A 53,486-nucleotide genomic window follows, 5' to 3' on the forward strand; every position below is an offset into this window, starting at 1 on the left:
AAAACAAATCAAAATATATAAAAATTATTTACTTTTTAACAAGAAAAACCGCCTCAGTTGTGAGACGGCTTCTTTTTTATATCCGGATTACATTATTGGTGAAGTTAATCTTTACATTATTAAAAGAACATTTTTCTCAACATATGTAAAGACTTTTCCGATTTTTTTCTCTCATTTTTACTTTATTAAATGAAAGATTATGGAAAACAATAAACAACCCAAACTGATTAATCCCGCTGAATTATTCAATCCCAGCCCTTATGGCTTCTCCCACAGTATTTCTGTGGAATCTCCCTCCACAATATGTTTTATATCCGGCCAAAGCGGTGGTGTTGGAGAAAACCATGCATTAGCAGATGACTTTAAAACGCAGGTTCAGGATGCTTTGAATAATCTTGAAATAGTATTACAAAACCATTCTATGACGTTTGATAATATTGTCAAAATTACTCTTCTCATTGTTGACCACAATCAGGATAAACTTGAAATCTGGGCAGAAGAGGCAAAAAAAGCATGGAAAAATGCATACCTGCCTACCAGCACGCTTATCCCTGTAAGTCAACTTGCCTTACCAGGAATGTTGTTTGAGATTGATGCGATTGCAGTAAAAAATTAGTTACTGTTAAGTCTTTCCATAAGTAATGATGAAAAGCTTTTTACTCCGGTTCTGATACTTTCTTCATCCACCTGAAAATTGGGAGAATGATTCATGGCAATTACACCCTTTCCAAAATTGGATCCTCCCAGAAAGAAGTAAACTCCCGGAATTTTTTGTTGAAAGTAGGCAAAATCATCATTAAAAAACGGAACCTGTCCGTAATCTGAGGCTACTGACTGTTTTCCATATAGATTCTGAAGAATTTCTATTGCCGAATGAGTCAGTTTTTCATCGTTGATAACAGTTGGGTTTCCTTGAATAAATGACACCGAAAGAAGCTTTTCTTTATAACCGCTGCCTTCAATAATTTTATGAATGGCAGGAATTATCTTATCCAAATTAGAGGCATTTGTCTCATACAGATAGTTTTCAAGAACAGATTCATTATTTTTAGAATATATATTGAATTTCCCGTCAGCAAAAAGATAATCTTTGAAAATAGTATCAGGATTCGTCAGTCCTAATTTAGGATCTACGATAGATTGTAATTCCCAGGGTTTGCCTCCGTCAGAAGTTCGGAGTAAAGAATTGCTAATCTTCTTTGCTAACCCGTTGAGCTCTTCTTCTGACAATCCATTTTTTAACTGAATCCTGATTCTCTTCTGATACGCAAACATTTCATTGGGTTTCACCATGATCTGCCCGACAGGTGTAGCGGTCACATGCAATCCGTAAATTTCATCTGGTTTTATTTTGGAAAGCAATCCGTTGTGAAGCATTTCTTTTGCTCCTTTAAAAGTTTCTTCTTCGGGCTGGAATATAAAATAAACTGTACCTTTTAATTCTTTTTTATTTTTTGCAAGAACCTCAGCAATTCCCAATCCAATCGCCATATGGATATCATGACCACAGCCATGCTGAATTCCTTTTATTTTTGATTTGAAAATTTCAGGATCGGGATAATCATTCGGAAGGGCATCCATATCTGATCTCCACGCAATTTTTTTTCCTGCCTTACCTCCTTTCAGAATCCCTACAACACTATGTCCGTAAATCTCTGTTTGAACTTCTATTCCCAGATCCAACAGATACTTCTTAATTTTTTCCTGAGTTTGCTTCTCCTTCCCTGCCAGCTCCGGGTTTTCATGAAAGTCCCGTCTGATATTCACCAATTTATTGAATATTTTATCTGTTTCCTGTTCAATAGATTGATGTACGGACAGCAAACTTCTATTTTTCGAAGAATGGGCAGTTATTTCCTTTTTGTTACCCAATCCCTGAGCAGACAAAAGAGAAGAAACAAAGCATAATAAAGTTAAGGTAAAGCGTTTCATGGTTATCAGTAATGGGTTTTATCTTTTATAATCGTTAAGTCAAAGGTTCAATTATACAGATTAGACATATGCTGTTTCGCTTTCGTTACATGCTGATCATCAATTTATTATTATTTTTTAAGTTATGGACTCCTCGGACATTAAAATCCCGTTTTATATTCAATACCACATTATTTAAAATAATTCTAAACTAGGTGAAAACAAAACCTCCTGAAACAGCCTATTATAAAGGGTTTGTTACAAAAAATTAAAATTTAATAAACACAAATTACGTAGAAATACTGAATCTTATCTGCAGCGATCTGATTAATTTCGGATAAACAAAATTGATAACTATGGATCGCTTGAAAAACATTCAATCATTTCTGAAAAAGAGGTGCTATCTGAAAAATCCGGCAACTATAGATCGATTGGCATGATAACCTCCTGTGAAAAGGAGTTGAAGATATCTAACCCAAATTTTTAACGAAATGAATATTATTAACAAAATCCTCAACGTCGACGATTATTATTTCGACGTGTTTATGTCTATCTCGGAAGCGCTTGCCGGATTTACAGTAAATGAACTACAGTCAACAGGGCTTGCAGAAACGTATTATACTTATGTTTTAAAAAGCCTGGATACAGAAACTTTCGTAGAATTCCTTACCGTTTCTAAAAATATTCTTGAAAATCATTCAGGTAAAGAAGAAGTAAACAAGGCTATTCAATCGGAAATTATCGGAAATCCGGGAATGAATGACATTGCCGGAAAAGTAATCACCATGTGGTATTTGGGAACCTGGGAAGGAGCCTATATCAATGATCTTTCTTACAAGGAAGGTCTTGTATGGAATCTGATGCACTCCCATCCTCCGGGAGCCAAGCAGCCGGGATATAAATCATGGAATATTAAACCTGTAAACAGTAACTCATGAGCCAGACCAATAACAAAAAAGATGTGATCATCGTAGGAACGGGGATCGCAGGATCATTGATCGCGAAGCTATTGTCCGATCATGTATTTGATGTAACCAAAGGAAAAATGATCCATCGTGCAGATGCCGGAAAATCGGATAATATCAAGGAAATATCAATCCTGATGTACGAAGCAGGCCTGGAAGCTGGTATCGAACTGGATTCCGTATCCTCAATGACCACTTACAATGAATATATCCGTACTTTTTACAGAGAGGAAGCCAAAGTTCCCAATTCTCCTTATCCGAACTTAAAGCAGGCTCCTTCTCCCAACGTTCTGGATATGGACCACATTGTTCAGCCGTATCCTAGTAAAAAGGGTTATCTGGTACAGTTTGGGCCAATGCCTTTTGCAAGTGATGCGATAAGAGTAGGTGGTGGAACTACCCTTCACTGGCTGGGAACTACACCAAGAATGCTTCCCAACGATTTTAAACTTACAGAAAAATATGGCATCACCATTCCAAAGCCGGATTCTGATGAAAAAACTTCTATCAACTGGCCGATAAATTATGAAGAACTAAGGCCTTATTATGAAATGGCAGAATTTGAAATCGGGGTTTCCGGAGATGTTTCAAGGCAGGAATATCCAATTACGGAGAAAACGGAAGAATATTATGGGAATTATGTATTTCCGATGGAAGAAATTCCTCAGAGCTATATGGATCATAAAATCATTGAAGGTCTTAAAGGGACAAGCGTGAAGCTCAGTTCCGGAGAGATTTCCTTAATGATGGTACCTTCTCCACAGGGAAGAAATTCTATTCCGAATCCAAAATACGGGAAAACAAAGATCATCAAAGCTGAACCAAAAGACTCCGGATATAAACTGGTTTTAGACAGCTCTGAAAAAGAAGAATACAAGGCTCTTGGTTCTGTTTGGAATCCTTATATGGGAGAACGCTGTGAAGGAAATGCGTCATGTGTTCCGATCTGCCCTGTTCAGGCTAAGTATAATGCTTTAAAAACCTTGAAAAAAGCTTTATATAAACTTAATGACAACGAAAATCTTAAGCGTAACCCATACATGCAGATCCAGGCACAGAGTGTGGTTTACAGATTAAGTATTGACCAAAATGATAAAGATAAAATATCGAAGGTTCATTTAAGAAGATATACTTCAAAAGAGAAAACAGATTTTGTTGAAGAATCTATTGATACTTCAGAAGCTATTGTGATTTTAGCTGCTAATGCTTTTGAAAACCCAAAAATTCTACTGAACTCCAAATATACGGTTAACAACGTTGTCAAAACAGCTGCCAACAGCAGTGATCAGGTGGGAAGAAACTTAATGGATCATATGGTAATGCTGACGTGGGGACTTTTCCCTGAACCGGTTTATCCTTACAGAGGCCCTGGTTCTACCACAAACATTTCTTCTTTCCGTGACGGAAGCTTCAGAGATCAATTTTCAGCATGGATTTCTCCTCTTGACAACTGGGGATGGGGATGGCCGGCATTTTCTCCGGGCTCTGATGTCGCAAAATTTATTGAAAAAGGGTTTTTTGGCGCAAAATTAAGAAAAGAACTTACCGACAGACTTTCAAAACAGGTATTATTTCATTTTGAAATTGAACAGCTTCCCAATCCTAATAACAGAGTTACGATTAACGATCAGTATCTGGATGTATTGGGAATTCCGCGTCCTGTTATTCACTATGAACTGACAGAATATGAAATAAAAGCGATGGAACAGGCAAAAAAAGCTTCTGATCAGATGTTTAAAAGATTAAATATTGAGAGCTTCACAGAATATACTGCAAAAGACAAGAATTCTGTGATGTACAACGGAGAAAGATATTCTTATAACGGAGCTGGCCACATCGTAGGAACTCACAGAATGGGTTCTACAGCAGAAGATTCTGTAACCAACAGCTATTGCAAAGCCTGGGATCACCCGAATTTATACATTGTAGGAGCAGGAAATATGACCACTCTGGGAACTTCAAACCCTACTTTAACCTTATCAGCATTCACAATCCGTTCGGTAGAATCTATTCTTGCTGATCTTGAAATTCAACTTAAAAAATAACAACATGAGACAAAGACTTATCAATAAAACAGCACAACCCCAGGAAACTTTATTAACCGCAGGAAGGATGGCAGCAAGAAGCGCCGTTGTTACTGAAGCCGTTTCATTACCTTCTTTATTATTTGATTCAACACTTAGTAAAGAAGACTGGATAGAAGGGTTAAAGCACCACAGCAAAACCTTAACGAATCTTTTGCTTAATGATCAGATCAAAGATTTTAATGCTTATCTGGAATCTGAGTTGGGTTCTGGAGTTTCAGAATTAAAAAAAGGGATAACAGAAATTGATTATAAACCGGTTTTACAAGACCTATTACAAACGGCCATTCTTATCGAACATTCTACAATTCCTCCTTACCTTACGGCTTTGTACTCAATCAAGGATGGAACTAACGCTCTGGCTTCACAAATTATCAGAAGTGTTGCTGTAGAAGAGATGCTTCACCTGATTATGGTTTGTAATGTTCTGAATGCCATTGATATTCAGCCTTCTGTCAACAAACAGGAAAACTACCCTACTTATCCGATGAAATTACCGATGAACGTTGATTTCTATGTAGGTCTGGAAACATTCTCAAGCAACAGCATTGCTACATTTATTGCAATTGAAAGTCCAAGCCAGCCTCTGGTAAAAGCTCCAAAATATGATCACGAAACCGATTCTTCTGCATTATATTCTCAAAGAGCTGCGGTACAGGAAAACAACTTCTGGACTCTTGAAAACATGAAGGGCTTCATCATGGAAAACGTACATACTATCGGTGAATATTATGATGTCTTATTCTTCTATATCGTTATTTTCCAAATCATTGCTTATTACAAAGAACATGGAAAACTTCCGACAAATTTTGAGGAATTAAATAGCGGAGGAATTTTTACAGGAGATTCAAAAAAACAGATCCGTCCGGAACAATATTACGGAAGTGGAGGAAAATTACATTCTGTAGAGGCTTTGGCCGGAGTAATTGCTGTTTTCCAGGAAATCAAAGGGCAAGGTGAAGGTGCTGATGACTCTATTTTTGATGTTGACCCATCCCAGTTTGAAGAAGGGGTTGAACTGGCACATTATTTCAGATTTAAAGAAGTTTTCCATGAGCATTTCTATCTCGGAGGAAACTATGAACCTTTCATGGATGAAAACGGAATGATGCCTGTAACAACTCCGCCTACAGGAAAAGACCTTCCGGTAGACTGGAATGAGGCTTATCCTATGAAGCCCAATCCGAAGATGAAAGACTATGCAGAAAATGAAGCATTACATACACAGGCTGTTGAGTTTAATAAAACTTACAGACGTTTATTGGATGCTATACAAAGTGCTGTGGAAGGAAATCAGAGAGAACTGGAAAAATCCATTATGTATATGTATGCTTTGAAAGAGCAGGCTGTTAATTTGATGAAACAACCTTTGGATGCACAAACTAACGCAGGTCCCACTTTCGAATACATCAATCTATAATCATAAAAACGATATATCATGTTAAAAAGAAAAAAAGTAAGTCCAGAAACGGGAGGAGAACAGTTATTCCGAAAAATGCCGGGTCAAAATGAAGTTAATCTGGCTGAAGTAATGGATGGCTATTCAAAACTTCTTATTGATGATCCGGTAAGACCATTCAGAGAAGACAACCTGCAGGCCATTGAAAATAATGTAGACTATGGAATCCTTGCTGCATTAAACGGTACATGGGTAAGCTATAATGTTAATTACAATAAAGACGTTCCCAAACCTTCATTAGCAAGCGGAGTACATACTACCATCATGCCTTCCCCAGGAACCAATTCAGGAACGATTCCCGGAAAATTCGCTTTTGACAGTGAAGAATATATTGAGAAACTGACATTCTCCATCGTTCCCGGAGGAGTACGTAACCGTGGTGGTGCAAGTGAACTTTTCTGCGGAGCAGTTAAATATGAACAAACCATTAAAAGTGTTAATGCTATACCAGGACAGGAAGCCCTGAAATATACACCCATCCACGAAGAAAACGGAATGTACCTATGGCTGAGTGATGTCTATAATCATGCAGCAACGAAAGAATCTATTGAAAGAGACCGTGGTATTCATGCCATTTCAACAGAAGATGCAAAATATGGATATACCGGAGAATACAGAGATGAGCCTTTGCTAAGGATAACACCAGACGGAGAAGCCCACCCAAAATATATTCTTCAAAGCCAGCTGGAGCCGGGACAACCTTATTATGAGATCATTCCGGCACAGGAAATAAAGCCGGGAGCAGGGCTTGATGGCCCTTATTTTATCCCGGACTACTCTATCTCAAGAAGCGGTGTTATTCCTCATGGAAGTACCATTACTTTGCTTGGAGATATCATCCCTCAAAATAAAGATAAAAAGACGTACTATTTAATTGAAGGCTCTCCTCAGTTCCCTTATGGTAAAGAAGCCTGGGAAACCAATCACCTTTCAATTTCACGTACAATGGGAAATGCCGGAGTAACTCCTGAGGAAATCATTGATCTTGATCAACCAGCACCGAAGTGGGTTCATGAAACACTTGATGATGTTAATGATCCGGGTTCAAATAAGATTTATACCCAGAGAATACTGGCAGATGATTTATATCCTTACTCTGTGCGCCCTGATTTAAGATTAAGAGATACGCTAAGAGGTCAACACGTCAGCAATTATGTTCATGTGAGAATGTCTTCCAAAATGAAAACCGGAGCGCAGGGAGGAGTTTTGAACGTTCCTTTTGTCAACCGTTTCGTTCCGACTGTTGAGTGGATATGGACATGTGGATTGAAACCATCATTGAAGACGGAAAAGAAATTCTTCAGCTTCAGTACGAACAAATCGTATTCTTTGAATTTGATTTCGGTAACGACGGAGGTACTACAAGCTGGCCTCACATTCAGGTTAATACCCTTCGTAAGATACAGGATATTCCTGAAGATCAGAGAAAGGTTATTGAAGAACAGTTTTATAATACTGCAGGAAGTTCTGATGCAGCTTCAGGGTGTCCTTATCATAAAGGATAAACTACCATAAGTATCATATAAAAAAGGGGCAATAATTTGCCTCTTTTTTATTTTCTTTATAATAAATTAAAGATTATCGTGGGTCTGTTCTACCATGAAAGATATTGCCTTTTTGATTTTTTCACGCCCTTCAGGAGTATTGGTATCTATACCACAGAAAATACTGCCATTCAGAGATGCAAACATATTGAGGTAGTATAGTCCTGAAACCATGATAGCCATAATAGAACGGTAGGTATCCATTTTATCTTTGAAACGGGATTCCATCAATAATTTGAAGATATATTCTCCATTTTCTTCCTGAGTATCAATCAGTTTTTTTAATGATTTCCGGGGCTCAGAAATAGTCCACAACAATAGTTTTTGAGCTTCTTTATTGGCGTATACGTAATCAAACTGTGAAAGAAGCATATGTTCTATAAATTCTCTGCCTCCATCTTCAAGATTCGGTTTCATCTTTTCCACTTCCTCACTGGTTACTTTTACCCAGAAATCCTGTGTACGGACATATTCGTCCATCAGGCCATCCATTCCGCCAAAATAGGTATAGATCATTTTCTTATCTACCCCGGCAGTAGCAGCGATATCATTAATCTTCAACCCTGCATGTCCCTTCGTTTTGAGTATTTTTCCAACGGCATCCAAAAACTTTTTTTTGCTGCGTTCTTTATTCCTAATACTACCTGATGCTGACTTTCTTTCCATGACTAAACATTCAATATACAAGTTTAAGAAATTTTTTTATCATTTTAGACACCAGCCAGTGTCTAATTTAATCTATTTGTATATATTTGCACAAACTAAAACCATTTTATATATAAAACACTATCGAAGTTGAAAAATTAAAAACTATTCAGATTGTATCGTTAGTTCCCTCAGTTTAAAATATTTCGAACATCAACGACTGAGGTAAAAACACAACCAGCAGCATCATTTTTCCATAGTGATGCTGTTTTTTCATCTCAAAAAAATGGAATGATATTAAATAAAATACTTTTTTATAGATATTTTTTATCACTTATTCTTTTTAGGAAGCATACACTTACTATAAGATAGAAATTCTGTTGTATTTTACAGGTTAAACCTATTGAAAAACATTAATTAATAGAAGTTCTTACTCTTATAACAAAAAATAATATACTGAATTTCAAAACATTAAATGAAATTAAGAAAAATTTCACTATTTTACACACTTAACAGTGTCTTATTTTATATATTTGTACAAACTAAAACCAACTATATATTTAAAACACTATTAGGTTGAAAAATAAGACAATCAAATTGGATTATTGAGTTCCCATACTTTAAGACAATTTCAAATACGAAACAACTAAGGTAGAAACACAACTTATAGACAGACCATTAGATTTCTAATGGTTTTGTTTTTTTACAGGAAGTTCAATTTTCAAAATTAAGAACACTACAGGTTTTCATAAGTATGGTGCAACATGAAAGAAATGGCTTTCTTGATCTTATCTCTTCCTATAGTCGTGTTAACATCTATTCCACAGAAAATACTTCCATTAATTGCAGCGTACATATTCAGGTAATAAAGTCCTGAAACCATAATCGCCATAATGGAGCGTACATCTTCAGCATTATCTTTAAAATGGGAATCCATCAAAAGTTTAAAAATATACTCTCCGTTTTCTTCCTGTGTTTCTGTAAGTTTTTTTAAAGATTTACGAGGTTCTGATAAGCGCCAAAGCAGGAGTTTTTGCGCTTCTTTGTTGGAATAAACATAGTCAAATTGAGATAAAAGCATTTCTTCCATGAAAGATTTCCCTCCATCATCCAATTTGGGTTTTATTTTTTCAATCTCTTCAATGGTTACTTTACTCCAGTAATCCTGCGACCGGATATACTCATCAATCAAACCGTCTATTCCTCCAAAATAAGAGTAAATCATTTTCTTATCCACCCCGGCTGTAGCAGCAATACTATTCACTTTCAAGGCAGTATACCCTTTTGTTCTCAGTATCTTTCCCACTGCATCCAAAAACTTTTTTTTACTGCGTTCCTTGTTCCGGATACTTCCTGCTACAGACTTTCTTTCCATGGTAAACTTTCAATCGTACAAGTTTATGAATTTTTTTTCATTTTAGACACTTTTTAGTGTCTAAATTTATATATTTGCATAAACTAATAACCATTTTAAATAAACAGACAATCAAAGTTGTGAGGTTGAGAGAGATCAGGTTGCACCGTTAGTACCCTCAGTATAAATATTTTACTATTCAATTACTGAGGTGAAACATTTCTTAAGCAGCATCATTAATTAATTTAATGGTGCTGTTTTTATTAGTAAAGGGATTTTTTAGCAGTCAACCATAATAAATACCTGATATTGCTGTTTTTGATTTAATTAAATCATTTTTTTAATTTATATCATTCTCTCAAAAACGTCCTATACAAAAGGATTTCTTTAGTTTTCTAAAATTTTTTAATAATATTTTTCAATTTTTTTTCATTTTAGACACTTCGTAGTGTCTTAATTTGTATATTTGCTGCAAACTAATAACCATTTTATATAGAAACACGATTTGAGTTGGAAAAATTTAAGTTTCGAAAAAAAAGCAACTAAGGTAAAAACACTAAATGCAGCAGCGTCATGAGATCTCTAATGATGCTGTTTTCATTTAGCGTATGCTACTTTCGTTTAATCTATAGAAAATTGTATTTACCGGGAATCCGGTAATAGAATAGTTGATATGAAGAGAGACTGTCCAGGGACAGTCTCTTATTTTTTTAAGATTGAAGTATATTAACCTCTGGCTTTTTCGTCTGTAAAAAACTGAAATCCATCCTTCTTCTCAATAAGCTGCATTGGATATAATGAAGGATTATATTCACCGTTCAAAACTTCGTTTAATGCATGTTTTTTGGATTCACCAAATGCAATAGCCAGAATATGATCTGCATTATTGATAATAGGAGCAGTCAATGTGATTCTGAACATTTCCTGAGGCTTAAGATAATAGGCAGATACCCATTTTTCTTTTTCATTTAAAACTTCTTCCCCTGGAAATAATGAGGCCGTATGACCGTCATCTCCCATTCCCAGCAGGATAAAATCAAAAACACCATCATCTCCAAGAACAGTTCTGATCTGCTGTTCATAAGCTTTAGCATAGTCTTCAGGAGTTATTCCTTCAGCATACATAGGAAAGATATGGTTTTGATCTACCGGAACCTGATTGAGAAGTGCCTCATCTGTCATCCGGAAGTTGCTTTTATCATCGTTCAAAGGAACCCATCTTTCATCTACCCAAAAGAAGTAGACTTTACTCCACTCAATCTGTTCTTTATATTCTGGTGTTGCCAGCAGTTTGAAAATGGCTTTAGGCGAAGATCCTCCACTGAGAGCCACTACAAAACGGTCATTTTTCTGAATAGATTTTTTTGAAAGGTCAACAAATGTATCTGCAGCCTTTGTGTACAGTTTTTCCAGATCGTCAAATACTGTAATATTCATTTTCTGTTTGTTTAAATTTATATTGTTTTATACCCAGCTGTGTCCTTGTCTTTCTACCAAAGCATTAACGTCTTCCGGTCCCCAACTTCCTGCTTTATAATTCGGAAAAGAAAGGTCTTTATTATTTTCCCAGGCTTCCTGTATGGTGGTGACAACATCCCAGGCTTCTTCCACCTGATCGGAACGCATAAACAAGGTAAGATCTCCTAAAAGAGAATCCTGTAATAAGGTTTCATAAGCTTCCGGAGTATCATCCTGACAGGCAAAATTGTCAAAAATCATTTCTGCAGGTTTCAAATCCAGCGTCAGTCCTGGTTTTTTAGTCATGAACTGTAATCTGATATCCATCATTGGCTGGATATTAATAATCAACCTGTTTGCTGACAAAAGATGCGGACTATCTGAGAATGTTGAGTGAGGAAGCGGCTTAAACTGGATCGTAATATAAGAGTGCTTTTCTTTCATTTTCTTTCCGGTACGTACATAGAAAGGAACATCCTGCCATCTTTCATTATCCAGATAAAATTTTATCGCTGCAAAAGTTTCCGTATTGGAATCTGCTGCAATTCCATCTTCCTGGCGGTAACCTTTCACTTCTACTCCGTTTATAGTACCTTTTCCGTACTGACCTCTTACTGCATAATGGTCAACCTGATCGGAAGATATTCTTCGAATTGATTTCAGAACGTCTACTTTCCGGTCTCTGATTTCACCAGACTGCAATGAAGCAGGTGGTTCCATTGCTACCATACACAGGATCTGTAACAGGTGGTTCTGGATCATATCCCTTAATGCTCCTGTCTGTTCATAAAAAGCACCTCTTGTCTCTACCCCAACTTCTTCTGCTACTGTAATCTGTACAGATTCTATATATTTATGATCCCATAAAGGTTCAAAAATTGAATTCCCAAACCTGAACGCCAATATATTCTGCACTGTTTCTTTCCCCAGATAGTGGTCGATACGATAGATTTGTTCTTCTTCAAAAGTTTTTGCCAAAAGACTGTTTAATTCAATGGCTGACTGCTTATTATGACCAAAAGGTTTTTCAATAATAATACGGTCCTTTTTCGGATCAGAAGCCAATGAAGTTGTTTTGATATGATTGGATATCGTGGTAATAAAATTAGGTCCAATGGATAAGTAAAATAACCTGTTTGCTCTTATCCCATACACGGAATCAAAATCCTGCAATTTCTGCTGTAGATTCTCATAAGAACTTTCTTCATCCAGCTGATGCTGAAAATAAGTAATATGAGCCTGAAACCCTGCCCAGTCTTCAGAAGTCACTTTTTTTCTGGAGAAACTCTCAAGGTTTTCTTTGATATAATTTCTGAAATTTTCGTTGGTATTTTCTGCCCTTCCCAATGCTACAATATTAAAGCCTTTGGGCATTCTGCCATCGATATATAAGTTATAAAATGCCGGAAAAAGTTTTCTTTTTGCCAGATCTCCTGTAGCACCAAAAATAACGATAGTTGTTGGCTGCAAGATTCTATTTTGATTCATTTCTTCCGAATTTTTAATTATTTGCACTTTGCCAAGAAGTATGGAAAACTCCCTCTCTGTCAATACGCTGATACGTATGAGCTCCGAAATAATCACGCTGAGCCTGGATCAGATTCACAGGAAGAGATTCTGTAGTATAGGCATCAAAATATCCCAAAGCCGTCTGGATTCCCAAACTTGAGATTCCGTTGGTAACGGCATATCCTGCAGTTTTTCTTAAAGCTTTGATTTTTGATTTTACCAGTTCGGAAATATCCTGATCAAGAAGAATATTAGAAAGACTAGGGTTTTGGGTATATGCTGAATAGAATTTTTCCAGCAATACAGAACGGATAATACATCCTCCTCTCCAGATTTTCACCACATCTTTCAGCGGAATTTCAAAACCATATTCTTCAGATGCTTTTACCAGTAAAGATAAACCTTGCGCATAGCTGATTAAGGTAGAAAGGAAAAGAGCATCGCCCACTTCCTTGATGAATAATTCTATATTTTCCGGCTTTGTAATTTCGCTTTCAGTATAGATTTTTGAAGCCTGAACTCTTTCGGTTTTATAGGCAGATAAAATTCTTGAAGTTACAGCAATGTCAATGGTAGGAATAGAAACTCCGATTTCCATAGCTTGCTCGGAAGTCCATTTCCCTGTTCCTTTCGCTCCTGCCTTATCTAAAATCTGATCCACAAGATAGCTATCTGTTAATGAATCTTTTTGAGTGAAGATATCTCTGGTGATTTCAATAAGGAATGAGTTCATTTCGCCATTATTCCATTCTTTGAAAACCTGATAGAGCTGTTCATTATTTAAGCCTGCTCCTCTTTTAAGAAGATCATAAGCCTCACTGATAAGCTGCATAATTGCATATTCAATACCATTATGTACCATTTTCACATAGTTTCCGGCAGACCCTTTTCCCATATAAGCTGTACATGCTTCATTGTCTACTTTTGCTGCAATAGCTTCCAGCATTGGTTTCAGAAGTTTGAAGGCTTCCAGATCTCCTCCAGGCATTATACTTGGACCTGTTCTGGCTCCTTTTTCTCCTCCTGACACTCCCATTCCCATAAAATGCAGTTTTTTAGATGCCAGATCAGCAACACGTCTGTTGGTATCTTCAAAATAAGAATTTCCGGCATCAATTACGATATCACCTTCATTTAAAAGTGGGGTAATATTTTCCAGCACAGCATCTACAGGTTTTCCTGCAGGAACCATAAGAATAATTTTTCTTGGAACTTCCAGTGCGGATACGAAATCTTCTAAAGAGCCTGTACCTTTTACCTTCATTTCTGAAGCAGCTCCGCCTTCTAATTCTTTCACTTTTTCCTGATCCAGATCAAATCCTGCGATTGAAAATCCGTTGTCAGCGATATTATAAAGCAGATTCCGCCCCATTACTCCAAGGCCAACCATCCCATAACTATATCTTTCCATTATATTGGTATTAATATGAATTTTGTTATACAGACAATAAAATTACGGAAATGCCTATTATGAAAAAAATAAAAGGAAATAAAAAGTTGAGAGCACTTTTGTTTTTCCCTCATTTATAAGACCCTAATATTCACATTTTCACATGATTTTGTGCTTACAGAATAAAATTCAATCATTAATATGGGAATGATCTATTAAAACAGTCTGTTTTTTGGCATAATTAAACTTATATTTGCCAAAATTTATAAAGTAATGAACTATAAACTTGAACTCAACACTCAGGAGCCTAATTCTAAAATCGTTTTTAATAATATCATATTTGATTCGTTCAAGATTAATATAGTTGAAAGATATATCGGGTCAATGAAGGCTCGTCCTACATTATGTGAGGTTTTATTTAAAGTAAGAACTTTAGATAATGTCATTATCAACAGAAAAGATGGTAATATAAGAGTAAAGATAAAGGGTGATGATTTTGAAACGTATCAGAAATTATCCAGAGACCTGAACTCTTATGAATACAAAAACAAACTGATTAACAGAAAAGAGGTAGAACAGAATTATGTTCATTTCATCCTGAGTTTAGTAATTACAAATTATCAGCTTAATTAAGCTGTTCCGGACATTCTCCTTCTATCATTTTTCAGAGGGAGAATGTTCAGAAAACAATACACAGAAAGCAACCAGTTTTTAATTAAAAACTGTAAGTTATACTGAGCGTTCTATTTTGATTCTCAGCCATTTCGGCCTGGAAGCATTTAAAAAAGTATAGTTTAAATCAAATTATTCGTTATTACGTAGGATATTGCTTCGATGATATTCTTCACTCCAATTCTCTCAAACAATTTGCTCCTGTGAAACTTTATGGTACTTGGCGACACAAACAATTGTTCTGCAATTTCTTCTATTTTTAACCCCTGAAGGTAAAGCCGTATTATTTCTATTTCCCTTAATTTTAAGGCAACTTTACATTCTTCTGTCCATTTTCCTGTAAAAAGATTATATTTCCAATAGGTATCTGAGGTATTGGATATAATCCGGATATTTCCTGCATTCCGATTGAGAGAATAAGACACTACACAGACTATTTTGGAGATCTCGCCATCATCACAAATTTCTATGGGTGTAACCCTGTGATTTACGAGTACATCTACACTATTGGTATACTTCAGATGAAAATCATAAGTAATCGTGTGTATTTTTTTTTCTTCTGCTGAAAGGCATTCAAAAAACTGAAACCCATAAGTACTTACTTTCCTTAATATTTCAAGATCTGCTTTCTTGGTGTATTTCCGGAAAAAATTATAGCCCATTTTTTCAACTTCAGCAGCACTTAAACCAGAAAAAAGAAGAGGATTTTCTGAAACAAATTCTAATTTCTTTGTTTTAAGATCTGCAATGTAAACACAGCCCAGACTGGTTTCCGATACCGCTTTTAGTACATTAAGATATTTGTCTGATCCACTCTTATTTTCAAAATTTGATAAACCTGATGCCTTTTTGGCAACCAATGAATTATTTTTATCACTCATATTTTTGACATGATAATAAGATATATTTTTTTATTAGATGATTTTTGCAAACATATTCATAATTACGCTAAATAAAAAATCTATCAAAACTTAATTATAATTAAACTAAAAACTACAAATTATTTATTTTGATAATAAAAAAATCTACACAGCTTCATTTTATTACATTTTTAATACCTTGAAAATTATATTTTTCCACTTTGTACGGAAATTAAAAAAGCAAAAGAATGAAAGAAAGATATATATAAATCATTATTTTTAAAAGGAAACTTATATTTTTTCTGTTTTGAAAGCATTTTTAGAGGATCAGCCTCTTATTAATTCATCAAACTTTGATTTAAAAACTATACGAAAGTATAGTAACATTCAATTTTTAATAAATTAATTTTACCCAAGCCCTAACAATAAAAACTAATCAAAGAGAACCATATAAAAATGAAAGACACCAAAAAAAATTAAAAACTATAACAACTTATACGCAGTAAAGTGAATTTTTCATAAAAAATATTAAACCCCACTCATCTGCAACCGAAATTATTCCCACTCGCTTAGTATTCTACTATTTTTCCTGTTTATCCATTAATCACTTTTGTTAAAGAGGTGATGTGGAAGTACAGTGATATGCTTTAACCCACTTATCGTCTCTGTGAATTGAAAACAGAGTTTTTCTATGAGTTTCTGAAACGAATCCCATAGAAAAGCACGTGTACTTTTCAAAAGAGCGCTTAAGTAAATTGAATAACAGACTCTAATTTAAAATGAAACTATATGAGAAAAATTCTACCCGTTATCTTATTTTTAATGATTTTTGCGCATGCCCGGGGGCAAACCTGTTCTCCCGTTCCTGTGCCTTTTTCACAGTCATTCAGCAGTGGTGCACTACCAGCATGCTGGACCAGCCAGAACCCTTCTTCAACCTCAACGAACGCTAACGTTAAATGGAAATTTTCCGGATCAGCCGGATATGGAGCCACCGGAAACGGAGGTAAACCTGCCGGAACTTTTGCATGGGTTGATGCATCTTCCCCTTATGCAGGGGAACACACCGTTGAACTGATAAGCCCTCAAATCAACTTAGCCGGATTAACGAATCCTTATATCAAATTTGAATGGTTTAAAGATCATTTGACTGCACTCAATGGCACAGTACCTGCTGCCGACAACAATCAGCTGAAACTTGCTGTAAATAGCGGTTCCGGATGGGTACAAGTCTGGTCCGGTGACACCAATTCTCCTGAATGGAGAACTGTTGGCGTTCCTTTGGCAGCAAGTTATGTTGGATCAACCATTCAGTTAAAATTTACCGTTGATAAAGATGTAGCCGGAAATGGTGATTTTTATGATGATGTATTGTTAGATGAAGTTCAGGTAATACAAGCTCCTACATGTTTTGAACCTGTTACTTTGTCTGCGTCTAATATTGCACCTACTTCTGCAACACTGAACTGGACTGCTCCTCTTGCACCGGCACCAGCTCCAGCCAATGGATATGAATATTACTACAGTACAAACAGTACTCCTCCTGCAGCCGCAACACCAGGCACACCCAATCCCGGAACGAGTGCTAATATCAGCTCTCTTACTTCGGGTGCTACTTATTACTGGTGGATAAGATCTGTCTGTTCTGCAACGGATAAATCACAATGGGTAGCAGGTAATCCTTTTACACCAGGACAAATTGGTGGAGGTACTGCCACTCATGCCTTTCTACCTGTTTATTCCTGCTCAGGCTTTAATTATTCCCAGCAGATTTATATGGCTACAGAGATTGGAGCCGCTGTCGGAACGAATAATTATATAACAGCCATCAGATTTTTTGTTTCCACAACTGCAGCTACCCAAGCTAATTATAATCAATGGGTAGTATATATGGGAAACACCTCACAAGCAGATTTTGCAACCACTTCAAGCTGGATCCCTACCCCATCTTTAACACAGGTATATTCTGGAACTTTACCAACAATGGTAGCAGGTACGTGGGTTGAAATTCCTTTAAGTACACCATTCTTATGGGATGGTGTCAGCAATGTCGTGATCGGTGTTGATGAAAATTCAACAGGAACATCATGTACCGCCAACTGGGGAAGTTATTCTGCAGGAAATAACCGTGGGATGATTTATTACAATTCTACTACCAATCCGGATCCGGCAAATCTTCCTACTGCAACAAGCAGATATGCTGTATTACCGAGGTTACAACTGACAGGTACAACGTTACCAAGTTGTACAAATACGCCTCCATCCAATATTGCCGTAAATAATATTACAGCTACCTCAGCCAATGTTACCTGGACTGCAACAGCCAATGCCACCTATGTTGTAAGATACAGAATACCTCCTTCCCTTACATGGCAAACGATTAATGTAACAACTCCTTTTACTAATAGTGTAACGCTTACCTCTTTAACTGAGCAGACTCAATACGAGGTAGAGATCGCAACCATTTGTGGAACGCAAGGGACATTTTCTACCCCTGTCAGTTTTACAACACCTGCACTCACCTACTGTAATGCTGCTCCAGCAACAGTTACGAACGGTTACATTAATAACATTACGATGATGGGTACCAATGTACCTTTAACAAGTAATAATTCAGGGCCAACAACATATACAGATTATTCTACAGATCCTACAAAGACCATTACACTCCTGAGAAATTCAGTTAACAATACATTATCTGTAGGAAGATCAATTATATCAGGAACCTATTCTACCAATGCATGGATAGATTTTAACGGTGATGGTATTTTTGATAACAACCCAACAACCACTGCTGGTGGAGAAAGAATTATGAATCTTGGCTATTCCAGCACAACTCCTGTTACTGCTACTTTTGATGTTCCTGCAAATGCTTATCTGGGAACAAGTAAAGTAAAAATGCGTGTCATTGTATATTCTCTCACTCCGGCCAACGCCTGCGGACCTTTAACAAGTAATGGAGAGGTGGAAGATTATTACGTAAAGTTCATTGATCTTCAGCCTTGTACTACAGCTGCTCCTACTACTATTGCAGTGAATAACCTTACTCATAATTCTGCGTATGTGTCATGGATTCCTACGGCTAATGCTACTTATGTTATCAGATGGAGACAAGGAAGTACAGGAGCATGGCTTCCATCTGCAACAGGACAAACTCTTCCTGCAGGACAAAGCTTTTATACCATAACGGGACTTACCGAGCAGACCGGATATCAGGTACAAATTGCCACAATCTGTAATGGAAACCAGGGAGCATTTTCTCCAAGTATAAGTTTTACAACTCCACCATTAACATATTGTAGCATGACCGGAACAGGAACAAACGATTATATTTCTAATGTGAAAGTTACCCCTGTTAACTTCCCGGCAATAGACAACACCTCAGTTCAAACGAACTACATCAGCTATACGACACCAGCTACTCTTATTAATCTGGAGATCGGTTCTCAGGGAAATCAATTAGCTGTTTCTAAAGGCTGGGTAGGAACACAATATGCCGATGCTATAAATGCATGGATCGATTGGGACAGAGACGGAGTTTTCACAGATGCTGAAAAAGTAATGACTTCTGCTGCCAGCACCACAACTCCAATAACGGCAACTTTTAATGTTCCTGCAACAGGAGTTTATACAGGCCCACTAACCACTACGATGAGAGTAGTACTGAAACGAACCAGCGCTCCTGCAATGTGTGCAGATGCAGCCAATGGAGAGGTAGAAGATTATGCTGTAAGATTAAGACCTTGTAATAATACAACACCGGGAAATCCTGTATTTACCAATATCACACATAATTCTGTCAATATAAACTGGACTGCTGCAGCCAACAATAATGCGTTTGTTCTGGAATACAGACCCATTACAACACCTGTTTCTGCATGGACCACTTTAAACCTGTCTGTTTTAGGAGGAAACCCGCCTGTAACAATCAATGCTTTAACTCCTGCTACTACTTATGAGGTAAGAATTGCAGCAGTTTGTGGCAGCACAGGAATCGGAGTTTATACACCAATAAAAACATTTACAACAAGATGTGATCCTACTCCACCATTTGTAACGATAAGTAATGTAACATCAAACTCAGCCTTAATCACCTGGAATCCGGTTGTTCCAAGTGCCTCTTATATTTTAAGATGGCGGGAAGTAGGCGCTGGCCCGTGGAATACACCAACGATCCCTCAACCACCGGCAAATTCATATACGATTCCAAATCTTGATTCATTTAAAACATATGAAGTACAGGTAGCCAATATCTGTAATGGAGAAACAACTGCCAATCCGTGGTCTAATCCAAAAGTGTTTACCACAGAAAGAATATGTGAAATTCCTCCTCCAGGGCTTATGATTACTCAGATTATGCCAACAACGGCAGAAGTTGTATGGGATCCTTTTCCGGGAGCTACTTATATACTGAAGTACAGAAAGGTAGGTATTCCGAGCTGGACAGAGGTTGTGGTTCCTACAAATACCTACACCATCACTGGTTTGCTGGAACTCACTAAATACGAAATGCAGGTAGCCAATATCTGTAACGGAGTACCGGGAAATTTTACAAAACTGTATTATTTCACAACTCCAACCGTCATCTACTGCCCGATGTCAGCAGCCAATTCTACAACAGAATTTATTTCAAAGGTGACTGTGAAACCTAATGGTAATAAGGAAATGATTAATGAATCTCTTGCCTCTACTTATTCAAATTTCACAGGAAATCCTTTAAAGTTTATTGATTTAATTCAGGGATCAAAAGGTAATCAGATTACTATTGATAAGACTTTAAGTTCAGGAACTAACGCTGGTGTTGCAGTCTGGATCGATTTCAACAGAAACGGAGAATTTGACATCAATGAAAGAATTCTGGCAGACGGACCTAATGGAAACCCAACAGCAAGTACTACTTTCTCTGTTCCTGACAATGCCTTCATAAGTATGACAGATTATAAATATGTAGTCATGAGAGTTGCTTTACAGAAGGATGGTATTCCTGTGAACTGTACGAATTTCAAAGACGGTGAGGTGGAAGATTATACGGTCAGAATTTCAAAACAACCTGTACCAAATTCTCTTAATCAAGCAGATATCCACATTTATCCCAACCCGGTAAGCTCCGTGTTGTATGTAAAAAATATAAGTTTCAAAGCTCAATATAAAATTTACAGTGCTGCCGGAAGATTGATATCAAGTGGAATCATCCTGAACAATGCTATTGATGTAAGCAATCTTATCCATGGAATGTATATGATCGAGATAGAAGATGGAGGAATAACCATTCAGAAGAAGTTTATTAAAGAATCTTAATCTCTTTTGTCAATGAAATTTCAATTTTTAGAATCAAAATTCTGTAATTCATGAAAAACATTATATTCAGTTTATTATTTATCCTAATGGGCATTCCTATTTCGGCTCAAAGGGATACAGACCATTGGTTTGCACCTTATTATGCTTCTACAAGTTATACACAGGCATTATACCTTTCTACTGACTCTGCCACCCCTTTTGTTGTTACAATTAACAATAACAATACTCCGATTGGCACTGTCACAATCAGCAAAAATGCCCCGCAAACCTTTGTTGTACCCATTGCCGTTATCGCAGCCAATGTTACATCAGACGCTTATAGTGTTATCACTAAAGGGTTACATGTACAAGGGACAAAGCCGTTCTACTGTTCATTAAGAATAGTAAGCAACACAACGCACGCAGAAATTATAACAAGTAAAGGAAAAGCTGGAATAGGAAAGGAATTTTATGTGGCCGGAACCCCTACAACATCGTCACTGAGTGGTTATAACTTCACAGCAGGAATACTGGCAACCGAAAACAATACGGTAGTGACAGCAACCTGGAATGGAAATATAACCTTTTTTGGAGCAGCACCAGCTACTAATACACAGACGATCACTCTTAATAAAGGACAGTCTTTTATTTTTGCAGGTGGACCGGGAACAGGTGGCCAGAACCAATCTGCTTTTATTGGAGCTAAAATTGTTTCTGACAAACCCATTACGCTTACCAACGGAAATGTCAATGGAAATTTTGGAAATAATACAGGATCGGGCTCTGATGCCATCCTTGACCAATCTGTCCCTACAGAAAGGCTTGGAAGCACTTTTGCCATGGTAAGAACCAGATCTTCCACTGATGATCTGGAAGGAGGTATCATTATTGGAACGGAAGACCATACCCAGGTATTCATTAATGGTTCTACTACGCCTATTGCAACGATCAACAGTGGTGATTTTTACAGGATCACAGGAAACAATTATGTTCAGCAGGGAAATTCCGGACATTTTAATATGTTTATAACGACTTCAAAAAATGTTTATCTGTATCAATTGGTTTCAGTAAATAACAGCAGTGCTACGTGTGGATACAACTACATTCCGCCATTGAACTGTTTTTTACCACGAAAAATTGACGAGATTGGAAAAATCAACGAAATGCCAACCGGAACAGGAACAACAAGCACTGTCCCGAACGGAACTGTAGTAAAACTCAATATTTTAACTGAAGCCGGAGCCAATGTAACCGTAAACGGAGCTCAGCCTCTCGCTTCAGAAGGGCCTTTTCCTTTAACAGGTAATAACAGCTGGGTGACGTATGCCATCCCTTCTATCACCGGAAATGTAACGGTTATTTCGGATAAAGCTGTAACCGCAGGGATTAACGGAGGATACAGCACTTCCGGATATGGAGGATATTTTGCCGGATTCTCTTCTATTCCTTTGATTACCAAACAGACCGGAGAATGTATTCCTGGTATTGTTTTGGAAGTGGATGACAGCTATGATACCTATCAGTGGTATTTGAATGGAAGCCCAATTACAGGAGCTAACGCCAATACGTATACACCACTGGTTTCCGGAAACTATACCATAAAAATTGCAGTAGGATCATGTACTCCGGCCATCATTCCGGTTTACAAAGTGTTTACATGTCTTGAAGAGTCTACCAAAGCAATGACTGTCTGCGAAGGCTATCAGGCTATAGTCCCTCAGTTTACCAATTCTACTCAAAACTATGTTCCTAGTACAGTAACTATTCTTACACCTCCGGCAAACGGTACAGCAACCATTGATCCGGCAGGAGTAATTACTTATGTTCCTAATTTCGGTTATATGGGTACAGACACCATCGTTTATAAGTTTTGTGGAAACAATCCTGACTTTACAGATTGTGAACAGGTCACATTAACCTTAACGGTTTCTGAAAGTCCAATTGTTAAAGATGCTGCCTTAAGATCATGTTTTGAACCTTCTAATCCTGTCCTTGGCATATTTAATTTAACCTCAGCAGGAGTGAATGTACAGCCAGGAACTATTAAACAATATTATCCTTCTCCTGCTGATGCCCATAGCGGAACCAATGAAATTCTGACTCCAGCTAATTATACCGCACCAGACGGAGTGGTTTATATTAAAGTAAGTAATGCCAACGGATGTTACAGAATTGCAGAAGTAACGCTTACCGTTATCCCTCCTACCTATTCAGAGGTACTAAAGGATAAAATTATCTGTATGGAAAATACCACCACACTGGATGCCGGCCCCGGATATACTTCTTATCTATGGAGTACGGGAGCAACAACCCCATCCATCAGCAATGTGGGAGTAGGAACTTATTGGGTAGATCTGAAAACCAGAGAATGTACTACCAGACAAACCGTAAAGGTTTATCCATCAGAAAATCCTGTTATTTCGGACATTAACATCAGTAATAATTCAGTTACCCTGGCTGTCATTGGAGGCACAGCACCTTATCAGTATTCAATGGATAATATCAGCTGGCAGAATGAAAATGTATTTACCAATGTTCCGCGAGGAAGCAATACTTTTTATGTAAAAGACAGTTATAACTGTACTCCTGTAGAGGTAGAAATCACAGTTCCTAATCTTATTAATATCATTACGCCTAATGGTGATGGAATAAATGATGTACTGGACTATTCTGCTTTGGCGGGGAAGCCTAATTTCACATTCAGTATTTATGACCGATACGGAAGTAAAATTCACGAAGGAGGCAAATTAAACAGCTATCAATGGGATGGCAGCATTGGCGGCAAGAAAGTATCTACCGGAAACTACTGGTTTGATATGGGCTGGAATGAGACCAACAGAAAACAGACTCCTATAAAATATACGGGATGGATTATGGTAAAAAACAGAAATTAATCAAACTTTTAAACCTCTATTTTAAGTATGAAAAAGCTATTATATATTTTCCTTATGTTATTTTCCGCAGTACTTTTTGCTCAAAAAAACAGTAATATAAGGTTTGCTGTGTACAATAATGTCATCGGAACTTCCAGTATGTTTGATCTTTATAAAAACAGCATTGAAAAGACGATTATTTTTAAAACCAAAGCTAATTTACCTTCTCATTTAAAGAAGTTTGATTATCTGGCTGACAACGGTTTAATAGAAATCAAGTTTAAAAAAAATGCAGGTTTTCCCGATAGTTTATCTCTGGAAATGCTGAATGAGCAGAACAATCTGCCCAAAGACAGACCTGTTTTTATTGAAGGATATCAGTTTAATGATACCACAACTCTGGTCTATAATGATATGATCAGTAACATTGAGCTTATAGATTCCAACGGACAGAAAAACATCCATATTTCAACCATAAGAAATTAATGCCCGTTTTGACGGAAATTAATTTAAAAGCAGAGGCTATTTCGAAATGAAATAGTCTCTTTTGTTTTTCACAATATTCGTAATCTTTATTTCAATAGTTTTGAAAACCAGACATAAATATCCATATTACCCGGAATATCCAGTTTTTTTCGCAGATTGTATTTTTTGGTTTGAACAGTTCTTACTGAAGTGTGGGTATATTCAGCAATTTCTTTGGTAGAGAAATTAAGATAAATGTAAGCACTGAATCTTATTTCCGAGATTTTCAAAGGAGAAACCTTCAGGAGCTCTTCAGTAAAACGGGGAGAATATTCATTGAAACGGGTTAAGAATTCAGCATTATTTTCTTTAGCAAGCTGTATAACCTCATTAAAAATGCACTCCTGTACCGGTGGCAGATAAAGCATATCAATTGTATCAGGATTTCTACTTTTATATTTTCTATAATAATTCCCAAAAAGGAATATAAACAAAACACCTATTACAATGCTTCCCAATAATATCCATCCTAGTCTTTGTGAGAATTTCTTCTCTTTTTTATCTTCAATATCTTCTTTTTTATCTATGATATCTTTTAACTCATCATTTTGCTTTTCTCCGGCAGTTTGAATATTCAAAAGTTCATTCACATAGAAAGCTGCACTATCTTTTTCTTTCATTTCTTCATACAGGCTTTTCAGCTCATTAGCTACAGGTTTTCGATAAGCCTCATTCTTAAAGTGGTTATTGGCAATTTTTTTACAGATCCAGAGGTAATGCTGTACATTTTTAAAGTCTTTTATTGTTCTGTAGTATTTTGCAGCATGAAATAGGGTAAAGTATAAGACACCTTTATCATTTGTTTTTTTTAAATCTGCCAATGATTCCTGCACATAGATCTTTGCAGAATCAAACTTGCCCAAATCAACATACACTGCTGCCAAATAAGGAGTAGCCTTATAACTCCAGGCTAATTGGGTTTTATGTATTTTATATTGATTATTTTTATTTTCTCTGTATATTTTGGAATATTGATAGGCAATTTTAATCTTCTTTAATGCCTTTTCGGTCTTACCCATTTCATTATAAAAACCTGCATACTGCCAATTGATCAGATAGGTATAATACGCATTTTTCTGCTCCATGATTTTTTCATACACCTCATCCATTTGCTGTAAGGCTTTGACCCTTTCTCCCACCCCATAATAAAGCATAGATTTTATCAGATTAAAGTATAAAACAATTTCAAAATCTTTTTTTTCATTGATTAAATTCTCTTTTTCTACTTTATCGATATAATAAAATGCTTTTTTAACATCACCATTTTTATTATAAATATTGGCCATTTTAAGATATCCTAATGCAATACAATCCTGGTAGGAATTCATTCGGCAGATGGTAATAATATTTTCAATTTTCACTATTTCTTTTGAACCGGAGGTACAAAATTCAATATCATAGAGAATATTCTTGAGCTCTTCTTCAGTTTGTTGTGCATAAAAAAGAGAAGAAATTAAAAAAAGCACAAAGCTTAGTTTTTTTAACATAATTACCACATACTATTTCATGCAATATTAATACTATAACAAAACAATTATAAACAAAATACATACGTATCACATACACAACATACACAAAACACAATTATCAATCACTTATGATACATAATTAACAATTATTTTTGACCGAAAATTATTTCAATATTTAAATACAATCCCGAAAATAAATAACATTCAAAAAACATTAAAACACTTTAATATGAATATGAAAAATTTACTACTTCACTTATTTCTGTTTATGACAATATTGGCAAAAGCACAGAATGACAACTGCTCCGGAGCCGCCCAAATGACTGTTGGAACAGATTTTACTTCAGGAGCAATTACTTCCAGTAATACGGGCGCCACTACAGACAATGCATTACCTGTTTGCAATTCGGACGCAGTAGAAAATGTCTGGTTTAAAGTAGCAGTTCCGGCTAGCGGAAATTTAACCTTAGAAACCCTGTCAGTTTCAAATTCGCCATTTGATGATTCCGTACTTACTGTTTATAGCGGAGACTGTAATTCTTTAACAGAAATTGCTTGTGACGATGATGATGGGGAAGATTTTTTTTCAAAGATCACATTAAACGGTCAAACTCCCGGAGCCATTTTATATGTGAGTGTTTGGAAATATAGTTCGTTTACAGATAATGGAGAATTTCAGGTTTCCGCCTATGATAATACAATCTTGGCTACTCATGAAACTTTGAATAACAAAAAAGACATAACCGTATCACCTAATCCTTTTAATGATGTTCTGAATATTTCAGACATCTCAAAAGTCAAATCAATTACAGTTATTGATGCTTTAGGAAAGTTGGTTAAAACAATTGAAAAACCTTCATCTCAGTTGTATCTGAATGATTTAAAAACGGGATTATATCTTGTTACTTTAAAAATGACAGACGGAACTACAAAAACGATTAAAACAATTAAGAAATAGCACTTTTTTCAGAATCAGAAAATAGTTTTTAATATTTAGGATATCTTCTGCCTGCAGGTTTGTGTTATTTTCTGCAGGCACTTTTAAACTGGAAAGTTCAAAACACATTATACTTGCACAGAGGCTATTTCATATATGACATAGCTTCTGTTTTTTTATTGATATTTACATATGCTATTTCAATAATTTTGAAAACCATACATAGATATCCATATCAGTAGGAATATTGAGCTTTTTTCTTAAATTATATTTTTTGGTCTGTACAGTTCTTACTGAAGTAAATGTATAGTCTGCAATTTCTTTGGTAGAAAAATTCAGGTAGATGTAAGCACAGAACCTTATTTCTGACATCTTTAAAGGAGAAATTTTCAGCAATTCTTCTGAAAAACGGGGACAATATTCATTGAAACGGGGTAAAAATTCAGAATTATTTTCTTTAGCAAGCTGTATAATTTCCTTAAAGAGGCTCTCCTCAACAGGCAATTGATGAGGTATATCAATTTTATCCAAATTCTTACTTTTATGCTTCTTGTAGTAGTATAGAAAAAGAAATATGAAAAAAATACATACTATCACACTGGCTGATAATATGAAAAAAAGTTCATTGGTCTGTTTTTTTTGATTTTTATTTTCTAATTCATTCTGCTTATCCACAGAATCATTCAATGTTTGGTTTTGTTCCCGGTTTAAAGATTTTATTTCCAACAGCCAATTAGAATAGTAGCTAATACTGTCTTTTTGTCCCAGGCCCTCATACAGCGACTTAAGTTCTTCTGCAACAGCGATCTGATAATTTTCACTTTTATAATAATTGTGAGCAATATTTTTGCATTTCCATAGATAATATTGAGTCTTGGAATAATCTTTAATGGATTTAAAATACTTTGCAGCATACAAAGAGGTAATATATCTAATGCCTATTTCGTCTATCTTTTTTTCATTCTGAAGGGCTTCATCAATATAAATTTTTGCAGAGTCTGTTTTATTTAATTCCACATACATTCCTCCCAGATAAGCAGAAGTTTTGTAACTATTACTCAACCTATTTTTATCAATTCTATAACGATTTCCTTTATTTTCTCTATATATTTTGGAATATACATAAGCTTTCTTATAATATTTTAACGCCAGTTCCTTCTTATTTATTTCATTATATATGCCGGCGTATTGCCAATTGATCAGATAAATAAAATAAGCATTATCTTTTTTTATAGTCTCATCATAGATTTCATCCAATTGTTTTAGGGCAGTAATTCTTTCACCCAATTTCTGATATAATAAAGATCTCTGTAAATGAAGATAAAATATAACTTCGAAGTCAGTGTGGGAATTAATGAGGTTTTCTTTTTCCACCTTATCAGTATAATAAAAAGACCTCTTCATATCACTATTCCTATTATAGATATTAGCAATCTTGAGATATCCTAATGCAACACAATCATTATAAGAGTTTTTTTTGCATATCTCAATAAGGCTATCAATTTTTTTTATTTCTTTAGGTCCAGCAGTAGAAAAATTGATATCAAAAAGAATATTCTTTAGTTCTTCTTCCGTATGCTGTGAATAAAAAAAAGAAGAAATCAAAAAGAAGAAAATAGTCAGCTTTTTTACCATAACTCTATCAAACTATTAATACAATATTAACACTACGTTATTACCGATTTGCTTAAAATACATACGTATTACATACTACACATGACAAAACCGCAAGCAAACATCGTTTAAATTACAAAATTAGCAATTACTTTTGAATACTCGAATTTTATATTCATTTTTCGAATACCACTATTAAATACCTAATTTTTAAAATGAGAAAAACTCTATTATCATTATTTTTGATATCAGGTTTCTGTCTTTCCAATGCTCAAAGATGGGAACCATCTTCACAGAAAACATCTGATATCAGAAGAGAGGTTAAAATCAAGTTTGCTTACAAAACTGATATTAACGCATTGATACAGTTATTAAAAAATGCTGAAGAAACCGGAGCTAATGCAAAAGCAGTTACCATCCAGCTGCCAACTGCAGAAGGAACTATTGAAAAGTTTGCCGTGTACAGCAATCCTGTAATGGAAAAATCACTGGCTGAAAAATATGGATTGGGGTCCTATGTAGGAGTAGGAATTGATGATCCTTCCAAATATGTAAGATTCAGTACTTCACCTACGGACATGCAGTCCATGATCATTAAAGATGGAATTTTTCAGTTTATAGAACCTATCACAACAGATAAAAAGACTTACGGAGTATTCTATAAAACTCAGAGAACAGATTCTGAACATGGTTTTAGCTGTGGGATGGAAGGAAAAAAAGAACAGGATATTACATCTTTAAAAAAGAGCGGAAAAAACAAACTTCCAGGAATAAATATTACCGGAAGGCCTGCCGCATCCATGTACAGAACCTATAGACTTGCTCTGTCTGCAACAGGAGAATACACAACACTTTTTGGAGGGGCTGCCGGAGCTCTTGCCCAGATGAATGCTACTATGACCCGTGTCAATGGTGTTTTTGAAAAAGAATTTGCCATCCATTTGAACATCCAAAATTTCCCTGCTATCATCTATGCAGATGCTGCTAATGATCCTTATACAGATGATTTAAATGGCCAGCTGCAACAAACCTTAACTGCCCAGGTAGGTAATGCCAATTATGACATCGGACACGTCTTTAATGCAGCTGGTGGAAATGGAAATGCAGGCTGTATAGGCTGTATATGTACCAACCCAACCGTAGCAGAACCATTGGGTAAAGGTTCTGCGTTTACACAAAATCAGAATCCTGTGGGAGACACATTTGATATTGATTACGTAGCTCATGAAATGGGGCATCAGCTTGGAGGAAACCATACCTTCTCTACTGTTACAGAGGGCTCAGGTGTGAATGTAGAACCAGGAGGAGGAACAACTATTATGGCCTATGCCGGAATCACTGCCAACAACGTACAGATGAACAGTGATGCTTATTTCCATTACTCATCTATCAATCAAATCCTTACAAATCTTGAAGCTAAAGTGGGATGTGGAGCAGCTGAAAATATCGCTAACAATAATGCTCCTGCCATCACTCCTCTTGTTTCTTATCATATTCCTAAAGGAACAGCCTACTATCTGGATGCCAATGCTGTAGATGCTAATGGAGATCAGCTAACCTATAACTGGGAGCAATATGACAGCGTTGGATCTACAAACTCTATTTCAGGAGACAGTGGCTGGGGCTTTAATCCTGAGGGATCTCTTACCCGTTCTTTTTCAGCGGTTGCCTCTGGCAGAAGATATTTTCCAAGCCTTCCTATTGTGATGAGCGGCAAATTAACCAATAAAGAAACCTGGGAAACCGTTTCATATATCCCAAGAGTTTTACATTACGCTGTATCTGTTCGTGATAACAATGCAAACCGACCATTGACTATTTCAGCAGAAAACACAGTTACAGTTGGAAATGACGGACCTTTCAAGTTCAAAGGATTCAATGCTTCTTCTGCTCTGTATAATAATGCTTCCAACACTATTCTATGGGATGTTGCCAATACCAATCAGGCTCCTTATAATGTTGCCAATGTAAAGATTGAATACACAACCGATCTTGTTAATGGCTCTGCATGGACAGAACTAATTGCTTCAACGCCTAACGACGGTAGTTTTGATATACAGATGCCTGCTGCATTACAGGGAAATATTAAACTGAGAATTTCAGCAGTCGGAAATATATTTTATGCGGTATCTCCTACTCTGGCTGTAGGAACTGCTCCTGCTGCTTTAAACAATCCTCCAACAGGAATTGCTGCCTTTGAAAATGATATACTTAAAACCTCAGCAACTATTTCCTGGAATCATGTACCGGGAGCAACCTATTCTGTAAATTACAGAAAAGTGGGAACTGCAAACTGGTCTAACGCTTCCAGTACAGTAAATTCTGTATTGTTGAATAATCTGGAAGATGAAACATCTTACGAAGTTCGTGTTGCGTCAGTTATCAATAATATTGCCGGAGCATTCTCCCCTGTTTCTACTTTCAAAACAAAAGGATTACGTACCGGATATGACTACTGTCTGATGACTACAGGAGGGAATACAACAAATTCACCAAATTTCAGTGGTATTCTAAGAGTTACTTTAGCCAATGTAGATGTAACAGCTAATGGAACCACTGTTCAGCATGCGTATAAAGATTATTCGGAAGATCCTGCCAAACTGATCCAGCTTACTCAGGGAGCTCAGTATAATTTGAATTATGTTGTTTATGCCAACCGCGCAGGAGGTAACTATCAGGATTGGATACAAGTCTGGATTGATTATAACAGAAATGGGGTATTTGAAAACACCGAAAGAATAGGAATCAACGGAGCAATTCCTAATGCCAACAAAAGGCATCAGAGTAACTTTGCTTTTGCTGTTCCGGCTAATGCTTACAATGGAGACAAAACATTAAGAATGAGAGTAGCCAGTGGTTTTTTCAATGCTTCAGCTGATGCATGTGCAAGCCCTTTCGTAAATGTGAACGGAGGAGGTGTTTATTCTAGTGGTTCAGTATGGGATTTCTCTGTAAAGATCAATGCTGCACTTGGGGTTAAAGAATCTGTTCAGTCATCATCTGATCTTGAAATCTACCCTAATCCTGCGGATACATTTGTAGAAGTGAAAAACCTTAAAGGGAAAGCAGATTACAAAATCTACAGCGCAGACGGAAGACTTGTTCAGGAAGGGAAATTGGAGGGCCAGAGAATCAATGTTGCTGCATTGATTAAAGGAATGTATGTGATCACTGTAAAGGATGACAAGACTACTTACAATACGAAATTAATAAAGAAATAGTTAATAATTAGTACCGTGTACCTGTAAGGTTATTCGTGATGCCTGCAGGTACTTTTTTCAACATTTTTTAAAACAGTACAGCCCAATCAGCCACTCATTATAAATCAAGATACATCATAAATATATATTATTACTTCATTAAACACATTTTTTAATTTTTTTAAATACTGTACCTGCAGTATAGATTGGGCTTTCTGCAGGTACTTTTCAAAAATTTTATAATAAAAACAGATCAAGAAAAGAATATAGCCTTATATTGATAAAAAAACATTTTTTAATCATCGTTTGTATTGTGTACCTGCATTAGAAGTGGTTTTCTGCAGGTACCTTTTTTAAAATAACTCTCAAAAAAACATACTATTATGATAAAAAAACTACTTTTTCTGATATGCACTGGTTTTTCAGTCTTATCATTCTGCCAATCCGATGAAGTTCTGTTTATCGGAAACAGTGTGACGTATTTTAATGACATGCCTGAAATCTTTAAAAATATTGCAGCTTCAAAAGGTAAAAATGTTTCCATAACGACACATACTCCGGGCGGAACCGGATTTGTAAATCATGTGGATGATCCTTCATTGTATCAAAAAATAAGATCTAAAAACTATAAATATGTCATTATGCAACCCGGAACAGGTGAATCTGCAGGCCATTCTTATCCTGTTACAGTAACGGCTGAACGAGGCCGCAAGATCAGAGATTCCATTCGTAAATACAGTCCTTGTTCCAAGATATTTCTGTATGAAATTCCCTATGGAGTACCCTCTGCGAATGAATACAATACCTATTTCACTTTTCAGCAGAAAATAAAGGATTCCATTACGAAGATGTCTAACCTGATGCAAGTAGAAATGGTTCCTGCCGGAGAATCTGCAAGACAATATTACAGTTCTAATCAGGATCTGGCTCTTCACGGATCTTATAATGATATTCATCCAGGACCCAAAGGAAGTTACCTTGTTGCAGCTTCTATGTATTCTGCGATTTTTCAGGATCATGTATTCCCTTCTACTTTTTATAACGGACTTACTCAAAACACTGCTGAAAATTTTCAGAACATAGCAGATCAGGTTTTCTTTAATAATACGGCACAATGGAACAGCAATGTGTTTCATCTTCATTCGGATTTTATTGCTGGAATTAATGGGACGACTGTTAATTTCACCAATCATTCCGCCAATTACACTTCACAATCCTGGAATTTTGGAGATGGAACCACAGATTCTTCCTTGAACCCTGTTCATCAATATACTGCGCCAGGAACTTATACTGTCTCGCTTACTGTCATCAGAAATTCCTGTGCGGAAACTTTCAGTAAAACAGTTACTATTGGTTCTCTGGGAACTGCGGATATGAATGTACAGCCTGAGCTTACATTTTACCCTAATCCTGTGAAAGATTTCTGTTACCTTAAAAGTAAACAGAAAATAAAGGACATTATGGTTTATGATATGGCTCAAAGAAAGCTTTTTGACTGGAAAAACCTTCACGCTTATGATATAAAATTAGATTTTTCAACTTATAGTAAAGGTGCTTATATGATCAGTATTCTTTATGAAAACGATCATAGAGAAAGTATTAAGATTATGGTTAAATAACTGCGAAAAGAGAACTCAAATGAGTTCTCTTTTTTTATTGTATCATCATATGATCAGATGACCAGGACTACCCTGCAACTATCTCTTCTGCATATACAACACCTTCATAGCATGCATTGTAAATTGCTTTCAGTTCCTCCAAAACAGGTACTCTTGGATTGAACCCTGTACAAGGATCTGCCAAAGCATTGCTGGCAATATAATCAAGATTTTTATCCCAATCTTCCCTTGAGATTCCGAAGTCTTTGATCGCTGACTGATTGTTGACTTCAGAACGTAAAGTTTCAATAGCCTGAGCCAATTCTTCTGTAGTTTCTTTACCTATTACTCTTGCCAGATCAGGATAACGTTCTGTAGCCACAGCATTATAACGGATGACATTCGGAAGGAAAATAGCATTTGATGCACCATGAGGAATTCCATATAACGCTCCTACCTGATGAGAAAGAGAGTGAACAATACCCAACCATGCATTGTTGAAGGCTAAACCAGCCATAAATGAGGCATCATGCATATTCTGGCGAGCCTGGATATTATTTGGGTTTTCTACCGCTTCTTTAAGATTATCAAAAACAATCTCTAAACCACCTTTAGATAAAGCATCTGCGATATTGTTATCAATATTGGAAACATAAGCCTCTACACAATGTGTCAGAGCATCAAGCCCTGTATTGGAAGTTACATGTGTTGGCATTGAAGCACAGATTTCTCCGTCGATAATAGCAATATCCGGTGTCAATTCGTAGGAAACCACAGGATATTTTACCCCTTTTTCTCTATCAGTAATCACTGCCAGCCCGGTAGTTTCAGTTCCTGTACCACTGGTAGAAGGAATGGCAATAAACTTTGCTTTATTTCTCAAAACCGGAACTGTGAAAGGTTTAATCAAAGCATCAAATTCCACCTCAGGATATTCGTAAAACACCCACATGATTTTCGCAGCATCAATGGCGGAACATCCTCCTAAACCAATAATCCAATCTGGTTGAAAAGTATTCATTACTTCTGCACCTTTCAGACAGGTTGCTGATGAAGGGTCTTCTTCTACTCCTTCGAAAATCTGTGTTTCAATTCCGGCTTCATTAAGGTAAGCAATGGCTTTATCAAGAGTTCCGCTTTTTCTCATGGAACTTCCTCCTGTTACAATAACAGCTTTTTTTCCTTTGATATTTTTTAATTCATCAAGACTTCCCGCACCATGGAAGACTTCGCCTGCAATAAATAATTTGCTCATTTTTCTTATCTGATTTTAATGATACAAAATTAGATAAGCCTTCACAAGCCCTGTTATACAAACGAGACTATGCGTTATACATTTGCGCCAGTTCCTGTTGGAGTTCGGTGGGTGTTTCTTTGAGTTTTGCTTTTACAAATTTATTGAGGGCAGAAGGCGAATTAAAACCTAAATCGAAAGCAATTTCCTTATGGGAAAGGTCTGAAAACATCAGCTGACGTTTAATTTCCGTTAAAATACGATTATGTATGGCCTGAATAGCCGTCTCTCCACAATGCTTTTTGGTGATAGCGTTTAATTTTTTGGTGGTCATAGCCAATTCTTCTGCATAATACTGAACAGTTCTGTGTTGTTTATAATGTTCATTCAACAGCTTTTTAAATCTTACATACATGGGTTGATCTGCTGTTTTTTCATGTAAAACAGGATGCAGCCCGTGAATAGATTCAATAAGCCCAAGGAGAATAATTTTAATATAAAATCTGGCCTGTTCTTTCTTGATAAGGGTTGGCTGTTCGTAAATCTCTTTAATGATTGAAATGTTGTGTAAGCTCTGTTCAAAGTCTTCACGTGAAAGTATCGTACAGTTCAGGTGTGTAGAAAGATTAACATTATAGGTACTCAGTTCATTTTTCAGAATATCGGAACAAAACAATATTTCTTCAAACAAAATAATCTTGCCGATAAGATCTTCGCCGGAATCTGCCACAAAGTGTACCTGTTCCGGAAATATCACAGAGATTTTCCCAGCTTTCATCCAATGCATTTTATCTTCAATACAAACCTGAAGTTTTCCCTGTTCTACAATAAAAATACAAAAATGGTCTTTTTTGTGGGGTTTTGCATATTGGGCCAAATGGTCTTTATTCAAATCAAAAACCCGGAAAGATAGATTTTTATCTTCCAGTTTCTGAATATTTTTCTTAATCTCCAGTTTCTTCATAGTTCCTTTTACCCCAGCAAATGTAGGATTAAAAAAGGGATATCAACTATTAAATGCACCTCAAGAATATAAACAGGACCATCAAAAACAGCAGAAACTCGCAGTAATTGAGAGTTTCTGTTTTATAATTCAGCTATTAATAATCTGCCTGTCCTATCTCAAGCTTATTGATTTTCCCTTCTCTGTTAAAGTGAAATTTAAAATACGTTTTAAAATCACCGTATTCATCACTATGAAATGCTCCATAAACTGAGTTTCCATTATCCTCAACTTTATCAATGCTTACAAAGTTTTCAATAGTGATGGCGTGCGTTGAAAATTCTTTCAGATTTCTGGGATTACCGTCGTCCAGCAATACAGCATCTTCAGCAAAAAGAGAAGTCCATTTTTTAATATCACTTGCCTGAAAAGCTTCTACAGCCTGTTTTACGATAGTGTTTTTTATTTTTGAAGTGTCCATGCTCTTTATTTTTTTATGTGGGTGACCTTTATATCGTTGTCCGCAGGCACTCAGACTGCAGGTCATGATCAATATAATGCATAATGATTTTAAGATATTCATCCTATTATGTTATTGATTAGCTCCACCGTTGACCAGCAAATGCTGCCCGTTCACAAATGAAGAAAGATCACTGGCAAAGAATTCTGCAATATTGGCAACATCTTCTACTTCTGCCAGCCTTCCCATGGGACAACTGTCAATCAGTGATTTTCTCAATTCAGGATAACTTCCCTCTTCCGCAAAAATCCCTGAATGATCTACCGCAAAAGGAATGATTGTATTGACCGTTACTCCACGATGTCCAATTTCTTTTGATAATACATCTACCAGATACCTTGGAGTGGTTTTGCTTCCTCCATATACTGCCATACCCGGCACAGGAAAAGCTGTGGTACTGGATGCTACATAAATGATGCGTCCATTGTCTTCTACATTCAAAGCCGCCTGCTGCATGGTAAAATAAGCACCTTTGGTATTGATAGAGAAAAGTCTGTCGAACTGTTCTTCTGTAAACTGTGTTACAGGGGTTTCCACCATTTCAATTCCGGCATTGGCAACAACGATATCTATTTTCCCGAAAGCTTTTTTTGCTTCCTCAAAAAGATAGTGTATTTCAGATACTTTGCTCACATCTGCCTTTATAGAAATAACCTTTCTTCCCATGGCTTTGATATTGCTTTCTACCTCATCTGTGGATGCTTTATCACGTGAATAATTTAATACGACATTGGCCCCTAAAGCAGCATAACGTTCTGCAATAGCCTTCCCTAAACCTCTTCCTGAGCCAGTAATAATGGCTACTTTATTTTGTAATGAATTCATTTTTTTAATTTTTAATAATGATTGTAATTGTTATTATTGAATATCTGGTTTTGATGTCTGTCTTTCATGGAGGATTTCAACCACCTTATTGTTCAGCCAGGCAAATACAAATCCTGCTAAGATGGGTATTAATAAATTGAATACAGGCAATGGTTCTAATGGAGGATGAACTCCGAACAGAATGATTAAGCCCAGAAACCAGGCAGGAATATTGTTCAGTTTTTTTGTTCCCGCAAAGTAGGCTAATGATCCGATGTACAGGAAAACAGCCAAAGGAAAGCCTAATCCTCCAATCAACTGATGCAATCCGCCTGCAGTGATCTGTATGAGAATCGCCATTATCATTCCCAACATAATCTGTAAAAGCGCCCAAAGTGAGGTTTCTATCTTTTTACCGAAAATATAGAAACTGACCCATGCTACAAACATCACCCATGTAGGCCACTGCATCGAAAAAGAAACAGTAACGGCAACCGCTCCGAAAAATCCGAAAGCAACTGCTATTGGTAAAGTCTTCATAATTGTAATAGAATTTTGATATTACGCCATTGCACCATTGGCTCCAATGGTTTGTCCACTGATCCATTTGGCATCATCGCCTGCAAGAAAGACAACAATTTTGGCGATATCAGCTGGTTCTCCCAGACGGTTAAAAGCATTTAAAGAAGCCAGTCTGTCTATTACTTCCTGAGGCTTTCCGTCAGTAAATAATGCCGTATTGGTAGGTCCCGGAAGTATTGCGTTGACATTAATTCCTCTGCTGCCCACTTCTTTAGCGAATACTCGGGTTAGCTGTTCTACAGCTCCTTTGGTAGCTACATAAGTTCCATACGTTGGCATCATTACTCTCGTAGTCGTTGAAGAGAAATTAATAATACTTCCGTTGTCAGCAAGTTGAGTTGCTGCTTCTCTTAAAGTGTTAAATGTTCCTCTTACATTGATGTCGAACTGGCGTGAAAAGTCTTCATCAGTAGTATCTTTGATCAGCTTGGTAATCATGATTCCTGCATTATTAACCAATACATCGATTTTTCCATAATGGCTGATCGCCTGATCAAATAATTGCTTTACAGCTTCTGAATTACTTACATCTGCCTGGATTGCAATAGCATCACCTCCTTTATCTTTTATAGAAGCGACAACCTGTTCTGCGGCATCTTTTCCGCCTGCGTAGTTAACGATTACTTTTGCTCCCGCTGAAGCTAACTGTTGAGCTATTTCAGCTCCGATTCCTCTTGACGCTCCGGTCACAAGGATTACTTTGTTGTTTAATGTACTCATATTACTTTGTTTTTATCAATGTTAATTTGATAGGACAAAGTTGATACATTACGCTCCTCAGTAACGTACAAGAATGATAGGAGATGTTGCAAATTTCTAAGATTGCTTTCCAAAGTACTGCTTTCTATATTCTGCAGGACTGATTGAAGTATTTTTTTTGAAGTAATTGCTGAAATGGGATGTTTCAAGAAAACCTAAACGGGCTGCAATTTCTTTGATGCTGAGGGTTTCGTCCTGAAGCATTACTTTTGCTTCGGTAATTGCTTTATCAGCAATCCATGAAGTGATTGTTTTTCCGGTTTTGCTGCTGATAACGCTTGATAAATAATTAACATGGAGAGCCTGCAGATCCGCATAATCCTGAACCCTGAACTGGGTATTGGTCTTTCCACTGATCAGATCTCTGAAATGCTGCTCAATATTTTGTTTGAAGTTTTTTACAATCCGTGAACTGCGATTGCCTTCATAAATAGGATTATAGTCCTGAAAGAAATATTCTTTAATTTTCAGCAGCAGCGCGATCACAAGAGCACCGATAATTTTGTTTTTATATAATGAATGTCCTTTATATTCTTTATGAATCAAAGCATATAATTCTTCAATCTGGCTAAACTGGTCAGGAGTCAAAACACGGGGTGAAACTACTTCTGATAAAAGAAAAGAGAAGTCATTATAGACCTCTTCATGCACGTATTCCTTCAAAAATCCTTCCCCGAAGGTAATCAGACACGTATGTCTTAGTTTTTCCCATTCGAAAATCCTGTAATTGCCGGGGTTGGTAAAGTAAACTGTATCTGAAGTTACTTCGAATCTCTGATCATCGATTGTATAATGCCCAAATGCACTTTTAATAAACAAAAAACTGAAGTAGTTAGGACGAAAAGGTTCTGACCGAAACGGCAAATCCTGGAATGTTTCTTCCAGATAATGAATGGTAAACCCGGATTCTTCCTCCAGATAATCCACAGGAAGTCCTAGTTGCTGATAAAGTTCGCGCAAAGTGTGCACATTCAGATTACCGTTAGACATTACATTCAATTTCGGGTAAATTTAGAAATTAAATTGAGCTTGTCTTCATTTAAATTTCAATAAATAGTATTTATTCTCTGTATCTTCAAAATAGAAAAGGAAAAGTACCTATGTATAAGTACTTTTCCTTTTCTATGGGATGTATGGATTACAATGATTTAAGCTTATATTTTATAAACCATAAGCTTCTATCCACTTTTGTTTTACCTGTTCTGTAATCAGATTGTATTCTTTATCTACTCCATTGGAAAGAGGATCTAGTGGTGTACGAAGTGGTCTTTTCCCTTTTTCTGTATTGACCAGCTTAAGGGCTCCATCTGCAATGATTTGTGGATCCGGAGCTGATTCCATAAAGAGTTTACCAAATACGGTCTGAATTTTCTGACTGATATCCACCACCGCAGTACCATAAGATTCCTGAATGCCCTCACGGTCTCCATTAACATGTGCCTTACCGATAATTTCCGTCATGAATCCTCCCGGCTCAAGCAGTACGGACTCTATTCCCTGCCCTATCAGCTCTTCATACGAACCTTCTATAAGGCCTTCCAATGCAAATTTTGTAGAATTATAAGCAGACTGTAATGGAAGTGAAATTCGGCCTACCTGACTGGAAATGGTGATGATAAGACCCTCTTTTGCAGCTCTCATAATAGGTAAAACTTCATTATTCACTCTCAATGTTCCCCAAACATTCACATCAAAGAGCTTCTGGATCTGTGGTATTGAATAAGATTCAAGAACTCCTGCTCCATATATTCCTGCATTATTAATCAAAACATCAATTCTGCCATACTTTTCATATACTAAAGCAACAGCTTTTTTTACAGACTGATCATCTGTGATATCCATATCTACTACTTCTGTCTTCTCCAGCGTATTCAGATTTTTTGCATGTTCTGCGTTACTTCCAGTAGTATTTCGCATCGTAGCTATGACGATATGACCTTCTTTGTTAAATGTTTTTACCATTAATGCACCAAAACCGGTACTTGAACCTGTAATTAAGATTACTTTTTTCATTCTTTTTGTTCGTCTCTTTTTAATTATTGACTCTTTTTAACTCAGAAGAATACCGGCCGGAATTCTTTTCATTATTACAATATTTCCTTCAGACGGTCTATTCTGTCTCAGAAGAAAATACGTTAAAAATGATGTTGCAATTTAGCACAGATTTACTTTCCTTTGTATAGTACTTTCCCAAAGGAAAGCGAAATAATTTATAAGCGTATGTCTGTAAAAAAAATTAAATCAAGCTGCCTGGAAACGATCAAGCCTGTAAGGGACGCTTTGGACGTTTTAAGTGGCAAATGGAAGCTGGCCATCATTGTATCTGTATCTGTAGGCAATGATCGCTTTACTGATATACAGGACAGTATACCGGGTATTACTCCAAAGGTTCTGGCTAAGGAACTCAAAGAACTTGAACAGCATCAGCTTATCAAAAGAACTGTTATTGATGATTATCCGGTTAAAATCATTTATCAGCCTCAACCTTATTCTTCCACTTTAAATCCTATCATATTTGCTCTTAAAGACTGGGGAATTAATCATAAAAGAAAACTTTTTGAAGAAGGATTTACCATGAATGAAATAGGAGAAATTCCTCAATGCCTTCCTGAAGAAGGATAATAAACAACTGATTTAGTTGATATTAAAACAATGCAATATAAAAAAAGCATAAAAAATTTGTTTTTGTGACCAATCGGTCATACCTTTGCATTGTTATTTTATATTATCATGACAAAAGGTGAAGAAACCAAACAATTCATTATAGAAAAATCGGCCCCTATATTTAATACAAAAGGGATCGCTGCTACTTCTATGAGTGATATTATGGAAGCCACCAAATTGTCAAAAGGCAGTATGTATGTTCATTTTGAGAACAAGGAAGTACTTGCCTGTGCTGCTGTTGATCACAACCTTAAATTACTGAGTGAAAGACTTTTAAATAATTTAAGCAAATTCAAAACTTCTAAAGAGCAGTTATTCGCATATATTGATTTTTTCAGTGATCCCAATCATCCTCCAGTAACCGGAGGCTGTCCTTTGTTAAATTTCGGAATGGAAGCCGACGATACCAATCCGGTTGTCAAGGAAAAAATAAACCGTGCTATCAAGCAGGGGCAGGAATTACTTTCCGGTATTATTGAAAAAGGAATTTCCAATAAAGAATTCAGAGCAGACTGGAATTCTGCAGATTTTGCAACGGTTCTTTTTGCAATGCTTGAAGGTGGACATTTGATCGCAAGAATGTCTGGTAACAATGAGAGAATGGGAGTTATTACGAAAAGTCTTAAAAAAATAATTGAGGAAAATTGTGTCTAAATTTTTTTACCCAAAACATGACCGATCGGTCACTTAAACTTGAAAACAAAACTTTTTAAAAAGTATAATCATAACAATCAATTAAAAACAAAACAATGTCAAAAACAGTTTTAATTACAGGAGCGTCAAAAGGCTTTGGCAAAACATGGGCAGAAGCTTTTTTAGCAAAAGGATACAAAGTAGCTGCAACAGCCAGAAATGTAGAAACACTTAACGATTTAAAAGAAAAATATGGAGATTCCGTATTGCCTTTAACCTTAGATGTAGATAAAAGAGAGGAATCATTATCAGTAGTCCAGAAAGTACACCAACACTTCGGCAGCATAGATATTCTGATCAATAACGCAGGATATGCATTAACAGGTGCGGTGGAAGAAACCAACGAACAGGAAGCAAGAGCACAGTTTGAAACGAATTTCTTTGGAACTTTATGGCTTACACAGGCGGTACTTCCAATCATGAGAGATCAGAAAAGTGGTCATATCATTCAGGTTTCTTCTATTCTAGGATTGGCTACTTTACCAACCATGGGACTTTACAATGCGTCTAAGTTTGCACTGGAAGGTTTAAGTGAAACGTTAGCAACAGAAGTAAAAGGATTTGGAATCAATGTAACTTTGGTAGAACCTAATGGCTATGCTTCCAATATCTGGCATACAGGAATTAATACGCAAAGCAATCCGGTTTACGATGGGGTTAAAAAGGCTTTCTCAGAATCTGAAACTTCTTTTGGAGACGTAGAAGCTACAGCTCCGGCACTGATAAAGTTAGCAGAAACTGAAAATCCTCCATTGCGTTTATTACTTGGAAAAGTAGCACTTCCTTTTGTAAAGCAGAATTACGAACAACGTCTGAAAGTATGGGAAGAATGGAATGATGTATCTGTAGAAGCTCACGGATAACATCGAAAAGAGTGTTTTCACAAAATAAGCTCCGTTTTATAAAAGAACGGAGCTTATTTTTTATCCTTTTTTGAGATCAACCACTCACTCACTTTTCTTAGCGTTACTTTCCATCTGCTTCCTATTGATACTGTTTTCCTGTTCACCTCCTGCAATGTCTATTTCGCTGTGAAATATGACTACTTGAACAAATTACTCATTTCTCAAAGGTTTACAGGAGCATAATTTTGTCTCATCAAAAAAGAAAAACATATCTACAATCTAATATAATAAAGCAATGAAAACAACAATTTCAACCATCCTTTTAGCAGTAACTTTTACTTTAGGTACACCTGCTATTTCTAAAGCACAAAACAACAAGACCACTACTCTATCATCAAAAAATGATACAAGTATCCGTCCTTTTCACATCAGTATTCCGCAATCTCAACTGGATGATCTTAAAAAACGGATCTCAGAAACCCGTTTCCCGGATAAAGAGACAGTGAAAGATGCTTCTCAGGGAATTCAGCTTGAACAATTAAAAGAACTGATTACTTATTGGGGCAACGGATACGACTGGAGAAAAGTGGAAAATAAGCTGAATGCTCTTCCACAATTCGTAACCAATATTGACGGACTTGATATTCAGTTTATCCATGTTCGTTCAAAGGAGTCTAATGCAATGCCGGTGATTCTTACTCATGGCTGGCCGGGTTCTCCGCTGGAGTTTATCAATGCAATAGATCCTTTAACTGATCCTGTAAAATACGGTGGCAAGGCAAGCGATGCCTTTGATGTAATTATACCGGCCATTCCGGGATATGGTTTTTCAGAAATACCAACTGAACTGGGTTGGAATCCTGACCGTGTTGCCCTTGCCTGGGATGTTTTGATGAAAAGACTTGGCTACAAAAAATATGTTTCTGAAGGTGGTGATCATGGCTCCGTCATCTCTGATGCTCTGGCCAAACAGGCTCCTTCAGGTCTTCTAGGAATTCATCTTACCATGCCGGCTACTATTCCTGCTGAACTTGTAAAGCCAATCAATGCAGGTGATCCTGCGCCAGCCGGACTTTCAGCTTCTGAAGCAAAAGCTTATCATGCCATGAGTACATTCTTTGGAAGAAATGCAGCCTATGGAGGAATGATGGTTACAAGACCACAGACCACAGGATATTTACTTTCTGATTCTCCAACAGCTTTAGCGGCATTCCTTTACGAAAAAATTGCAGAATGGAGTGAAAGTGATCTTCATCCTGAAAATGTAATTGGCCGTGATGCCATCCTCGATGATATTACACTTTACTGGCTTACCAATACCGGAGCTTCTTCTTCACGCTTCTATTGGGAAAATAACAAGAATAATTTCAGTGCAGAGGCACAGAAAACAAAAGATATTAAGGTTCCTGTAGCTATTTCTGTATTTCCTCACGAAATTTATCAGGCTCCGGAAAGCTGGTCAAAACAAGCTTATCCTACCTTATATTATTATCATAAAGCTTCAAAAGGCGGACATTTTGCAGCCTGGGAACAGCCACAGGTATTTACTGAAGAGCTTAGAGCAGCTTTCAAAGATTTAAGAAAAAAACTTTAACAATCATAGGATCAATCAACAAAATCGTTTAATCTAAATAATAAAAATATGGAATTAAATACCATTCAGGAAGTAGAAAATACAACTGTAGTCAATATCAGTAAAGTGTTATATTCTGGTAATGTCATCGTAACGGGGGGCCGTAACGGAGAAGCAAAAAGCAGTGATGGCAAACTTGATATTGAACTGACACCTCCCGGAGCCAAGGGAAACGGAACAAATCCGGAACAACTATTAGCAGCAGGATGGTCTGCCTGTTTTATCGGAGCGATGCAATTAGGCTCTGCAAAGCTTGGAATTACACTTCCTCCAGACGTATCTGTTAATACCTCTGTAGATTTGGCCACCAATGATGATGGATTTTTCCTGCAGGCACATTTACAGATCCTTTTACCGGGACTTGCAATAGATGAAGCCAGAAAAGTTGTGGAAACAGCCCATGCGACATGTCCTTATTCAAAAGCTACGCGTGGAAATATTAATGTAAAAATAGATGTAGTAGTTTAGTTTTCAGAATGTTTATTGCATTTTGATTAAAACCTTCCCTGCCAAAAGCAAGGAAGGTTTCTATTGTATTAAAATCTGCCAGAAGTAAACAATTCGATATAAAAATATGTCTATTTAGCAGCTGTAGTGATTTTATTGAATGCATAAGGCACTACTCCTATTCCCAATGTGAGTAAAACACCAACGAGATCATTCAGCTTGGGAAAATCACTTACATCAAAATAGTTCCAGATGGCAAAGGTGGTGAGAACACACGCCAGACCTACAGACACTAACCCGCTTATAAACGCAAGAAAACGACTTACACTGGTATTAGGTTTTGGGGTATTGGGATCTTCAGTGTTGCTAGCTGTTGCGTCCGCGGCCTTCATTGCCTGCTGACTTTCAGTAGAAGCAGCTAAAAAAGCCACTCTTTGTTTTGTTCTTTCTACCTCCATCTGAACATTTGCATCCTTATCCAGGAGAAGATCTTTTAAAGAGACTTTATCTTTTTTTAGTTTAAAAAAGACAAGACAGGTAATTAACAGGAAGAGTAAAATAGGCGAAATTGCAATCCACTTTTCAGCATCTGTGATAGGAATTGCTTTTGGTACACAAGGTGTTTCACCAGTTGGGTTTGCATAAATACCAACAGAAGTAAAAAGTGTGGTCAATAATAAAAGAAAATTCAATGGTCTCATAGGGATTAGTTTTGGGGTTGTTATGATTTTTTAAATTGCATCTGAATATACCTTACAGCATACAATGTATTTCATCACAAATTTTGTGATTATATAACAACCAGTCAATTACCCAAATGGGTAATATCCTATCAAAAACAATCCTGATATATAGCTTGAAAAACGATGTGTTTACATATATCTAAGCACCCAATTTTCCTTTATCAATTTCCAAAATTGACAAAATGAGGAACATCCGTGGCAAAGCTGTTCATAGGTAAAAGATTATTTCTGTTACTGTTAAAATCAAAAACAGAATTATTATCAAAAGGAACACGTGGATAATACATGAAAGAAATCTGAATCCTGTTGAAAACCAGATAAGGATTATTGATTAAAACACCTATTCCGATTTTTGTATTAGCTTTGGTTTTCAGTAGTTTATCATCAGGCATTCCCAGACAGCCCACTGCGGTAGTTAAATAAGGACTGAAATGGAAATTCTTCCATGTTTTATTAATAAACAACTGGAGCTGATATCTTAACACTATTTTTTTGGTTCCGATATAATCTGCATTATAAACAGGAAACTCGTCTGCAGAAGAAAGGTTTATCCTATCTTTATAAGAGTAATTATGCTGCGGATTTCCCAAGGCTAGGGTTGGAGAGAAGAAATGTCTTGCTTTGGCAAATTTCCAGTCCATCAAGTTGGTAAAATAAGTTCCATCAAAGCGGAAAGATTCCCTGTTCTGGCTGTCTTCATTAAAAAACCTTCCAAACTGTGCTTTCACGGTGAAATATCCCAATTTGGTAAAACGGCCGTAAGATGCAGAAATTCCCACATACGGATTCACTTCTTTATTTCTTGATAAGCCTCCGGCAATAACGTTTAACGAATTACCATAAGCAACATCCTCCGGCAAATCATACTGGAAAATATTCTTCTGAACTGAAAAGTTTCTCTGAATAAACCCAACAGACATCAGAAAACTGTTGTAAGAACTGAAATATTTATACTGATCAATTCCAGGGCTGTCTTTGTACTGATAATTCTGGAATCTTCCTATGATGGCAATATTACTGGATACTTTTTCACTAGGATCAGAGGAAACAGGAATCTGATAACCACCCCATAAATCCTGACTGTACACTTTGATCTGAACTTCAGGAAAAGTGGTATCCGTTTCTATCGGAAGTAAAACTTTTCGTAAAAAATATTCAAAAGTAAAACCTCCCGCCCACTTCGTTAAAGGTGAGAAAAAGTCTCTTCTAAGGCTGAAATTAATTCTTTCATTTCTCGAAAAATCCCTTTCCCCAAGAATCTGGGCATTGATATAAGTCCCAAAAAGATTATAAGTGGTATAGCTTCCTAAAAGATAATCCTGCTTTTCTTTAGAATCGTTTCTGTAAAGGAAGTCCAGAGTATGTCCCAGCCCCAGTACATTCTCTTCAGTAACTCCCAAACCAATTTTACTTCCGGAATAACTGATTCTTGGCTTCAGACTCCAGGAATCAAGAACCTTTACAACAACATCTATAGAATCTTTACTGGAAGTACTGTCTGAAACACTGATATTAACTCTGTTGATAAAAGGCATTGCTCTCAGCAAACGTTCAGATTCATAAAGCTTTTGAGCATTGTATTCTTCTCCTTCTTCAAAAAGCAAAAAATTATTAACTGTCGATCTTCTTGTACTGGAATGAAGGTGATCCTTTATCCAATCATACCACTTGCCTATTTCTTTACTGTCTTTAGAGCCATAGCCAAAAGGGTCAATGGTTTCTATCCTGACATTTCTGATAATTTTTTTGTTATAAGTGTTTTGCAAAAGTTTTTCAGTATTGGACTTAACGGATGTAGAATCCGGCTCTCTACGGAATATAAAGCGGTGAATGAATTTGGTAACTTTTCTTTTATCCGAAAATTCTTCTATTTTATAATAAAGTGAGTCTTTCTTCTCCTGTGCATTTAAAAAGAAAAAACCACTTAAAAAGAAAATCAGAGTTATAGTCGTTCTAGTCATTAGTCATCAAAATTCAATTCAGTTTGTAGTATCAATTTATACGCCAATAAGGCTTAAATACCTACCACATTTAGGAAATTTTTCTATGTACAGCTCACTTTATTTAATAGTCACATTTTTATTATAGCTTTATGTCAGATGAAGCCTAACATCGTTATTACATTCAGCGTGAAAGAAAACAATAGTAAAACAACCAATTCTGTCGAAAAACGGCTCTCTTTCTTGTAGATCTTGTTTATTATGAATGATAACCCTAAAAATAGTAATCCTGCCACCGTCAAAAAAATACTTCGGACTATTAATGCCGGAATAAATTCATTTTCTATCATCTGATTCCAATTTTCATTTGATCCTATCCAAAGTCTTGACGTTGTTATTAAGCATAGAAATCCAATGGTATAAATTACAGTTTTTAAAAGAAAAAAAGTGTTTGTTTTATTGATGTACTCCATTCAGATTATAAAATAATAAACTAAAATTATAAAAATTTTCCTTCTATAGCTAAAAAAAGAAATAAATCACTGCAATCCACTCTTTTTTTATTTGAACTAAATAAGCTTTTATGTAAGAAAATTTATTTTCATTAATTCTTAAACTGAATTATTAATTCTGCATTCTATAAAATTGCTTTATCAAATTACTATCTTACTGTTTTATACTATTTTTCTATTCAAATTTCATTGTTTGAACAATATATCCAATCTCAAAACTAACTTAAATCATAAAACAATAGCATTCAGTACAGTCTTTTTTATTATTTTTACTCATTATAAATAAAAATAATAAATGAAAAAAATCGTACTTACGGGAATAGCAGTTTTAGGAGGGTTTCTAACAGCAAATGCGCAGTGTAAACCCGTAACCGCTCTTGCAGAAAATTTTGATGCGTGGAAAGATATCAATAAATGCTGGACTGCCCAGGCTGGGAAAGCGATGCTGTATGCAAGTGATAAAAGAATTGTATTCTATTCAATGAGCAATCCTGGAGAAAATATGTATCTGGTAACTCCGGAAATAAAAGCCGGAACTTATACGCTGTCTCTTGATCTTTCTGATAATGGAGGAGAAACTACTTTAGAACTTTTTTCAGTAGACAACCCTTCAGAGGTAAAAACCTATGTTTCAATCACGAAACCTTCCAAAATAACAGGTGAGAAAAAAACATTTACTGTTTCTTTGAAAAAAGACTCTCATTTAGGTTTGAAAGTTATGCTGAATGGTGTACATCAGGCGGTTTATATGGATAATCTGTCTCTGCAGGCAAAGAAATAGAGACTTACACTCTATTTTTCACTCATAAAAAAGCATCTGTTTTTACAGATGCTTTTTCTAATCATTATTCTAATCTTTATTTCTCTTATTGAATATGTAATTTTTTAAGGCAGCCCCTGAAATAAAATTAAAAGTAATTGTAATAAATAAAACAGTTTGTACAGCTCATGAATACTATTATAAAAATTACAATTGTCTCTAAAAAGTTATTCAATAATAAGCTTTGAGCTATATCTATTTTGTCCATCAGAGATTGAAATAATATAAACACCAGCTGTAAGATTCTGGATCTTATTGTTGATATTATTATGTATTACAGATAAAGTTCCATTAGCAGAAATCATCAATTTCCCGGACATATCATATACTTCTGCATTTAAATTTTGTTTTGAATCTTTTAGGTGTATGTATACTCTCTGTCCTTTTTTCAATGGGTTTGGAGAGATACTAAAATCAATTTTATTTGAGAAAGCTTCTAATGAAGATAAAGTAGCAGCAGGATAAACAAGGATCTTTTGTCCATTGTATCCTACCGCATACACTTTCTCTGCCGCAGCTGGAAAATCAACAAATGTTTTTGCCAATGTTGTATCTCCTGTCCCTATAATAGAAACACTTATCATTTGATTATTTGTGCCATATGTTTCAAAGGCGACTGCATTATTCCATTTAGAATTGTCTACCTGTAAAAACGTTCCTTTTGTATTTGTAATAACCTGTGCACCAACTCCTGTAACTCCTGTAACAGGCTGCAGGTTTTTATATGCATTAACGCTGTGCGCTGAAATGTAATTTAATACCGGAGAAACCGGTTTTGCATAGCCTTTCATTAATACATAGCTTTTCACTTCATCAATCATACTTTGGGTAATTGTAAGCTGCGCATTTGAATAGTCTGAAATCATAGCATCAATGGGTTTCAGAAAGCCCGTAATGGTGAAGAAATCAGTAAGATCTTCCTGTACCGCATCACATGTATTTTTCACAAAATTCATTACTAATTGCCCATTTGTTAATTGAGATTCATCAGTATTTAACACTTTCTTGATTACATTGGCATACCAATGTGCATAATCTATACCAGTAACAGGGTTAGGTGTAGAGGGTATATCTTCATCAGACATATTTTTGTCGAAAGCAAGTGTGGGAGCGTTTTTCGATGCACCAGCCAATTGGTAATAAAGCTCAAGCTGCCAAAATGGAACCAATGTTCTGAAATGCTTATCTAAAGGATTTACAAAGTCAGTTCTAAACTGATCAGCGTAGCTTTTTCCGTTGATTTGTGTCTGGATAATATATTCACCAAACCTGTTGCCTTCAACTTGAGGGAAAGCAGTCTTATCAGCCACCTCACCTTCTAAATTGGTAAATCTGTTTGTTCCTGAAGGTGTATATATGTTATAACTGGCCCATAAAGAATAAATATTATTGGTAATTTCAGTAGTTCCTACCCAGGTTAGACCAGGCTCTATCTGATTAATGTGTCCCAGTTCGTGCGCCACTCCCCAAAGGCTAAGTCCTGTTGCCGATGCGGAGCCTTCAGCCCCCCACGTAAGATCCAAATGAACTCCTGAACCTCCGGCATACCATCCTCCCATAGATTCTGTATAAACAAGCTGTCTGTTTTTAAAGTTCGTATTAAATTTGAAGAACCCCATCATTTCTCTTTCTGATTTTGTAATCATGTCATATTTATCAATCAAGGGTTGTATATCAAAATAATGAAAATTGCTTACAGGAGTCTTATCTATGACCAGTTTTGTATAGTAGCCTTCAATATCAATTTTAGGATAAACATCATTGGTCAGCATTTCTTTACATTCTGTAGAAGTAGTTCCTTTTTTATAGATTCCATTGACAATACCTGCTGTGACATTTAAGGTAATGGGAGCAGCATTTACATCATTGGTATAATACGATATGTATCCAAGTCCTTTATTCGTAATAGACAGAATATTGAGTCCGTTCTTCAGTTCGTAAGTATTTTCCGGAGAAGATCCTTCTGTTGCAAAATCTCTTATTCTTAGATAAACTGCATTTGTATTCGTAATGTCTTTCGCAAAAATAATAACTTTGGTATTAGGCTGAAAAAATATTCCGGTAGGGTTTTCATATCTACTGTAATTCCCGATTTTATATTGTGTATTAATTGACCCAATAGTTTTGTAGGGTGTGGATACCTGAACCCTATATTTTTTATTGTAAGTATTATTAAAAAGACATTGGGCTAAACCTTTGATAAATGGAGAAGTAATAGCATCGATATCTTGCTGGGTAACAGTAGGTTTTAATGTACTAAAAATACTGTCATTAAATATATCAGAATAAAGAGCTGGATTAAAACTATTTGGATTATTTTGAAAAAATTCCATTTCAGCACAACTTGCAAAATTATTTTTCCCATCCAGAACCTCAATCTTAATATTCAATGGAGTAATTGCAGCAGGGAAATATATTGTTTTTATCGCACCGGATTGATTAAGGTTCAAAGTGATAAGATCGATATAACCAGGATCTGAAACAGTATTATAACTGATTTTTACGTTTCCAAAAAAACCATTTGATCCGCCATCTTGTCTGGGTGTGTACCTTATATAATTTATTGCAGACTGTCCATTGAATTTATAAACCAGTGATATAGGAAAATTTGCAGCTGTACCATTCCAGTTTGAATGATAAATAGTATTTACATCTCCATCAAAAGATTTTTCAATATTTTCTCCAGATTGAAAACTGGAAGCAGAAGATCCTGTTATTTGAGGAACTACAGCAATATCAGCAAGCATTGAAAATTCGTTGGTAGGAAGCGCACATTCTGTTAAAACAGGATCCATTTGTTCTGAAGAATAAAATTCCATCTCTGCACAACTGGAAAAATTATTTTTAGCACCTAAAATATCAACCCTAATAATAGCTGGAGAAGAAATTGCCACAGGAAGATCTATTGTTTTAGCCGTATTATCAGCAGCCCAGGAAATAATCCCTGTTGCAGCAATAAAAGTCGTAGGATTGGATTGTGTAGAATATGAAATCTTAACACTCGTCCAGATTCCATTAGCGCCTGATGTTCTGGGCTTATATACTAGTTTATTTATGCTTTTTACACGATTTGAAAAATTGAAATTCAATTGATCTGGTATTGCTGTACTCAGGTTATAGAGAGAATGATAAATTGTATTCTCATTACCATCATTACACATTGCCGCTTCATGCCCGGACTGTGAAGGTTGTAATGACTCTATATAAGCGACAGGCATTTTATACTGTTGTCCGGATACCGTTATCTGAAGTACCAGACAAAATAAAATAAAAAAATAATTGTTTTTCATAGCTTATAAAATATTTAATAAAATATAATCGAATTTATTCTTACTGTTAATATTGCAATGCATTATAAAAAAGAAAACAGCATTTCTGCTGTTTTAATATATACATTATTTAGCCAAAGCAAATCTGTCCAGATTCATCACTTTTGTCCATGCTGCGACAAAGTCATTCACAAATTTACCTTGTGCATCAGCACTTCCGTATACTTCAGCGATAGCTCTCAATTCAGAATTAGATCCGAAAACAAGATCCGCACGTGTTGCTGTCCATTTTGGCTGACCTGTTTTTCGGTCCGTTCCTATATACAGCTCTCTGCCATCTGACATTGCTTTCCATTGCGTTCCCATATCCAGAAGATTCACGAAGAAATCATTGGTAAGAACTCCCGGACGGCTGGTGAATACGCCATGTTTTGAACCGTCAAAGTTCGTATCCAAAGCACGCATTCCTCCTACTAATACCGTCAATTCAGGGGCAGTAAGAGTTAAAAGCTGTGCTTTATCAATCAATAAAGACTCTGTAGAAACCGTGTATTTTCTTTTCAGATAATTACGGAATCCGTCAGCAGCAGGCTCAAGGTAACCCATAGATTCTACATCTGTCTGTTCCTGAGAAGCATCCATTCTTCCCGGAGCAAAAGGAACTTTCACCTCCTGACCAGCATTTCTTGCAGCAACCTCAACAGCAGCATTTCCTGCTAGTACAATTAAGTCTGCCAATGATATTTTTTTACCTCCGTTTTGAGAATCGTTAAATTCTTTCTGAATGCCTCCCAGTACGTTTAATACTTTATTAAGTTGTGAAGGATTGTTTACTTCCCAGTTTCTTTGAGGCTCCAGTCTGATTCTGGCTCCGTTGGCCCCACCACGTTTATCACTTCCTCTGAAAGTAGAAGCAGAAGCCCAGGCTGTAGAGATCAGTTCGGCATTGCTTAATCCTGAGTTTAATACTTTTGATTTCAATGCTTCTATATCATTTCCGTCAACCAGTTCATGATTCACTTCAGGAATAGGATCCTGCCAGATCAGTTCTTCCTGCGGAACATCAGGACCTAAATAACGGGCACGTGGTCCCATATCTCTGTGTGTCAGCTTAAACCATGCTCTTGAAAAAGCATCAGCAAACGCATCAGGGTTTTCATAAAAATGTCTTGAAATTTTTTCGTAAACAGGATCCAATCTCAACGAAAGGTCTGTGGTAAGCATGGTTGGTTTATGCTTTTTGGAAGAATCAAATGCATCAGGAATAATATCTGCTCCATCTTTAGCTACCCATTGGTGAGCTCCGGCAGGGCTTTTTGTCAATTCCCATTCATTTTCAAAAAGGTTTTTAAAGAAATAATTACTCCACTGAGTCGGAGTTTCTGTCCAGGTTACTTCCAGACCACTGGAAATAGCATCTTTTCCGCTTCCTGATTTATACGTGCTTGCCCATCCAAGTCCCTGCTGTTCAATTCCTGCAGCTTCAGGCTCTTTACCTACGTGATCTGCAGGACCTGCTCCATGGGTTTTACCGAAAGTATGTCCGCCGGCAATCAAAGCAACGGTTTCTTCGTCATTCATCGCCATACGTCCGAAAGTATCGCGGATATCTTTAGCAGCTGCAATAGGATCGGGATTTCCGTCCGGACCTTCAGGGTTTACATAAATAAGTCCCATCTGTACGGCAGCCAATGGATTTTCAAGATTTCTTGAATGAATATCACCATCCGCATT

At 36.3% G+C, this 53,486-nt stretch carries 39 protein-coding genes; 18 read left to right on the forward strand and 21 right to left on the reverse strand.

What is annotated here, in order from left to right; all coding sequences use genetic code 11:
• Positions 1-199 precede the first annotated feature (199 nt).
• Positions 200-616, forward strand: a complete 417-nt coding sequence (locus NK356_RS15060; protein ID WP_034696549.1) for a RidA family protein — start codon at positions 200-202, stop codon at positions 614-616.
• On the opposite strand, the gene NK356_RS15065 is transcribed toward NK356_RS15060, so the two are convergent.
• Entirely contained in the window at positions 613-1,932 is a 1,320-nt protein-coding gene (locus NK356_RS15065) for a M20 family metallopeptidase (RefSeq protein ID WP_253317360.1), read from the reverse strand. The genes NK356_RS15060 and NK356_RS15065 overlap by 4 nt on opposite strands.
• A 470-nt stretch (positions 1,933-2,402) precedes the next feature.
• Here NK356_RS15065 and NK356_RS15070 point away from each other — a divergent pair, with 470 nt between their 5' ends.
• The 4 genes from NK356_RS15070 to NK356_RS15085 are packed head-to-tail and all read left to right on the forward strand — an operon-like array spanning position 2,403 to position 7,934.
• Positions 2,403-2,849 carry a hypothetical protein gene (locus tag NK356_RS15070; protein WP_034696550.1) on the forward strand — a complete coding sequence of 149 codons (447 nt, stop codon included), beginning with the start codon at positions 2,403-2,405 and terminating at the stop codon, positions 2,847-2,849.
• Positions 2,846-4,921, forward strand: a complete 2,076-nt coding sequence (locus NK356_RS15075; protein WP_253317361.1) for a GMC oxidoreductase — start codon at positions 2,846-2,848, stop codon at positions 4,919-4,921. The genes NK356_RS15070 and NK356_RS15075 overlap by 4 nt, the downstream gene beginning before the upstream one ends.
• Positions 4,922-4,925: 4 nt before the next feature.
• Entirely contained in the window at positions 4,926-6,380 is a 1,455-nt protein-coding gene (locus tag NK356_RS15080) for a ferritin-like protein (RefSeq protein ID WP_156106469.1), read from the forward strand.
• A gap of 18 nt (positions 6,381-6,398) precedes the next feature.
• On the forward strand, positions 6,399-7,934 hold the full coding sequence (locus NK356_RS15085) for a peroxidase, FMP-type (protein WP_253317362.1): 1,536 nt from the start codon (positions 6,399-6,401) through the stop codon (positions 7,932-7,934).
• A gap of 56 nt (positions 7,935-7,990) precedes the next feature.
• Here NK356_RS15085 and NK356_RS15090 read toward each other — a convergent pair whose 3' ends face one another.
• The 5 genes from NK356_RS15090 to gndA all read right to left on the reverse strand — a co-directional run bounded on the left by NK356_RS15090 (position 7,991) and on the right by gndA (position 14,340).
• On the reverse strand, positions 7,991-8,629 hold the full coding sequence (locus tag NK356_RS15090) for a TetR/AcrR family transcriptional regulator (RefSeq protein WP_034696556.1): 639 nt from the start codon (positions 8,627-8,629) through the stop codon (positions 7,991-7,993).
• Positions 8,630-9,344: 715 nt separating this feature from the next.
• Positions 9,345-9,983 carry a TetR/AcrR family transcriptional regulator gene (locus NK356_RS15095; protein ID WP_034696558.1) on the reverse strand — a complete coding sequence of 213 codons (639 nt, stop codon included), beginning with the start codon at positions 9,981-9,983 and terminating at the stop codon, positions 9,345-9,347.
• A gap of 705 nt (positions 9,984-10,688) precedes the next feature.
• Positions 10,689-11,399 (reverse strand): 6-phosphogluconolactonase, encoded by a 711-nt coding sequence (gene pgl / locus NK356_RS15100; RefSeq protein ID WP_034696559.1) that lies wholly within the window; start codon positions 11,397-11,399, stop codon positions 10,689-10,691.
• A gap of 27 nt (positions 11,400-11,426) precedes the next feature.
• Positions 11,427-12,908, reverse strand: coding sequence for a glucose-6-phosphate dehydrogenase (gene zwf / locus NK356_RS15105; protein ID WP_253317363.1), 1,482 nt, complete (start codon positions 12,906-12,908; stop codon positions 11,427-11,429).
• 13 nt (positions 12,909-12,921) lie between these two features.
• Positions 12,922-14,340, reverse strand: a complete 1,419-nt coding sequence (gene gndA / locus NK356_RS15110) for an NADP-dependent phosphogluconate dehydrogenase (RefSeq protein WP_034696560.1) — start codon at positions 14,338-14,340, stop codon at positions 12,922-12,924.
• A 252-nt stretch (positions 14,341-14,592) separates the two neighbouring features.
• Here gndA and NK356_RS15115 point away from each other — a divergent pair, with 252 nt between their 5' ends.
• Positions 14,593-14,952, forward strand: a complete 360-nt coding sequence (locus tag NK356_RS15115; protein ID WP_034696561.1) for a hypothetical protein — start codon at positions 14,593-14,595, stop codon at positions 14,950-14,952.
• A 161-nt stretch (positions 14,953-15,113) separates the two neighbouring features.
• On the opposite strand, the gene NK356_RS15120 is transcribed toward NK356_RS15115, so the two are convergent.
• Entirely contained in the window at positions 15,114-15,872 is a 759-nt protein-coding gene (locus NK356_RS15120) for a response regulator transcription factor (RefSeq protein ID WP_253317364.1), read from the reverse strand.
• 768 nt (positions 15,873-16,640) lie between these two features.
• Between NK356_RS15120 and NK356_RS15125 the strand changes: the two genes are divergently transcribed.
• Genes NK356_RS15125 through NK356_RS15135 form a run of 3 tightly spaced genes read left to right on the forward strand, consistent with a single transcriptional unit; the run spans position 16,641 to position 24,487 of the window.
• Positions 16,641-21,149, forward strand: a complete 4,509-nt coding sequence (locus tag NK356_RS15125; protein ID WP_253317365.1) for a fibronectin type III domain-containing protein — start codon at positions 16,641-16,643, stop codon at positions 21,147-21,149.
• 50 nt (positions 21,150-21,199) lie between these two features.
• Complete coding sequence (locus NK356_RS15130) at positions 21,200-24,022, forward strand: T9SS type B sorting domain-containing protein (RefSeq protein ID WP_253317366.1); 2,823 nt, start codon at positions 21,200-21,202, stop codon at positions 24,020-24,022.
• 27 nt (positions 24,023-24,049) lie between these two features.
• Positions 24,050-24,487 carry a hypothetical protein gene (locus NK356_RS15135; RefSeq protein WP_253317367.1) on the forward strand — a complete coding sequence of 146 codons (438 nt, stop codon included), beginning with the start codon at positions 24,050-24,052 and terminating at the stop codon, positions 24,485-24,487.
• A gap of 86 nt (positions 24,488-24,573) precedes the next feature.
• Here NK356_RS15135 and NK356_RS15140 read toward each other — a convergent pair whose 3' ends face one another.
• Positions 24,574-25,992, reverse strand: coding sequence for a LuxR C-terminal-related transcriptional regulator (locus tag NK356_RS15140; RefSeq protein WP_185103703.1), 1,419 nt, complete (start codon positions 25,990-25,992; stop codon positions 24,574-24,576).
• Positions 25,993-26,230: 238 nt separating this feature from the next.
• On the opposite strand from NK356_RS15140, the gene NK356_RS15145 reads away from it, so the two are divergent.
• Entirely contained in the window at positions 26,231-26,953 is a 723-nt protein-coding gene (locus NK356_RS15145; RefSeq protein ID WP_253317368.1) for a T9SS type A sorting domain-containing protein, read from the forward strand.
• A gap of 174 nt (positions 26,954-27,127) precedes the next feature.
• Here the strand turns inward: NK356_RS15145 and NK356_RS15150 are convergent, their stop codons facing one another.
• On the reverse strand, positions 27,128-28,567 hold the full coding sequence (locus NK356_RS15150; RefSeq protein ID WP_253317369.1) for a LuxR C-terminal-related transcriptional regulator: 1,440 nt from the start codon (positions 28,565-28,567) through the stop codon (positions 27,128-27,130).
• Positions 28,568-28,761: 194 nt separating this feature from the next.
• Here NK356_RS15150 and NK356_RS15155 point away from each other — a divergent pair, with 194 nt between their 5' ends.
• Positions 28,762-31,767, forward strand: coding sequence for a reprolysin-like metallopeptidase (locus tag NK356_RS15155; protein ID WP_253317370.1), 3,006 nt, complete (start codon positions 28,762-28,764; stop codon positions 31,765-31,767).
• A gap of 362 nt (positions 31,768-32,129) precedes the next feature.
• Positions 32,130-33,365, forward strand: a complete 1,236-nt coding sequence (locus NK356_RS24170) for a PKD domain-containing protein (RefSeq protein WP_301287995.1) — start codon at positions 32,130-32,132, stop codon at positions 33,363-33,365.
• A gap of 67 nt (positions 33,366-33,432) precedes the next feature.
• On the opposite strand, the gene NK356_RS15170 is transcribed toward NK356_RS24170, so the two are convergent.
• The 8 genes from NK356_RS15170 to NK356_RS15205 form a co-directional block, all read right to left on the reverse strand.
• Positions 33,433-34,599: an iron-containing alcohol dehydrogenase gene (locus NK356_RS15170; protein ID WP_253317371.1), complete on the reverse strand. Its 1,167-nt coding sequence runs from the start codon at positions 34,597-34,599 to the stop codon at positions 33,433-33,435.
• 67 nt (positions 34,600-34,666) lie between these two features.
• On the reverse strand, positions 34,667-35,542 hold the full coding sequence (locus NK356_RS15175; protein ID WP_034696572.1) for a helix-turn-helix transcriptional regulator: 876 nt from the start codon (positions 35,540-35,542) through the stop codon (positions 34,667-34,669).
• Positions 35,543-35,678: 136 nt separating this feature from the next.
• Entirely contained in the window at positions 35,679-36,002 is a 324-nt protein-coding gene (locus NK356_RS15180; RefSeq protein ID WP_051934375.1) for a nuclear transport factor 2 family protein, read from the reverse strand.
• Between the two features lie 111 nt (positions 36,003-36,113).
• Complete coding sequence (locus tag NK356_RS15185) at positions 36,114-36,866, reverse strand: SDR family oxidoreductase (protein ID WP_253317372.1); 753 nt, start codon at positions 36,864-36,866, stop codon at positions 36,114-36,116.
• A 33-nt stretch (positions 36,867-36,899) separates the two neighbouring features.
• Complete coding sequence (locus NK356_RS15190; RefSeq protein ID WP_034696578.1) at positions 36,900-37,385, reverse strand: DUF1097 domain-containing protein; 486 nt, start codon at positions 37,383-37,385, stop codon at positions 36,900-36,902.
• A gap of 21 nt (positions 37,386-37,406) precedes the next feature.
• Complete coding sequence (locus tag NK356_RS15195) at positions 37,407-38,147, reverse strand: SDR family oxidoreductase (RefSeq protein ID WP_253317373.1); 741 nt, start codon at positions 38,145-38,147, stop codon at positions 37,407-37,409.
• A 96-nt stretch (positions 38,148-38,243) separates the two neighbouring features.
• Entirely contained in the window at positions 38,244-39,176 is a 933-nt protein-coding gene (locus NK356_RS15200) for an AraC family transcriptional regulator (RefSeq protein WP_253317374.1), read from the reverse strand.
• Between the two features lie 171 nt (positions 39,177-39,347).
• Complete coding sequence (locus tag NK356_RS15205; RefSeq protein WP_253317375.1) at positions 39,348-40,199, reverse strand: SDR family oxidoreductase; 852 nt, start codon at positions 40,197-40,199, stop codon at positions 39,348-39,350.
• 207 nt (positions 40,200-40,406) lie between these two features.
• On the opposite strand from NK356_RS15205, the gene NK356_RS15210 reads away from it, so the two are divergent.
• From NK356_RS15210 to NK356_RS15230, 5 genes are all read left to right on the forward strand, one after another.
• A complete protein-coding gene (locus tag NK356_RS15210; protein WP_051934372.1) occupies positions 40,407-40,808 on the forward strand; it encodes a helix-turn-helix domain-containing protein in 402 nt (133 codons plus the stop codon).
• Positions 40,809-40,916: 108 nt separating this feature from the next.
• Positions 40,917-41,504, forward strand: coding sequence for a TetR/AcrR family transcriptional regulator (locus NK356_RS15215; RefSeq protein ID WP_034696585.1), 588 nt, complete (start codon positions 40,917-40,919; stop codon positions 41,502-41,504).
• 95 nt (positions 41,505-41,599) lie between these two features.
• Complete coding sequence (locus tag NK356_RS15220) at positions 41,600-42,406, forward strand: SDR family NAD(P)-dependent oxidoreductase (protein WP_034696587.1); 807 nt, start codon at positions 41,600-41,602, stop codon at positions 42,404-42,406.
• A gap of 277 nt (positions 42,407-42,683) precedes the next feature.
• Complete coding sequence (locus NK356_RS15225) at positions 42,684-43,982, forward strand: epoxide hydrolase family protein (protein ID WP_253317376.1); 1,299 nt, start codon at positions 42,684-42,686, stop codon at positions 43,980-43,982.
• A 48-nt stretch (positions 43,983-44,030) separates the two neighbouring features.
• A complete protein-coding gene (locus NK356_RS15230) occupies positions 44,031-44,489 on the forward strand; it encodes an organic hydroperoxide resistance protein (protein ID WP_051934374.1) in 459 nt (152 codons plus the stop codon).
• Positions 44,490-44,599: 110 nt separating this feature from the next.
• Here NK356_RS15230 and NK356_RS15235 read toward each other — a convergent pair whose 3' ends face one another.
• Both NK356_RS15235 and NK356_RS15240 read right to left on the reverse strand, forming a co-directional pair.
• Positions 44,600-45,169 (reverse strand): hypothetical protein, encoded by a 570-nt coding sequence (locus NK356_RS15235; protein ID WP_034696591.1) that lies wholly within the window; start codon positions 45,167-45,169, stop codon positions 44,600-44,602.
• Between the two features lie 203 nt (positions 45,170-45,372).
• On the reverse strand, positions 45,373-47,172 hold the full coding sequence (locus NK356_RS15240) for a hypothetical protein (protein ID WP_253317377.1): 1,800 nt from the start codon (positions 47,170-47,172) through the stop codon (positions 45,373-45,375).
• A gap of 786 nt (positions 47,173-47,958) precedes the next feature.
• Here NK356_RS15240 and NK356_RS15245 point away from each other — a divergent pair.
• The gene (locus tag NK356_RS15245) at positions 47,959-48,444 is read left to right on the forward strand and encodes a hypothetical protein (protein ID WP_034696597.1); all 486 of its coding nucleotides are present in this window, start codon (positions 47,959-47,961) and stop codon (positions 48,442-48,444) included.
• A gap of 206 nt (positions 48,445-48,650) precedes the next feature.
• Here the strand turns inward: NK356_RS15245 and NK356_RS15250 are convergent, their stop codons facing one another.
• Together NK356_RS15250 and katG are read right to left on the reverse strand one after the other, a co-directional pair.
• Entirely contained in the window at positions 48,651-51,773 is a 3,123-nt protein-coding gene (locus NK356_RS15250) for a M60 family metallopeptidase (protein WP_253317378.1), read from the reverse strand.
• Positions 51,774-51,878: 105 nt separating this feature from the next.
• Positions 51,879-53,486, reverse strand: a 1,608-nt coding sequence (gene katG / locus NK356_RS15255) for a catalase/peroxidase HPI (protein ID WP_253317379.1), incomplete at its 5' end; no start/stop codon positions are given.

The organism is Chryseobacterium sp. S0630, from assembly GCF_024158915.1.
GTDB lineage: Bacteria > Bacteroidota > Bacteroidia > Flavobacteriales > Weeksellaceae > Chryseobacterium.

What these genes read in the sequence shown, in the direction of transcription:
- NK356_RS15060 (WP_034696549.1), top strand. Translation starts at nt 200, where the DNA reads ATGGAAAACAATAAACAACCCAAACTGATTAATCCCGCTGAATTATTC.
- NK356_RS15065 (WP_253317360.1), bottom strand. Translation starts at nt 1,932, where the DNA reads ATGAAACGCTTTACCTTAACTTTATTATGCTTTGTTTCTTCTCTTTTG.
- NK356_RS15070 (WP_034696550.1), top strand. Translation starts at nt 2,403, where the DNA reads ATGAATATTATTAACAAAATCCTCAACGTCGACGATTATTATTTCGAC.
- NK356_RS15075 (WP_253317361.1), top strand. Translation starts at nt 2,846, where the DNA reads ATGAGCCAGACCAATAACAAAAAAGATGTGATCATCGTAGGAACGGGG.
- NK356_RS15080 (WP_156106469.1), top strand. Translation starts at nt 4,926, where the DNA reads ATGAGACAAAGACTTATCAATAAAACAGCACAACCCCAGGAAACTTTA.
- NK356_RS15085 (WP_253317362.1), top strand. Translation starts at nt 6,399, where the DNA reads ATGTTAAAAAGAAAAAAAGTAAGTCCAGAAACGGGAGGAGAACAGTTA.
- NK356_RS15090 (WP_034696556.1), bottom strand. Translation starts at nt 8,629, where the DNA reads ATGGAAAGAAAGTCAGCATCAGGTAGTATTAGGAATAAAGAACGCAGC.
- NK356_RS15095 (WP_034696558.1), bottom strand. Translation starts at nt 9,983, where the DNA reads ATGGAAAGAAAGTCTGTAGCAGGAAGTATCCGGAACAAGGAACGCAGT.
- pgl (WP_034696559.1), bottom strand. Translation starts at nt 11,399, where the DNA reads ATGAATATTACAGTATTTGACGATCTGGAAAAACTGTACACAAAGGCT.
- zwf (WP_253317363.1), bottom strand. Translation starts at nt 12,908, where the DNA reads ATGAATCAAAATAGAATCTTGCAGCCAACAACTATCGTTATTTTTGGT.
- gndA (WP_034696560.1), bottom strand. Translation starts at nt 14,340, where the DNA reads ATGGAAAGATATAGTTATGGGATGGTTGGCCTTGGAGTAATGGGGCGG.
- NK356_RS15115 (WP_034696561.1), top strand. Translation starts at nt 14,593, where the DNA reads ATGAACTATAAACTTGAACTCAACACTCAGGAGCCTAATTCTAAAATC.
- NK356_RS15120 (WP_253317364.1), bottom strand. Translation starts at nt 15,872, where the DNA reads ATGAGTGATAAAAATAATTCATTGGTTGCCAAAAAGGCATCAGGTTTA.
- NK356_RS15125 (WP_253317365.1), top strand. Translation starts at nt 16,641, where the DNA reads ATGAGAAAAATTCTACCCGTTATCTTATTTTTAATGATTTTTGCGCAT.
- NK356_RS15130 (WP_253317366.1), top strand. Translation starts at nt 21,200, where the DNA reads ATGAAAAACATTATATTCAGTTTATTATTTATCCTAATGGGCATTCCT.
- NK356_RS15135 (WP_253317367.1), top strand. Translation starts at nt 24,050, where the DNA reads ATGAAAAAGCTATTATATATTTTCCTTATGTTATTTTCCGCAGTACTT.
- NK356_RS15145 (WP_253317368.1), top strand. Translation starts at nt 26,231, where the DNA reads ATGAAAAATTTACTACTTCACTTATTTCTGTTTATGACAATATTGGCA.
- NK356_RS15150 (WP_253317369.1), bottom strand. Translation starts at nt 28,567, where the DNA reads ATGGTAAAAAAGCTGACTATTTTCTTCTTTTTGATTTCTTCTTTTTTT.
- NK356_RS15155 (WP_253317370.1), top strand. Translation starts at nt 28,762, where the DNA reads ATGAGAAAAACTCTATTATCATTATTTTTGATATCAGGTTTCTGTCTT.
- NK356_RS24170 (WP_301287995.1), top strand. Translation starts at nt 32,130, where the DNA reads ATGATAAAAAAACTACTTTTTCTGATATGCACTGGTTTTTCAGTCTTA.
- NK356_RS15170 (WP_253317371.1), bottom strand. Translation starts at nt 34,599, where the DNA reads ATGAGCAAATTATTTATTGCAGGCGAAGTCTTCCATGGTGCGGGAAGT.
- NK356_RS15175 (WP_034696572.1), bottom strand. Translation starts at nt 35,542, where the DNA reads ATGAAGAAACTGGAGATTAAGAAAAATATTCAGAAACTGGAAGATAAA.
- NK356_RS15180 (WP_051934375.1), bottom strand. Translation starts at nt 36,002, where the DNA reads ATGGACACTTCAAAAATAAAAAACACTATCGTAAAACAGGCTGTAGAA.
- NK356_RS15185 (WP_253317372.1), bottom strand. Translation starts at nt 36,866, where the DNA reads ATGAATTCATTACAAAATAAAGTAGCCATTATTACTGGCTCAGGAAGA.
- NK356_RS15190 (WP_034696578.1), bottom strand. Translation starts at nt 37,385, where the DNA reads ATGAAGACTTTACCAATAGCAGTTGCTTTCGGATTTTTCGGAGCGGTT.
- NK356_RS15195 (WP_253317373.1), bottom strand. Translation starts at nt 38,147, where the DNA reads ATGAGTACATTAAACAACAAAGTAATCCTTGTGACCGGAGCGTCAAGA.
- NK356_RS15200 (WP_253317374.1), bottom strand. Translation starts at nt 39,176, where the DNA reads ATGTCTAACGGTAATCTGAATGTGCACACTTTGCGCGAACTTTATCAG.
- NK356_RS15205 (WP_253317375.1), bottom strand. Translation starts at nt 40,199, where the DNA reads ATGAAAAAAGTAATCTTAATTACAGGTTCAAGTACCGGTTTTGGTGCA.
- NK356_RS15210 (WP_051934372.1), top strand. Translation starts at nt 40,407, where the DNA reads ATGTCTGTAAAAAAAATTAAATCAAGCTGCCTGGAAACGATCAAGCCT.
- NK356_RS15215 (WP_034696585.1), top strand. Translation starts at nt 40,917, where the DNA reads ATGACAAAAGGTGAAGAAACCAAACAATTCATTATAGAAAAATCGGCC.
- NK356_RS15220 (WP_034696587.1), top strand. Translation starts at nt 41,600, where the DNA reads ATGTCAAAAACAGTTTTAATTACAGGAGCGTCAAAAGGCTTTGGCAAA.
- NK356_RS15225 (WP_253317376.1), top strand. Translation starts at nt 42,684, where the DNA reads ATGAAAACAACAATTTCAACCATCCTTTTAGCAGTAACTTTTACTTTA.
- NK356_RS15230 (WP_051934374.1), top strand. Translation starts at nt 44,031, where the DNA reads ATGGAATTAAATACCATTCAGGAAGTAGAAAATACAACTGTAGTCAAT.
- NK356_RS15235 (WP_034696591.1), bottom strand. Translation starts at nt 45,169, where the DNA reads ATGAGACCATTGAATTTTCTTTTATTATTGACCACACTTTTTACTTCT.
- NK356_RS15240 (WP_253317377.1), bottom strand. Translation starts at nt 47,172, where the DNA reads ATGACTAGAACGACTATAACTCTGATTTTCTTTTTAAGTGGTTTTTTC.
- NK356_RS15245 (WP_034696597.1), top strand. Translation starts at nt 47,959, where the DNA reads ATGAAAAAAATCGTACTTACGGGAATAGCAGTTTTAGGAGGGTTTCTA.
- NK356_RS15250 (WP_253317378.1), bottom strand. Translation starts at nt 51,773, where the DNA reads ATGAAAAACAATTATTTTTTTATTTTATTTTGTCTGGTACTTCAGATA.